General features: G+C 45.1%; 55 protein-coding genes (2 of these 55 cut by a window edge). 52 read left to right on the forward strand and 3 right to left on the reverse strand.

The window, feature by feature from the left end; genetic code table 11:
* From RDN79_RS00455 to RDN79_RS00575, 25 genes are all read left to right on the forward strand, one after another.
* Positions 1-53, forward strand: the 3' end of a protein-coding gene (locus RDN79_RS00455; RefSeq protein WP_298554602.1) for an acyltransferase family protein. 1063 nt of this gene lie to the left of the window's left edge; the window shows 53 of its 1116 coding nt (coding positions 1064-1116); its start codon lies off the left edge, out of view; its stop codon occupies positions 51-53.
* 15 nt (positions 54-68) lie between these two features.
* Positions 69-1199 carry an acyltransferase family protein gene (locus tag RDN79_RS00460; RefSeq protein WP_298554599.1) on the forward strand — a complete coding sequence of 377 codons (1131 nt, stop codon included), beginning with the start codon at positions 69-71 and terminating at the stop codon, positions 1197-1199.
* Between the two features lie 4 nt (positions 1200-1203).
* Positions 1204-2409: an L-serine ammonia-lyase gene (locus tag RDN79_RS00465; RefSeq protein ID WP_298554596.1), complete on the forward strand. Its 1206-nt coding sequence runs from the start codon at positions 1204-1206 to the stop codon at positions 2407-2409.
* A 28-nt stretch (positions 2410-2437) separates the two neighbouring features.
* Positions 2438-3436 carry a glycoside hydrolase family 43 protein gene (locus tag RDN79_RS00470; protein WP_298554593.1) on the forward strand — a complete coding sequence of 333 codons (999 nt, stop codon included), beginning with the start codon at positions 2438-2440 and terminating at the stop codon, positions 3434-3436.
* Between the two features lie 123 nt (positions 3437-3559).
* Complete coding sequence (locus tag RDN79_RS00475) at positions 3560-4204, forward strand: TetR/AcrR family transcriptional regulator (protein WP_298554590.1); 645 nt, start codon at positions 3560-3562, stop codon at positions 4202-4204.
* 13 nt (positions 4205-4217) lie between these two features.
* Entirely contained in the window at positions 4218-5537 is a 1320-nt protein-coding gene (locus RDN79_RS00480) for a TolC family protein (RefSeq protein WP_374044454.1), read from the forward strand.
* An 18-nt stretch (positions 5538-5555) separates the two neighbouring features.
* A complete protein-coding gene (locus RDN79_RS00485) occupies positions 5556-6446 on the forward strand; it encodes an HlyD family secretion protein (protein ID WP_298554587.1) in 891 nt (296 codons plus the stop codon).
* Positions 6447-6460: 14 nt separating this feature from the next.
* Positions 6461-7381 carry an ABC transporter ATP-binding protein gene (locus tag RDN79_RS00490; RefSeq protein ID WP_298554584.1) on the forward strand — a complete coding sequence of 307 codons (921 nt, stop codon included), beginning with the start codon at positions 6461-6463 and terminating at the stop codon, positions 7379-7381.
* Between the two features lie 54 nt (positions 7382-7435).
* Positions 7436-8173: an ABC transporter ATP-binding protein gene (locus tag RDN79_RS00495; protein WP_298554581.1), complete on the forward strand. Its 738-nt coding sequence runs from the start codon at positions 7436-7438 to the stop codon at positions 8171-8173.
* 16 nt (positions 8174-8189) lie between these two features.
* Positions 8190-9299, forward strand: coding sequence for an ABC transporter permease (locus RDN79_RS00500; RefSeq protein ID WP_298554577.1), 1110 nt, complete (start codon positions 8190-8192; stop codon positions 9297-9299).
* 5 nt (positions 9300-9304) lie between these two features.
* Complete coding sequence (locus RDN79_RS00505; protein WP_298554633.1) at positions 9305-10399, forward strand: ABC transporter permease; 1095 nt, start codon at positions 9305-9307, stop codon at positions 10397-10399.
* A gap of 115 nt (positions 10400-10514) precedes the next feature.
* Positions 10515-11324, forward strand: coding sequence for an IclR family transcriptional regulator (locus RDN79_RS00510; RefSeq protein ID WP_298554574.1), 810 nt, complete (start codon positions 10515-10517; stop codon positions 11322-11324).
* Positions 11325-11330: 6 nt separating this feature from the next.
* Complete coding sequence (locus tag RDN79_RS00515) at positions 11331-13106, forward strand: YVTN family beta-propeller repeat-containing protein (protein ID WP_298554571.1); 1776 nt, start codon at positions 11331-11333, stop codon at positions 13104-13106.
* Positions 13103-14197 carry an endoribonuclease L-PSP gene (locus RDN79_RS00520; protein WP_298554568.1) on the forward strand — a complete coding sequence of 365 codons (1095 nt, stop codon included), beginning with the start codon at positions 13103-13105 and terminating at the stop codon, positions 14195-14197. The genes RDN79_RS00515 and RDN79_RS00520 overlap by 4 nt, the downstream gene beginning before the upstream one ends.
* Positions 14198-14326: 129 nt before the next feature.
* A complete protein-coding gene (locus RDN79_RS00525; protein ID WP_298554565.1) occupies positions 14327-15088 on the forward strand; it encodes a hypothetical protein in 762 nt (253 codons plus the stop codon).
* A gap of 27 nt (positions 15089-15115) precedes the next feature.
* Entirely contained in the window at positions 15116-19111 is a 3996-nt protein-coding gene (locus tag RDN79_RS00530; RefSeq protein WP_298554562.1) for an SUMF1/EgtB/PvdO family nonheme iron enzyme, read from the forward strand.
* A 125-nt stretch (positions 19112-19236) separates the two neighbouring features.
* Positions 19237-21672: a cytochrome c biogenesis protein CcsA gene (ccsA, locus tag RDN79_RS00535; RefSeq protein ID WP_298554559.1), complete on the forward strand. Its 2436-nt coding sequence runs from the start codon at positions 19237-19239 to the stop codon at positions 21670-21672.
* A 74-nt stretch (positions 21673-21746) separates the two neighbouring features.
* A complete protein-coding gene (locus RDN79_RS00540) occupies positions 21747-22061 on the forward strand; it encodes a hypothetical protein (protein WP_008148365.1) in 315 nt (104 codons plus the stop codon).
* Between the two features lie 35 nt (positions 22062-22096).
* Positions 22097-23113 (forward strand): dihydroxyacetone kinase subunit DhaK, encoded by a 1017-nt coding sequence (locus tag RDN79_RS00545; protein WP_298554631.1) that lies wholly within the window; start codon positions 22097-22099, stop codon positions 23111-23113.
* 7 nt (positions 23114-23120) lie between these two features.
* Positions 23121-23735, forward strand: a complete 615-nt coding sequence (locus RDN79_RS00550; RefSeq protein WP_298554553.1) for a DAK2 domain-containing protein — start codon at positions 23121-23123, stop codon at positions 23733-23735.
* A gap of 58 nt (positions 23736-23793) precedes the next feature.
* The gene (gene lsrF / locus RDN79_RS00555; protein ID WP_298554551.1) at positions 23794-24666 is read left to right on the forward strand and encodes a 3-hydroxy-5-phosphonooxypentane-2,4-dione thiolase; all 873 of its coding nucleotides are present in this window, start codon (positions 23794-23796) and stop codon (positions 24664-24666) included.
* 6 nt (positions 24667-24672) lie between these two features.
* The gene (locus RDN79_RS00560) at positions 24673-25560 is read left to right on the forward strand and encodes a hypothetical protein (RefSeq protein ID WP_298554548.1); all 888 of its coding nucleotides are present in this window, start codon (positions 24673-24675) and stop codon (positions 25558-25560) included.
* Between the two features lie 750 nt (positions 25561-26310).
* Entirely contained in the window at positions 26311-28233 is a 1923-nt protein-coding gene (locus tag RDN79_RS00565; protein WP_298554545.1) for a UDP-N-acetylglucosamine 4,6-dehydratase family protein, read from the forward strand.
* Between the two features lie 30 nt (positions 28234-28263).
* Positions 28264-29067: an AAA family ATPase gene (locus tag RDN79_RS00570; RefSeq protein ID WP_298554540.1), complete on the forward strand. Its 804-nt coding sequence runs from the start codon at positions 28264-28266 to the stop codon at positions 29065-29067.
* On the forward strand, positions 29064-29996 hold the full coding sequence (locus RDN79_RS00575; protein WP_298554538.1) for a DUF4435 domain-containing protein: 933 nt from the start codon (positions 29064-29066) through the stop codon (positions 29994-29996). Before RDN79_RS00570 ends, RDN79_RS00575 begins: the two co-directional genes overlap by 4 nt.
* Before the next feature lie 108 nt (positions 29997-30104).
* On the opposite strand, the gene RDN79_RS00580 is transcribed toward RDN79_RS00575, so the two are convergent.
* From RDN79_RS00580 to RDN79_RS00590, 3 genes are all read right to left on the reverse strand, one after another.
* Positions 30105-30611, reverse strand: a complete 507-nt coding sequence (locus RDN79_RS00580; RefSeq protein WP_298554535.1) for an N-acetylmuramoyl-L-alanine amidase — start codon at positions 30609-30611, stop codon at positions 30105-30107.
* 61 nt (positions 30612-30672) lie between these two features.
* Positions 30673-31164, reverse strand: coding sequence for a DNA-binding domain-containing protein (locus tag RDN79_RS00585; protein ID WP_298554532.1), 492 nt, complete (start codon positions 31162-31164; stop codon positions 30673-30675).
* 225 nt (positions 31165-31389) lie between these two features.
* Positions 31390-31617 carry a DUF4248 domain-containing protein gene (locus RDN79_RS00590; protein WP_298554528.1) on the reverse strand — a complete coding sequence of 76 codons (228 nt, stop codon included), beginning with the start codon at positions 31615-31617 and terminating at the stop codon, positions 31390-31392.
* A gap of 156 nt (positions 31618-31773) precedes the next feature.
* On the opposite strand from RDN79_RS00590, the gene RDN79_RS00595 reads away from it, so the two are divergent.
* The 27 genes from RDN79_RS00595 to RDN79_RS00725 form a co-directional block, all read left to right on the forward strand.
* Positions 31774-32148, forward strand: coding sequence for a hypothetical protein (locus tag RDN79_RS00595; RefSeq protein WP_298554525.1), 375 nt, complete (start codon positions 31774-31776; stop codon positions 32146-32148).
* Positions 32149-32295: 147 nt separating this feature from the next.
* Entirely contained in the window at positions 32296-32649 is a 354-nt protein-coding gene (locus RDN79_RS00600) for a hypothetical protein (protein ID WP_298554523.1), read from the forward strand.
* An 87-nt stretch (positions 32650-32736) separates the two neighbouring features.
* A complete protein-coding gene (locus RDN79_RS00605) occupies positions 32737-33033 on the forward strand; it encodes a nucleotidyltransferase family protein (protein WP_298554520.1) in 297 nt (98 codons plus the stop codon).
* Positions 33026-33430 carry a DUF86 domain-containing protein gene (locus RDN79_RS00610; RefSeq protein WP_298554517.1) on the forward strand — a complete coding sequence of 135 codons (405 nt, stop codon included), beginning with the start codon at positions 33026-33028 and terminating at the stop codon, positions 33428-33430. The genes RDN79_RS00605 and RDN79_RS00610 overlap by 8 nt, the downstream gene beginning before the upstream one ends.
* Before the next feature lie 285 nt (positions 33431-33715).
* Positions 33716-34015, forward strand: coding sequence for a hypothetical protein (locus RDN79_RS00615; RefSeq protein ID WP_298554514.1), 300 nt, complete (start codon positions 33716-33718; stop codon positions 34013-34015).
* 12 nt (positions 34016-34027) lie between these two features.
* Positions 34028-35335 carry a nucleotide sugar dehydrogenase gene (locus tag RDN79_RS00620; RefSeq protein ID WP_298554511.1) on the forward strand — a complete coding sequence of 436 codons (1308 nt, stop codon included), beginning with the start codon at positions 34028-34030 and terminating at the stop codon, positions 35333-35335.
* Positions 35336-35533: 198 nt separating this feature from the next.
* Positions 35534-35860 carry a hypothetical protein gene (locus RDN79_RS00625; protein WP_298554508.1) on the forward strand — a complete coding sequence of 109 codons (327 nt, stop codon included), beginning with the start codon at positions 35534-35536 and terminating at the stop codon, positions 35858-35860.
* A gap of 72 nt (positions 35861-35932) precedes the next feature.
* Entirely contained in the window at positions 35933-37156 is a 1224-nt protein-coding gene (locus tag RDN79_RS00630) for an O-antigen ligase family protein (protein ID WP_298554505.1), read from the forward strand.
* A 1-nt stretch (position 37157) separates the two neighbouring features.
* Entirely contained in the window at positions 37158-38147 is a 990-nt protein-coding gene (locus tag RDN79_RS00635) for a hemolysin activation protein (RefSeq protein WP_298554503.1), read from the forward strand.
* Entirely contained in the window at positions 38144-39088 is a 945-nt protein-coding gene (locus tag RDN79_RS00640; RefSeq protein WP_298554501.1) for a hypothetical protein, read from the forward strand. The genes RDN79_RS00635 and RDN79_RS00640 overlap by 4 nt, the downstream gene beginning before the upstream one ends.
* Before the next feature lie 8 nt (positions 39089-39096).
* Positions 39097-40233, forward strand: a complete 1137-nt coding sequence (locus RDN79_RS00645; protein ID WP_298554498.1) for a hypothetical protein — start codon at positions 39097-39099, stop codon at positions 40231-40233.
* 103 nt (positions 40234-40336) lie between these two features.
* Positions 40337-40771, forward strand: a complete 435-nt coding sequence (locus RDN79_RS00650) for a DapH/DapD/GlmU-related protein (RefSeq protein ID WP_298554495.1) — start codon at positions 40337-40339, stop codon at positions 40769-40771.
* A 3-nt stretch (positions 40772-40774) separates the two neighbouring features.
* Positions 40775-42283 carry an oligosaccharide flippase family protein gene (locus RDN79_RS00655; protein WP_298554492.1) on the forward strand — a complete coding sequence of 503 codons (1509 nt, stop codon included), beginning with the start codon at positions 40775-40777 and terminating at the stop codon, positions 42281-42283.
* Positions 42284-42285: 2 nt separating this feature from the next.
* Positions 42286-43500, forward strand: coding sequence for a glycosyltransferase (locus RDN79_RS00660; RefSeq protein ID WP_298554489.1), 1215 nt, complete (start codon positions 42286-42288; stop codon positions 43498-43500).
* Positions 43501-43549: 49 nt separating this feature from the next.
* Positions 43550-44521 (forward strand): glycosyltransferase family 2 protein, encoded by a 972-nt coding sequence (locus RDN79_RS00665; protein WP_298554487.1) that lies wholly within the window; start codon positions 43550-43552, stop codon positions 44519-44521.
* The gene (locus RDN79_RS00670) at positions 44518-45804 is read left to right on the forward strand and encodes a hypothetical protein (RefSeq protein WP_298554484.1); all 1287 of its coding nucleotides are present in this window, start codon (positions 44518-44520) and stop codon (positions 45802-45804) included. The genes RDN79_RS00665 and RDN79_RS00670 overlap by 4 nt, the downstream gene beginning before the upstream one ends.
* A gap of 1 nt (position 45805) precedes the next feature.
* Positions 45806-46669 (forward strand): NAD-dependent epimerase/dehydratase family protein, encoded by an 864-nt coding sequence (locus tag RDN79_RS00675; RefSeq protein ID WP_122204524.1) that lies wholly within the window; start codon positions 45806-45808, stop codon positions 46667-46669.
* 6 nt (positions 46670-46675) lie between these two features.
* A complete protein-coding gene (locus RDN79_RS00680; RefSeq protein WP_298554480.1) occupies positions 46676-47836 on the forward strand; it encodes a glycosyltransferase family 4 protein in 1161 nt (386 codons plus the stop codon).
* A gap of 9 nt (positions 47837-47845) precedes the next feature.
* The gene (locus RDN79_RS00685) at positions 47846-48679 is read left to right on the forward strand and encodes an aldolase/citrate lyase family protein (protein ID WP_298554477.1); all 834 of its coding nucleotides are present in this window, start codon (positions 47846-47848) and stop codon (positions 48677-48679) included.
* A gap of 356 nt (positions 48680-49035) precedes the next feature.
* Positions 49036-49905 carry an NAD(P)-dependent oxidoreductase gene (locus RDN79_RS00690; protein WP_298554472.1) on the forward strand — a complete coding sequence of 290 codons (870 nt, stop codon included), beginning with the start codon at positions 49036-49038 and terminating at the stop codon, positions 49903-49905.
* A gap of 22 nt (positions 49906-49927) precedes the next feature.
* Positions 49928-50533, forward strand: coding sequence for a sugar transferase (locus RDN79_RS00695; protein ID WP_122204529.1), 606 nt, complete (start codon positions 49928-49930; stop codon positions 50531-50533).
* A 239-nt stretch (positions 50534-50772) separates the two neighbouring features.
* On the forward strand, positions 50773-51846 hold the full coding sequence (locus tag RDN79_RS00700) for a polysaccharide biosynthesis protein (protein WP_298554465.1): 1074 nt from the start codon (positions 50773-50775) through the stop codon (positions 51844-51846).
* A gap of 51 nt (positions 51847-51897) precedes the next feature.
* Complete coding sequence (locus tag RDN79_RS00705) at positions 51898-53046, forward strand: capsular polysaccharide biosynthesis protein CapF (protein ID WP_298554462.1); 1149 nt, start codon at positions 51898-51900, stop codon at positions 53044-53046.
* A gap of 12 nt (positions 53047-53058) precedes the next feature.
* A complete protein-coding gene (gene wecB, locus RDN79_RS00710) occupies positions 53059-54201 on the forward strand; it encodes a non-hydrolyzing UDP-N-acetylglucosamine 2-epimerase (RefSeq protein ID WP_298554459.1) in 1143 nt (380 codons plus the stop codon).
* Positions 54202-54354: 153 nt separating this feature from the next.
* Positions 54355-55899: a YjbH domain-containing protein gene (locus RDN79_RS00715; protein ID WP_298554456.1), complete on the forward strand. Its 1545-nt coding sequence runs from the start codon at positions 54355-54357 to the stop codon at positions 55897-55899.
* A 75-nt stretch (positions 55900-55974) separates the two neighbouring features.
* Positions 55975-57210, forward strand: coding sequence for a carboxypeptidase-like regulatory domain-containing protein (locus tag RDN79_RS00720; RefSeq protein WP_298554453.1), 1236 nt, complete (start codon positions 55975-55977; stop codon positions 57208-57210).
* Positions 57211-57260: 50 nt separating this feature from the next.
* A protein-coding gene (locus RDN79_RS00725) for a polysaccharide biosynthesis/export family protein (RefSeq protein ID WP_298554628.1) crosses the window boundary here: on the forward strand, positions 57261-57671 show its 5' portion. 357 nt of this gene lie beyond the right edge of the window; the window shows 411 of its 768 coding nt (coding positions 1-411); it begins with the start codon at positions 57261-57263; the stop codon falls past the right edge of the window.

Consider the following 57671-nt stretch of genomic DNA (forward strand, 5'->3'; position numbering starts at 1 on the left):
GTTGGGGATTCCTGTACTTCCTGTATCGTCAACGGATTTTCTTAAAAGTTTAACAAATCATACATTTCATGAACTCAGCTTATAAACGCCTGGAGTCGCTCGACGTGTTGCGTGGCTTCGATTTGTTTTGCCTGGTGGCGCTGGAAGGGATTCTGCATCCTCTCGGACGTGCGATAGACGCGTCGTGGTATAATGACTTTCTGTGGGGCTTCTCGCATGTGCAGTGGGAAGGTTTCTCTTCGTGGGACCTGGTGATGCCGCTCTTCATGTTCATGGCGGGCGTGTCGATGCCGTTCGCCCTTTCCCGCTATAAGGCGATGCCGGATAAATGGGCGGTGTACCGCCGTATCATCAAACGCGTCATATTGCTCTGGATTTTCGGGATGATGTGCCAGGGAAATCTGTTAGGATTGGATCCGGACCGGATTTATCTTTATTCGAACACGTTGCAGGCGATTGCGATGGGCTACCTGATCGCGGCCATGCTGTTCCTGCATGTGCGGCTCTCCGTTCAGATCGGGACGGCAGTCGCTCTCTTGCTGGCCTATTGGGGCGCGATGCAGTTCATTACGGTCGACGGTTATGGAGGTGGCAACTACACGCCCGACGGAAACCTGGCCGAATGGGTGGACCGTACCGTGTTGGGACGGTTCCGGGATGCTGCCGTGGTCGAGAACGGGCAGGTCGTGTTTGCCAAATCATACCGTTATACCTGGATATTAAGCAGCCTGAACTTCGGGGTGACGGTGCTGACCGGACTCTTTGCCGGACAGATCCTGAAAAGTGCGATGGACCGGAAGCGCAAATGGCAATGGCTGCTGGGGATCGGCGTGGCAATGGTTGCCCTGGGCTGGCTGTGGGGATTGCAGCTTCCGGTGATCAAGAAGATATGGACGAGTTCGATGGTGCTGGTCAGCAGCGGTTACTGTTTTCTGCTGATGGGCGTGTTCTATTATTGGATCGATTATAAGGGACATCGGAAGAACCTGACTTGGCTGAAAGTCTACGGCATGAATTCGATAGTGGCTTACATGTTGGCTAACGTGATTAGTTTCAGATGTATAGGGATATCTCTTTTTCATGGTCTCGAACAATATACGGGAAATTATTATCCGGTCTTGATTGCAGCGTCGAATGCATTGATAATTTATGTAATTTTGTGGCTGCTTTATAAGCGGAATATATTTTTAAAAGTATAAGTAAATGGAATCAATCAAGCAAATATACCGGATCGGTCACGGGCCGTCCAGTAGCCACACGATGGGGCCGATGCGTGCCGCCCGGATGTTTCTGGAACGCAATCAGGGGGCTGTGCGGTTTAATGTAACCCTCTATGGTAGCCTGGCGGCTACAGGCAAAGGCCACATGACGGATGCGGCAATTCTCGAAGTGTTGAACCCGGTGGCCAAGACCAACATCATCTGGGAACCGAAAGTGTTCCTGCCTTTCCACCCGAACGGCATCCTGTTCCAGTCGTTTGACGAAAGCGGAGAGGAACTGGATAACTGGACGATTTACAGTATTGGGGGCGGAACGCTGGCAAACGAATCTTACAACGAGCTGACGCAGGGCCAGGTCTACGAAATGAATACCATCAAGGGCATACAGGCCTGGTGCGAAAAGACCGGCCATTCCTATTGGGAATATGTCGAACAGTGTGAAGGCCCGCAGATATGGGACTATCTGGCCGAAGTATGGGAAGTGATGCAACAGGCGGTCCGCAACGGGCTCGAAGCCGAAGGCATTCTGCCCGGAGGCCTAGGGATCCGGCGTAAGGCATCCGACTATATGATCCGTGCCAAAGGCTACGGCAGCAGCATCAAAAGCCGCGGGATGGTCTATGCGTATGCTTTGGCCGTTTCCGAGGAGAACGCCTGCGGAGGCAAGATCGTGACGGCCCCGACCTGCGGTTCGTGCGGTGTCATGCCGGCTGTGCTCTATCACCTGAAAGAATCCCGCGATTTCCGTGACTCCCGCATCTTGCGTGCGTTGGCGACTGCCGGGTTGTTCGGCAATGTGGTGCGTACGAATGCTTCCGTTTCCGGAGCCGAGGTTGGATGTCAGGGAGAGGTCGGCGTGGCTTGTGCGATGGCGGCAGCGGCGGCCAGCCAGTTGTTCGGGGGGACGCCCGCCCAGATCGAGTATGCGGCCGAGATGGGGCTGGAACATCACCTGGGACTGACTTGCGACCCGGTTTGCGGTCTGGTCCAGATTCCCTGTATCGAACGTAATGCCTTTGCGGCAGCCCGTGCGCTGGATGCGAACACCTTCTCCAATTTCTCCGATGGCAAGCACCGGGTAAGTTTCGACCAGGTAGTCGAAGTGATGCGCCAGACCGGAAACGACCTGCCGAGCCTCTATAAGGAAACATCCGAAGGGGGGTTGGCTAAGAATATGGAACAAAAGTAAAAAGATCATAAAGGTAAAAAATCGTACAATGAAAAAATGTTTATACATGCTGTTATGTGCCGCTGCTTTAGCGGCTTGCGGACAGCCGAAGCAACAAAAGGCGGCTACTGATGAAGTGGCGGCCGGCGGCAACCCCGTGCTCGAAGGATGGTACGCCGATCCGGAAGGGATCATTTACGGCGATACTTATTGGATATTCCCGACTTGGAGCGACGCGTATGAGAGGCAGACCTATTTCGATTGTTTTTCGTCCAAGGACCTGGTGAACTGGACGAAGCATTCGTCCGTCCTCGATACCTCCGCCGTGAAATGGGCGAAGAAAGCCATGTGGGCGCCGTCTATCATCCATAAGGACGGCAAATATTATTTCTTTTTCGGAGCCAACGATGTGCATGAAGGTGAAGTAGGAGGCATCGGGGTTGCCGTCAGCGACCGTCCGCAAGGTCCTTATAAGGATCTGTTAGGCAAACCGCTTATCAACGAGATCGTGAACGGGGCGCAGCCGATCGACCAGTTCGTATTCCGTGACGACGACGGCCGCTACTATATGTATTACGGAGGATGGGGACATTGCAATGTCGTTCGCCTGAACGACGACTTTACCGGGTTGGTTCCCTTTGAAGACGGGACGGTCTACAAGGAGGTGACACCGGATAAATATGTGGAAGGCCCGTTCATGTTCAAGAAGAACGGAAAGTACTATTTCATGTGGAGTGAAGGAGGTTGGACCGGTCCCGATTATTGCGTTGCCTACGCGATTGCCGATTCGCCCTTCGGACCGTTTGACCGTGTCGCCACCATTCTCCAGCAGGATTCGACGATAGCGCGGGGAGCCGGACATCATTCCGTATTGCACGTGCCGAACTCGGAAGACTACTACATCGTCTACCATCGACGTCCGCTGAACGACAATACCCGCGACCACCGGGTGACTTGTATCGACCGGATGACTTTCGATGAGAACGGATTCATAAATCCTGTTAAAATGACTTTCGAGGGGGTTCCGGCCCGTACAATAGATAAGTAAGAAGCGATTAATCGCTAAAAGATATTAAAAACAGGAGTGTAGCTATTGCGCTCCTGTTTTTTTATACTACTTTTGACATGTGTGTCAGACATGTAAGATGAAATATTTAATAACATTACAACGATGAATACAGAAGAACTTCAAGACATGGAAAGCCGGATTATCGAAGCGGCTAAACGGGTGTTTGTCAGGAAAGGGTATGAGGCGACCAAGATGGGCGATATCGCTACCGAGGTCGGGATCAGCCGTACGGCCATGCACTATTATTTCCGTACGAAGGAGATGCTTTTCGATGCTATCTTCGGACAGTTGATAGGGGCATTGCTGCCCAATATCGAAATGATCGTGAATGAGCCGGCTGCTTGTTTGGATAAGATTCCGAGGATTGTGGACCAGTATATGGCCATGATCCGGGCGAATCCTTTGTTCCCGATATTTGTGGTGAATGAATTCAATCGGGACCCGGAACATCTCTATCGTGCGATTCTGCGTGATCCCATACGCCTCGAACCGCTTTTGCGTTTGCAGAAACAGATGCAGGAAGAAATGGACAAAGGGTTGCTAAAGAAACTCCCCTTTGTCTATGTGGCTTCCACGTTGTTGAGCTTGGTCGTTTTCCCGGTATTGGTGAGGAATCCGCTCACGAGTGTCTTCTTCGAAGGCGATCCCCGGAAGTTCGAGGACTTTCTATTGGAGCGAAAGGCCTTTATCACGGATGTCATGCTCCGGTTGCTGACGCCGGACGAGCTGCAAACTGTAAAAGAATGAAAGGAGGGTCTATATGAAACAGACATTTCTGTATAGCTGGAAACAGATCGCCCTGTTGCTCGTCTTTCCCCTTATGGCGGAAGGAACGGAAGCGCAGGAGCGTGTTACGCTGGACGAGTGCTACGAATGGGCGCATGCCAACTATCCGCAGATACGCCAGTACGGGTTGATCGGACAGACCGAACAGTATAACCTCTCCAATGCCGCCAAAGGCTGGATGCCGCAGCTCTCGGTCAACGCAAAGGCAACGTACCAGAGCGATGTGACGAAGTTGCCGTTCGACGCCGACAAGCTGTCGGCAACCATTCCCGGAATCGAGATCCCGACACTCAGCAAGGATCAGTACCAGGTGGTGGCTGAAGTGAACCAGACGATCTGGGACGGTGGTGCGATCCGTTCCACCCGCCGGTTGACGAAGGCGCAGGCGACGGCCGACCGGGAACAGTTGAACAGCGACCTTTATACCTTGAACGACCGGGTGAACCAGCTTTATTTCGGTTGTCTTCTGCAGGAGGAGCTGATCCGCCAGAATGGTTTGCTCCAGAAAGAGTTGCAACTCAATATCGACCGTATCTCGGCCATGATGGAGAACGGCGTTGCCAACCAGTCCGACCGTGAAAGCATGGAAGTCGAATTGTTGAACGCCCGCCAGAAGGAGATCGAGTTGAAGGCCGCCCGTTCGGCTTACGGCAAGATGTTGGCAGCCTTGATCGGCCGTCCGGATGCCGGGACGTTCGTGCTGGAAGTTCCTTCGTTGCCGGGGACACCTTCGTTGTCGCCTGTGATCGACCGGCCGGAGCTTCGTGCGTTGGATGCCAAAAGCGAGTTGCTCGAACTGCAGAACAGGCAGTTGACTGCCGGCCTGATGCCTCATGTCGGCGCTTTCTTCCAGGGCGGTTACGGTCGGCCGGGGTTGAATATGTTGGAAGACAGTTTCAATCCGTTCTATGTCGCCGGTGTCCGCCTGAGCTGGAACATGGGTAAACTATATACCTTGAAGAACGATCGCCGGAAGATTGCCACGAACCGCCAGGCAGTAGAGGTGCAGCGGGAGACATTCCTCTTCAACACGCGTCTCCAACTGACACAGCAGAACACGGAGATCCGAAAGATGACCGATCTGATGAAAGCCGACGACGAGATCATCCGCCTCCGCACCAGCATCAAGAAGGCAGCCGAAGTCAAGCTGGCGAACGGCGTGATCTCCGTCACCGACCTTATCCGCGAAATCAACTCCGAAGACCAGGCCCGCCAAGCGGCAGCCGCACACCGGATACAACAGTTGCAATCGATCTATAATTATATGTACACGACAAACGATGTAAACAAATGAAGATTAAATACGATCAATATGAAACAGATTCTTTTATTCAGTTTTGTTCTGGCTTTGTCTGCTTGCAGCAGCAATAACAACGACTTCGATGCCACCGGAGCATTCGAATCCACCGAAATAATCGTTTCTTCGGAGGCGAACGGGAAGATTATGGAATTGAACCTGCAGGAAGGTGACCGCCTCGAAGCTGGAGCCGTGTTGGGCTATGTGGACAGTACGCAGCTTTATCTCCGGAAAAAGCAGCTCGAAGCGGGCCTCCGTAGCGTGGACATCCGCAAACCGGATATCCGTAAACAGATCGCTTCCCTCGAACAGCAGATTGCCGTCGCCCGGAGCGAACAGCAGCGTATGGAGAACCTGGTGAAGGCAAAAGCCGGCAACCAGAAACAGATCGATGATATCGTCAACAACATTAAGGTGTTGCAAAAACAACTGGATGCCCAATATTCGACCTTGCATAAAACGACAGGTGGGGCGGATGCCGAAGCGGAAAGTATCGTCTACCAGATCATGCAGCTGGACGACCAGTTGCAGAAGAGCCGCATCGTCAACCCGCAGTCCGGCACTGTCCTCGTGAAATATGCCGAACCGGGTGAAGTCACGACTGCCGGCAAGCCGCTTTACAAGATAGCCGACACCGATCTGTTGTATCTCCGCGCTTATCCTACCGCCGAACAACTGACGCAGTTGAAACTCGGACAGCAGGTTCGTGTCTTTGCAGATTTCGGAGAAAAGGAACAAAGGGAATATCCCGGTACGGTCACCTGGATTTCCGAAAAGTCGGAGTTTACCCCGAAAGGAATCCAGACCAAAGACGAACGCGCCAACTTGGTCTATGCCGTCAAGATCGCCGTCAAGAACGACGGTTACTTGAAGATCGGACAATATGGGGAAGTGATATTTAATTGACAATTGACAATTATATGAGAGAGATAGATATTCGACACATAAATAAGGCATACGGGGAGGTTCAGGCTTTGCAGGATATCTCGTTGCATATCGGCGAAGGGGAACTTTTCGGGCTGATCGGGCCGGACGGGGCGGGTAAGACGTCGCTGTTTAGGATACTGACTACCTTGCTGTTGGCGGATAGCGGTACGGCATCGGTTTGCGGGCTGGATGTCGTACGCGATTATAAGGAAATCCGGTGGCGTGTCGGGTATATGCCGGGACGCTTCTCTCTTTATCAGGACCTGACAGTGGAAGAGAACCTGAATTTCTTTGCTACCGTGTTCAATACGACTGTCCGTGAAAACTATGACCTGATCCGGGATATATATGTCCAGATAGAGCCTTTCAAGACACGTAAAGCCGGGAAACTCTCCGGCGGGATGAAGCAGAAGTTAGCGTTGAGCTGTGCGCTGATCCATCGGCCCGATGTCCTTTTCCTGGACGAGCCGACGACGGGGGTCGATCCGGTTTCGCGTGTGGAGTTTTGGGATATGCTGGACCGGCTGAAGAGGCAAGGGATTACGATCCTGGTTTCGACGCCTTATATGGACGAGGCTTCCCGTTGCGACCGTGTCGCGCTGATGCGTGGCGGGCGTTGCCTGTCGGTCGATACGCCGGAAGGCATCCGCCTTACGTTCGATAAGCATTTGTATGCCATCCGGTCGGCTTCGATGTATAAGCTGTTGCTCGATCTCAGGACATATCCGGATGCGGACTCCTGCTTCTCTTTCGGGGACGCGCATCATTTCTCCATTCGGAAGGATGTGGTGGAGAAAGAGGGGGAAGCTGCCTTTCGCAGGGATTTGCAGGCTTTCCTGACGGCAAAAGGACATGCGGATATCGGAATCGAACCGATAGAACCCGGTATCGAGGACTGTTTTATGGCTTTGTAGGTATGAAAAGGACCGTCCCGAGTTGGGACGGCTATTTTTAAAACAGAAAGAATTATGAACGTAATAGAAACAGATAAACTGACGAAACGCTTCGGGACCTTTACCGCCGTCGACCATATCAGCTTCACGGTAGGCGAGGGGGAGATTTTCGGCTTCCTGGGGGCGAACGGGGCAGGCAAGACGACGGCCATGCGCATGTTGTGCGGCCTTTCGTCGCCGACTTCCGGGACGGGAATGGTTGCCGGTTTCGATATCTATAAGGAAACGGAACGGATCAAACGGCATATCGGTTACATGAGCCAGAAGTTCTCCCTCTACGGCGACCTGAAGGTCTGGGAGAATATCCGGTTGTACGGCGGCATATACGGCCTTTCCGAAAAGCAGCTGAAAGCGAAGACGGACGAGTTGCTCCGGGTGCTTGACCTGGAGAACGAACGGAACACCTTGGTTGACGCCTTGCCGTTGGGCTGGAAGCAAAAGTTGGCTTTCTCCGTCGCCATTATCCACGAGCCCCGGATTGTTTTCCTGGACGAACCGACCGGAGGGGTCGATCCCGTCACCCGCCGCCAGTTCTGGGAACTGATCTACCAGGCTGCCGAACGGGGCATTACGGTCTTTGTCACCACCCACTATATGGACGAGGCGGAGTATTGCAACCGTGTCTCCATCATGGTAGATGGAAAGATCGAAGCCCTCGACAGCCCTTCCGCCCTCAAATCGTCTTTCGGGGCCGGTAATATGAACGAAGTCTTCCATGCGTTGGCACGGAGAGCGAAGAGAATTGAGAATTGAAAATTAAGAAATAAGCATGAAAAGTTCTTTTACTGCTTTTGTTAAGAAAGAATTTATCCACATCTTCCGCGATAAGCGGACGATGATGATCCTGCTCTTGATGCCTGTGATCCTGATCATCCTCTTCGGCTATGCGATCACGACGGAGATCAAACGTGCGCCTGTCGCGATCTTGGACCAGAGCCGGGACGAGGTGACGCAGAAGATGATTTCGCACTTTGCCGCCAGCGAGTATTTCAGCATCTACAAAATGATCGATAGCGAAGAAGAAGGCCGGTCCCTTTTCCGCCAGGGAAAAGTCCGGATGGTGATCGTCATCCCTGCCGGAATAGCCGTTGAAAGTGGAAAGATGAAAGGTGAAAGTGGCATTCAGCTATTGGTTGACGCTACCGATCCGAACGAAGCCACCCAGCTATCCGCGTATGCCACGCAGATAATAGTGGAAAGCGGAAATAGCAACGCGAAGCCACTTTCAACCGGCAACTCGATTACGCCGGTAATCAGGTTGCTCTACAATCCTCAAATGAAGGGCGCCTATAACTTCGTGCCCGGTGTCATGGGGCTGATCCTGATTCTGATCTGCGCCATGATGACCTCCGTCGGGATCGTGAAGGAGAAAGAGATCGGGACGATGGAAGTGCTTCTCGTCTCTCCGATGAAACCGGTCTATATCATTCTGGCAAAAGCGACTCCCTATCTGTTGCTGAGCCTGGTGAATATAGCCACTATCCTGGCTTTGTCGTACTTCCTGCTGGATGTGCCGATCAATGGCAGCCTGTCGCTGTTAGTGGGCGTTTCCGTCCTCTACGCATTGGTGGCGTTGTGCCTGGGATTGCTGATCTCGACGATCGCCGACACCCAGCAGGCCGCCATGCTGATCAGCGCCGTTGTCCTGATGCTGCCTGTCATGTTGCTTAGCGGGATGGTGTTCCCGATCGAGAATATGCCGGAGATCCTGCAAGTCATTTCCAATATCGTGCCGGCCAAATGGTATATCATCGCCGTGAAAGATATCATGATAAAAGGCTTGGGCTTCGGTTCCGTCCTGCAGGAAATAGGCGTGTTGGCATTGATGGCAGTCGTGCTGATAGGGTTGAGTGTGAAACGTTTTAAAATACGATTATGATGAGGATGCTGAAATATTTATTGGAGAAGGAGTTCAAACAGATCAGGCGGGACCGGTTCCTGCCCCGTATCATCTTCCTGTTGCCGGTCATACAACTGGTGGTCCTCCCTTTTGCCGCCAATTTCGAGATGCGGAATATCAACCTGAGTATCGTGGATAACGACCATTCCGTCCTTTCCCGCCAATTGACAGACAAGGTCCTTTCCTCCGGCTATTTCCGTCTGGCGGATGTTTCGCCCCGCTACGACGAGGCTTTGGTTTCCATCGAAAGCAATGCCGCCGATATCATTCTCGAGATCCCGTCCCGTTTCGAAGAACGGCTGGGACGGGAGGGAACGGCCGAGCTCCTGATCGCCGCCGATGCCGTGAACGGGACGAAGGGAGGAATCGGCAGCTCATACCTCGCGTCCATCATCCGGGATTTCAATCAGGAAGAGAATGTCCTCTCGTCCGTATCGGCCGCAGGGGGCGGAATCCGTGCCACGAACCTGTTCAATCCGCATCTGAATTATAAGAACTATATGGTTCCCGGCATCATGGCTTTCCTGCTGACGCTCATCGGCGGTTTCCTATCCGCCCTGAACATCGTGAGCGAAAAGGAGAAAGGGACGATCGAACAGATCAACGTGACGCCTGTCCCGAAAGCCCTGTTCCTGCTCTCCAAGCTGATACCGTTCTGGATTATCGGTCTTTTCCTGCTCACGATAGGCGCCTGTATCGCCTGGTTGGTCTACGGGCTGCTGCCGGTAGGCAATATGGGGATCATCTATCTGTTTGCGGCAGTCTACCTGATGGCGTTTACCGGCTTCGGTCTGGCGATCTCGTCCGTCTCGTCCACCCAGCAGCAGGCGATGTTCACGGCTTTCTTTTTTATGATTATTTTTGTCCTCCTGAGCGGTATGTTCACACCGATCAGCAGTATGCCGGTCTGGGCGCAGGAACTGACGCGTGTCAATCCGCTCCGCTATTTGGTCGAAGTGATGCGGATGGTTTATTTGAAAAGCAGCACTTTGGCTGACCTCACCGGGCACTTCATGGCGGTTTGTCTGTTCGCCGTGTTCTTTAACCTACTGGCCGTAATCAGCTACAGGAAAAATTGACGATTGTCCATTGTTTTGTGTTATACGACATACTTAACTAATTTTTACAAACATCCTGCTTGCATTTCTGCGCTCTCCTTTATATTTGATTCAAATCTGAAACAATATTTCAAATATGGAAAGCGTTATTTCAAATATGGAAAAAGCAGAAGAGAACTACAAGGTGCCGAATCTCGAAAAAGGGATCGCTGTACTTGAGTACTTGTCGCTTCACACCCAAGGTGAGACGCTTCAGGATATCAAGTCAACCCTTGATATTTCGCAGACTACGGCCTACCGTATTTTAAATACGTTGGTCCGTCTGGATTATTTGATCTATAATGAAGACACAAAGCGGTACAAGTTATCCCGTAAATTGCTAACTTTGGGATTCAGATCACTGAACGAACACAATTTGCTGGAAACGGTTTTGCCTCGTTTGCGTGATTTGCGCGATCAGGTGAAAGAGACGGCATGCTTCGGCGTGCTGGGGGACCGGAAAGGAATCTTTATCGAGCAGGCACAGGGGCATCATACGTTCCGTTTTATCCTCTCGCCGGGGAAACCTTTCGATTTGCATTGCTCGGCTCCGGGAAAGGCGATCATGGCTTATCTGCCGAATACGGTCCGGGACCGGTATTTGTCTTATATGGAATTTACACGCTACAACGCCCGGACTATTACCACGCGTGACGCTTATCTGGAGGAACTTGAGAAGGTCCGGAAATTGGGCTATGCCATGGATAATGAGGAAGAGTTGAACGGTGTGATTTGCATCGGGGCGCCTATCTTCAATTATACGGGTTATCCTTGCGGGGCAATCTGGATCTCAGGCCCGAAGGACCGGCTGTCGAAAGAGGTCGTACGGGTTTCGGCTGACTGTATAAGGAAAGTGGCCCAGGCGATTTCGCTTGAGTTGGGATATAGTAAAGCAAAAAAAATATAATATACCATGAACACACGAAAATACATGTTTAAAAACTCACTGGTGGCTTGTTTTGCCTGCTGTTGCATCTCTTTTGCTTCAGCAGGCAACCCACCGTTCTTCCCGACAGATGTCGTGACGAATGCCAAAGGTGAGTTGTTGATGACGGATAAAGGGGTAAAGCGGGTGGATGTTTTTTCGCCTGATGGCAAGACATTGCTGCGCTCTTTCCCGATGGACGAAGCGCCGACGGGTATTCTCGTAGAGGGCGACAAGGCGTATGTGACGACATTCGGAACGACAGGCCATTTACAGATCCTGTCGCTCGAATCGGGCAGGGTGGAGGCTTCCATTCCGACCGGTTCGGGAGCATGCCATCCGATGTTCGGTCCGGACAAGAAGCATATATATGTATGTAACCAGTTCCAGACCACGATCTCCGAAATCGATCCGGCGGCCCGTAAGGTGATGCGTACGGTGAAAGTATTGCGCGAACCGAAGTCCGCCGTGTTCAGCAAGGACGGCAAATATATGTTCGTCACGAACTTCCTCCCTTCACAGCGGGCTGATCTCGATTACGTGGCCGCCTGTGTCTCCGTCATCGAAATGGATGGCTTTACGAAGGTGAAGGACATCCAACTGGCGAACGGAAGCAACGCCCTCCGGGGAATCTGTATCACTCCCGACGGCAAGTATATATATGTATCGCACAACTTAGGGCGTTTCACCGTTCCGACTTCCCAGTTGCAGCAGGGATGGATGAACACGAGTGCTTTCAGCGTGATCGATGTCGACAAGCAGGAGTTCTTAGGAGCCATTGTCGTGGACGAGCCCGAGCGGGGTGCGGCCGGTATCTGGAGCATTGCCTGCAACGACGAGTCTGTCTTCATCTCCCATTCGGGAACGCACGAGGTCAGCGTGATCGACCATAAGGCGATGTTGGAGAAATTCCTGAACTATCCCAATAAGGAGGTGCTGGACTATGATCTGACTTTCTTGTACGGCCTTCGCGAACGTATCCCGCTGGAGGGGAACGGTCCTCGCAATATGATCCTGAACGGCGACAAGCTGATTATCCCGACTTACTTTGCCGATGTCTTGAACATAATGGATATCAATACGAACGAAGTCACGGCGGTCGAGCTGAATCCCGGACGCGAGGAAACGGCTGAAAACAAGGGCGAACGCTATTTCAACGATGCTTCGCACTGCTTCCAGAACTGGCAGAGTTGTAACGGTTGCCATCCGGGAGACGGTCGTACGGACGGCATGAATTGGGATTTGATGAACGACGGCGTCGGCAACTCCAAGAACTGCAAGAGCATGCTCTTTAGCCATGTGACTCCTCCCAACATGATTTCCGGTATCCGTGAACATGCGGAACGGGCTGTGCGGGCCGGCTTTAACTTCATCCAGTTTTATGATGTTTCCGAAGAAGACGCCGTGTGTGTGGATGCCTACATGAAATCGCTTCGTCCCGTGCCCAGCCCTTATCTGGTGAACGGCGAGCTGTCCGATTTGGCCAAGGAAGGGCAGAAGGTGTTCGAAAAGCTGAAGTGCGGCGAATGCCATAGCGGTGTCTACTATACGGATATGAAATACCACCGTATCGGTGAAGATATAGAGTTCGAAAAAGGTTGGGATACTCCGACTTTGCGTGAGGTGTGGCGTACGGCTCCTTATTTGTTCGACGGGCGTGCCGCTACCATGAAAGAGGTGTTCAGTGTCCATAAGCACGGCATCGAGAAAAAAGTCTCAGAGAAAGATATCGAAGCATTAACCGAATATGTGAACTCTTTATGAATTATAGCGATAAAATACATTACAATATCTATACGACCGGGCTGGCTGCCTTTGGCGAGATGGTAGACGCCCTGCTGGCACAGTTGCCCCAGGACGAACAGATTCTCCGCCTGGCATTCTTCGGTATGCCGAACGACAACGGGCAATACGTCTCCCGCCGCATCATGTTGCGCGAGAAGATCCGTAAGTTCTACGGCAATCATGAGCCGGTACTGAGCTACGTTTCCCAGCCTCCTCTGAATGCAGGGTTGATCCTGGAGGTCCATAGCTACAAAGCGGATGAAGACGATCATGTCACCTTCCGCCATTACGCAGGTTTCCCGTATGTCGTACTGGAAAATGCCGACGGCCGTTTCCTCTTTGCCGGAGGTTTCCACGGAGATGTGATCAACTTCGGTATCCAGCAACAGTCCGCCGAAGTATTCCACATGATGGGAGAGGTGATGCGCCGCGAAGGGTTCCCCGTAAACAGCATCATCCGCCAGTGGAACTACATCGAGCAGATCACCCGCTTCGACGGGCCGGACCAGCATTACCAGATGTTCAACAACGCCCGTGCCGATTTCTACGGAAAGACGGACTGGAACAACGGCTATCCGGCTGCTACCGGTATCGGGGCCAACCTGGGAGGCATACTGGTCGACTTGGATGCGGCCGTATTTGCCCGTCCCGAGTGCTACGCCACCCCGATCGACAATAAGTTGCAGATTGCCGCCCATGCCTATTCGGACCAGGTCCTCGAAGCTGCCCAACAGAAGAAAGCGACACCTAAGTTCGAACGGGCCAAGAGCATGACTTTCGATGACCGGCGGATCGTTTACATTTCCGGTACGGCTGCTATCCGCGGGGAAGAAAGCCTGGTAGGAGTCGGTCTCGGACGCCAGCTCCATATCACGATGGAAAACATCGATCAGCTGATCGGTAAGGCGAAACTGAAAATGCTGCGTGTCTACCTGAAAGAGAAATCCTTCTATGAAGAGGCTTGCCGGCTGTTGGAAGGATATAACTTGAATATTCCCATATCTTATATGTGGGCGGACGTTTGCCGGGATGAGTTATTGATCGAAATAGAAGGGATTGCCATCGAATAAACGTTTCATGGGCATGAAACAATCGTTTCTTCGTATGGAAACAGAAGTTTCTCCCTATGGAAACGCAAGTTTCTTCGGCAGGGAATAGATAAGGAACAACTATTACTAACTAAATAAACAAGAGAAAAAATGAAAAAGAATCTTATGAAATCGGCCGCTATGGGAGCTCTTCTGCTTTCTATGGCAGCATGTACCGGCAAAACATCTACTGGCGAAGCAACCTGTTGCGCAGCGGCAGGCGAAGGACAATGCACCGAACAGTGCGGAAGCGACTGCAAGAATGAATGTAACAACAATGCTAACTGTAAAAATAATAAAGAAATGAAGTATTCAAAGAAGTACACAAATGCCGACTTCTACAAAGACGGCAAGTTCCAACAGGATGTTGCTATGGAAGCAATGAAAGACATGTTCGCTTTCTACGGTGTTCCTTTCACCGAACTGATGGCTAAGGACATGTGGGTGACTGATTTCGGTCTGGGCGATTTTGAAAACGTAGGTATGGGCGGTATTTTCTGGATCAACGATCCTGAATACGGCTACTTCGCTCACGCGATCTACCTGCTTCCGGGACAGATGATCCCCGAACATGCACATGTAAAGACCAAATTCCCGGCCAAACATGAGTCTTGGATGGTTGAAAAGGGATGGGTTTACAACTTCTCTGAAGTAGGTGACGAAACTCCGAATGCTCCTGCTATTCCTGCTACTCACGGTGCGATCAAGAGCAAAAACTTCGTTGTACAGAATGTAGGTGACGTTCTTCGCCTGAAAAAACTGGAAACATTCCACTTTATGATGGCTGGTCCTGAAGGCGCTATTGTTGATGAATGGGCATGCTACCACGATAATGACGGCTTGCGCTTCACCAACACGAAAGCTGCGTTATAATAAGTATAATACCTTATAATTTATTACATGAACAAATACTATTTATTAGTATCACTCCTTCTGTCTTCTTCTGTCATGGTGTCTGCCGGGCCCAAGCAGAAGAAGGTGGAAACGTGGATTGATGCTTCTGTTAAGGCAAAGACGGAGGTGCTGGCGAAGCTGAAGAAAGCCGGGATGCCGATCACCTCGACTTGGATGAAGCATAAAGCGAAGGCGGAATCTTTTGTCGTTGACTTGAAAGGCGTGGATAAGCTGGTTCTGATCACTTCCGGTGGTACGGACGGTACGGACTATGACCAGGCTGTTTGGGCGAACGCCCGCTTGATCAAAGCGGATGGTACGGCCGTATGGCTGGACGAAGTCCCCTATGAATATGGCGTGGCCGGTTGGGCAAAACCCAAGATGAACACGAATGCATACGACCATGAGATCGTGATCAACGGAAAGGAATATAAGCACGGCGTGTTCTGCCATGCGAACGGAACGCTTGTCTATCCGATCGACAACAAGTATGTCCGTTTTGAAGCAGAGGTCGGAATCGACGACTCGTCGAGCGGGGGTAGTGTTTATTTCGAGGCGGTGAATGTCTTGCCGAGCAAGATTGCGGAAGAACTGAATGCCGGATTCCCGAACGAGATCGGCCTGATGGATCCTGTCTTAGGCGGTTTTGACACTTGGTTGGTCACACCGGACGCTTCAGTGGAAAAACAGGCGTTGGATAAGGCGATCGCTTCTTTGAAAGACGGTTCTTATTATTCCAAGCTGGCAGGAGAGATTGCCGGTGAAAAGAATTTCGAAATACAGGTGCGTAAGTATCTTGAGCTGATCAAGGAAATCCAAGATCTGGCTTCTCTTCAGAGGGAACTGGACTGGCTGAATGTCGAGGCTGTCAAACTCGCTTTTGCCGATATGAAGAAGCAGAAGGGGTATGATGCCGCCAAATACGAACCGATGCTGAACGAACTGATCCGTTTGGAAAAGAAAGGCTTCAACGGTATCTATTCCAAGGACGCACAGGCGATGGCAGATGCTAAAAAGGCATTGGAATACAAACGCGCCATCTTGCTGGCAAACCCGTTGCTGGATGCCGACAAGATCGTGGCGGCTCGTTTCAAGGTCGGTTCGGATGCCCACTTCATCATGTCTCCTTCCTTGGGTACGCAGGCCAATAACTGGAGTAACCAGGAGTCTGCCGGCCGTTCCGGTTTCGATGCCGAGATCGTCGAACTCTCCAACCTGCGTGGCGATGTGCAGATGCGCCGGGTCTACAAACCGGCAAACGGTTCTTCCATCGCCGACCTGAAGCTGCACTGGAACGGGGACCGCGTGATGTTCACACAGACACAGGACGACAAGCGTTGGAACATCTATGAAGTGAACTTGGATGGAACAGGTTTCAAGCCGCTTGTGGAAAACGACGAGCCGGATCTGGAGTTCTACGATGGTACTTACCTGCCCGACGGACGCGTGATCGCTATCTCCAACATCGGCTACCAGGGAGTTCCTTGTGTGAACGGTAGCGATGCGGTAGGTAACATGGTGCTGTACAATCCGAAAGACAAGAGCATGCGCCGCCTGACATTCGACCAGGATGCCAACTGGAACCCGGTCATCATGAATAACGGTCGCGTGATGTACACCCGTTGGGAGTACACCGACCTGACCCACTACTATTCCCGTATCGTGATGCACATGAACCCGGACGGAACGGAAAACAAAGCCCTCTACGGTAGCGGCGCGATGTTCCCGAACAGTACGTTCGACGTGCAGCCGTTGCCCGGCCACGGTTCGGCGTTCGTCGGTATCATCTCCGGTCACCACGGTGTGGCGCGTTCCGGCCGTATGATTATCTTCGACCCGACCAAGGGGCGTAAGAGCACGGCCGGTATGGTACAGGAAATCCCTCACCGCAACCGTCCGGTCAAGGAAGAAATCAAAGACCAGCTGGTAAACGGCGTTTGGCCGCAGTTCATCAAACCGACTCCGCTGAACGACAAATACTTCCTGGTGGCAGCCAAGTTGGACCCGCAAGCTTTGTGGGGACTTTATCTGGTGGATGTTTACGACAACGTGACCTGCCTGATGCAGGCAGAGGGTGAAGGTTATATCAGCCCGATCCTGGTGCGCAAGACGAAGACGCCTCCGTCCATTCCCGACCGTGTGAAACTGAATGAAAAGGAAGCGACCTTCTTTATCCAGGACATCTACGAAGGAGAGGGCCTGAGGGGGATTCCTCGCGGTACGGTCAAGTCTCTGCGCCTGCATGCTTACGAATATGCGTATGTAAAGACTCGTTCCGATCATAACTGGCACGGAATCCAGTCCGGTTGGGATATCAAACGTATGTTGGGTACGGTTCCGGTCGAAGAAGACGGTTCCGTGATCTTCAAGGCGCCTGCCAATACGCCGATCTCTATCCAGCCGTTGGATAAGGATGGTGTCGCCATCCAGTGGATGCGAAGCTGGGTGACCGGTCAGCCGGGCGAAGTGGTTTCTTGTATCGGTTGCCACGAAGACCAGAACCAGATTGCGATTCCGAAACGTGTGATCGCTTCGCAGAAAGCTCCGTCAGTCTTGACTTTGCCGGAAGGCGGCACGCGTTCTTTCACGTTCGACCTGGAAGTGCAGCCGATCCTGGATCGCGCATGTATCGCCTGTCATAACGGTGAAGGAAAGGCTTTCGATTTGCGTGGCGGAACGAAAGACAACTTGGGCTACGGCACGTCCTATCTGAACCTGCATCCGTATGTGCATCGTCAGGGCGGCGAAGGCGATATGGTCGTTTTGCAACCGTACGAATATCATCCCAACACGAGTGAATTGGTTCGCTTGCTGAAGAAAGGTCATCACAACGTGAAACTGACCGATAAGGAATGGAAGACGCTTTACAATTGGATCGACTATAACGCTCCCGACAAAGGGTATTTCAATGCGAACGTATTGACTGAACTTCCTTATAAAGGATTCGACCAGATCAAGCGTCGTAAGGAATTGACCGATAAATATGCAAACGGAGCCGGTGTCGACTGGAAGAAGGAGATCGCCGACTATGCCGACTACCTGAAGAAGCAAGGCCCGATCACCCCGGTAATGCCTGAAAGGGCGGCTGCCGTGAAAGAAAAGAACGTGAAGGTGAAAGGTTGGCCGTTCGGTTCCGACCGGATCAAGGAAATGCTGGCCAAGGAGAAGGAAACCCGTAAGGTGGTCGAGATCGCTCCGGGTGTGAAAGTCAACTTCGTCCGTATTCCGGCCGGTGAATTCGTGATGGGTAGCTACCGTGGCGAACCGGATGCTTATCCTACTGCCAAGGTGAAGATCGACAAAGCCTTCTGGATGGCCGAGTTGGAAACGACGAACGAACAGTTCAACGTCGTCTTCCCGGATCATGACAGCCGTTTCGTCGACCAGCAGTGGAAAGACCACGTGAACCAGGGGTATCCGGCCAATAAACCGGAACAGCCTGTCATCCGTGTCAGCTACAACGATGCGATGGAATTCTGCCGGAAAATAAGTGAAAAGACCGGTCTCAAGATCACGCTTCCGACCGAAGCTCAGTGGGAATGGGCTTGCCGTGCCGGTAGCGACCAGGATTTCTGGTATGGCGACATGCACACGGACTTCGGCAAGAAGGACAACCTGGCAGACAAGACAACCTTGCTGCTTGCCGTTTACGGTGTCGACCCGCAGCCGATGGCGAAGACCAACCCGTGGTACAAATACTATACTTTCCTTCCGAAAGAAGAGAGCGTGGACGACGGTAACCTGGTTCAGGTCGGCGGCAAGGCATACGAAGCCAATCCGTTCGGTCTGTACAGCATGCACGGAAACGTAGCCGAATGGACCCGTTCCGACTATGTATCGTACCCGTATAATGAAAAGACGAAAGAGACATCCGAATACAAGGTGGCCCGCGGCGGTTCTTATATCGACCGTCCGAAGTATGCGGCTTCCCATACGCGTAAGGCTTACTATCCGTACCAGCGTGTGTTCAATGTCGGCTTCCGTATGATCATTGAAGATTGATAAGCAAATAGATTATATCTATGAACCTATAGAGAGCACGGATGTGGCAGATTGCCGCCGGTTATTTCATCAAACGATTAATCTGCGTACATTTGCCGCATCTGTGAACTCTAATAAAAAAGTAAATGAAAACAAATCTCGAAAGATTTTTCTCCTCCTTTGTAACGACGATCGTCTTGTTACTGATTTATGCCTTTGGCCTGGCCGTTGCCACTTTCATCGAAAAGTATCACGGTACAGCAGCAGCCAAAGCAATGGTTTATTATTCCCCCTTGTTTTTCCTGCTCCAATTCCTTTTAGTCGTCAATTTTATCGCGGCTACGATCAAACACCAATACCTGAAACGCGGCAAGTGGGGATTGATCCTGACGCATTTCGCCTTTATCGTCATCCTTCTCGGCGCCCTGACCTCTTTTCTTTTCGGCGAAGAAGGAATCCTGCATCTGCGTGAAGGGGAGACAAGCAACCAGATTGCTGTCCGCACTTCCGATAACACGACTTTTCATACCCTGCCTTTTTCCGTTGAACTGAAGAAATTCACCTTGACCCGCTATCCCGGTTCCGCCAGCCCTTCTTCCTACGAGAGCGAAGTGATCGTCCATGTGGACGGGAAGGATCGCGAAGAGCGAATCTTTATGAATAACGTATTGGATGTAAAAGGCTACCGTTTCTTCCAGGCTTCATACGACCAGGACGAACACGGAACCATCCTTTCCGTCAATCGCGATGTGGCGGGACGGAACATCACCTATACCGGATATCTGTTGCTGGTCATCGGCCTGATCCTTTGTCTGGTCGGTAAGGACTCCCGCTTCATGCGCCAGAGCCGCCGCCTGAAAGAGCTGCGTAAGGCGGCCCATGTAACGGTCATGTTGCTTGTGCTCCTTGCTGTTTCCCTGTCCGTACATGCCGGCGGGAAGACTTCCCCGATGCTCGATGCCGTGCAGAAATATGCGGTGAGCCCGGAACATGCCGCTCGCTTCGGCGCCCTCCCGCTCCAATCCGGTAGCGGCCGTATGATGCCGGTCAACACTTTCTCTTCGGAGATTCTCCGTAAGCTCCATAAGTCGGACAAGATCGGTCAGTTGAACTCCGACCAGTTCCTGTTGAGCCTTTTAGCTATGCCGGATATGTGGATGCGCGTACCTTTCATCGCCCTGTCCAATCCCGAACTGGCCGCCTACTATGACCTGACTGACGGCGGATGTGCCTATATTCAGGTATTCGACAGCAACGGCAATTATAAATTGCAGGAAAAGCTGGAAGAAGCCTATAACAAGATGCCTGCCCGGCGGACCCGCTTCGACAAGGACTTGATGAAACTGGACGAGCAGTTGAACATCTTCCACCAGCTGGTCAACCACCAAATGCTGAACCTCTTCCCGAAAGAAGATGATCCGAATCATAAGTGGTATGCCCCCGGTGACGATCTTTCTGCCTTTAGCGGTAAAGACTCCATGTTCGTCTCCCGCATTCTCGACTGGTATTTAGGCGAAGTGCAGGAAGGATTGAAGAGCGGCGATTGGGCGAAAGCCGATGAAGTGGTCGGCATGATCGACACCTACCAGCAAGCCAAGAACAAGACGCTCGATATCAGCCCGAAGCGTATGCAGGCCGAACTGAAATATAACAAGATGGATGTCTTCCGCTATTGCAAGATCGGGTATCTGGTCTTGGGCGGGCTGTTGTTGGTCCTTTCTTTCGCGATGCTGTTCCGCCGGAGCCGTTGGATGAAGGTTGCCGTATGGCTGTTAGGAGCCGGCGTACTGGTCGTTTTCCATTATCATATGTTCGGTATGGGGATGCGCTGGTATATCGGCGGCTATGCTCCCTGGAGCAACTCCTACGAGACGATGGTCTACGTGGGATGGGCGACTGTCCTTGGCGGGTTGTTGTTCGCACGTCGCAGTACGATCACCTTTGCGCTGGCTACCCTGTTCGGCGGTATCATCCTCTTCGTGTCCGGTCTGAACTGGATGGATCCGGAGATCAATCCGCTCGTACCGGTCCTGAAATCGCCGTGGCTGATGTTCCATGTGGCGGTCATTGTCGCCGCTTACGGCTTTTTCGGTATCAGTTGCCTGATCGGGTTGACCGATATGGTGATGATGTCCGTCGCCGGAAAGAAGAACAAAGAGATATTGAAAGCCCGCATCACCGAATTGAGCATTGTGGGTGAGATGGCGCTGTGGGTGGGGCTTGCCCTGATGACCGTCGGCACTTTCCTCGGTGCTGTCTGGGCGAATGAGTCCTGGGGCCGTTATTGGGGCTGGGACCCGAAGGAGACTTGGGCGCTGATCACGATGGTTGTCTATGCCGTAGTGACTCATCTCCATTTAGTGAAACGTTGGAATAACCTCTGGCTGTTCAACCTGGCATCCGTGATCGCGTTCGCCTCCGTGCTGATGACGTTCTTCGGCGTCAATTATTTCCTGAGCGGAATGCATTCATACGGTCAAAATGATAATGTGCATGGAATATTCACCTATCTTTATATCGCCTTAGGGGGAGTCGTTGTCCTGGCTGTCCTTTCGTACAGGAGATGGAAGACGGAGGTGTAAAACATATATGTTTTGAATTGGAGAGAACTGATAACGAATAAAAATAGTACGAACACTTAAAAATTTAATTAGTCATGAGAACATTTAATCACGTCGGTATCGTAACGACAGAACAAGTAGAAGGGGCTATGTTTAATGAAGGCCTGAGTGTATGGTTGACAGACTATAGCAAAAGCCCGAACCGCATCGAATTCCTGAAATTCGAAGAAGGCAGTTGTCTGCCCGAACTGGTACAGAAACAGGGACACATCGCTTACACTGTTCCTTCTTTGGAAGAAGAACTGAAAGGCAAGAAAGTAATCTTCGGCCCGGCCGTATGCGACGAACACCTGACGATCGCTTTTATCGAAGAAGAAGGTATCGCCATCGAAATCATGGAAATCAAATAACAACATTAATAACTCAAATGAAGGAGGAAAATACCATGTCAGACATCAAGACAAAATTTATAAATGATCCTGAACAGATAACACCCGAATTGTTGGAAGGTTATGTATTGGCATACCCGGACCAGGTGAAATTAGGTGGCGAAAACATCGTTGTACGTGCTAATCCGAAGAGTGAAGACAAAGTCGCTATCGTCACATTGGGCGGTTCCGGCCATGAACCTGCATTAAGCGGATTCGTAGGTGAAGGTATGCTCGACTGTTCTGTTGTGGGCGACATCTTTGCCGCTCCTGGTGCACAGCGCCTGTTCCAGGCTTTGCAGTTGATGAAACGTGAAGCCGGTATCCTGTTAGTTGTCCTGAACCACTCCGGCGACGTGATGAGTGCGAACATGGCTTGCCAGTTGGCAGAACGCGTAGGCATCAAGGTAAAACAAGTACTGACTCACGATGATATCAGTGCCGGTATCGGCGCTAATACCGAAGATCGCCGCGGTCTGGCCGGTTGCGTGCCTTTGTATAAGATTTTGGGTGCCGCAGCTGAAGAAGGCAAGACACTGGATGAACTGGTTGAGATCGCCGAACGCTATAACCGGAACGTCGCTACCTTGGCCGTTGCCATGCGTTCTTGTACGCATCCGCAGAACGGCGGTACGATCACCGACCTGCCCCAAGGCATCATGGAGATCGGTATGGGCCAGCATGGTGAAGGCGGTGGCGGACAGAAACCGCTTGTATCTGCCGACGATACCGCTGCCGAGATGGTAGACCTGCTTTGCCAGCAGCTCAAACCGAAAGCAGGCGACAAGATGATGCTTATCATCAACGGCGTAGGAGCGACTACCCACATGGAGCTGAATATCATCTTCCGTAAAGCCTACAAAGAGCTGGAAGCCCGTGGCCTCCAGGTTGTCGTAAGCCGTATCCAGGAAATCCTGACCGTACAGGAACAGGCCGGTTTCCAGATGATCATGGCTATCCTCGACGAAGATCACATCGACTATCTGAAGAACAAACGTGCGGATGCACCTTACTGGACAACAATCGGTAAATAAACGGGATATGAAACAACTGACGATCGAGAACTTCAAGGCGATGCTCGACAACGCTTTGAAGAATATCAAAGAACGCGAAGACGAATTTTCTAAGCTGGATGCGGTTATCGGTGACGGCGATCACGGTCAGGCAATCGTGACAGCCATGTCCGCCATCGTCACTACGGCTCAGAAAGGAACGGAGTTCAAAGCCATGCTGAACGATATGGGCTTTGACGTCATGTTGCAGGTAAGCGGTTCCACCAGTACGCTGTTGGGTGCTTTCTTCTTAGGAATGAGCGACCATGCTTCCGGAACGGAACTGGATGCGGCCGGAGTGAAAGCCATGTTTGCCGGCGGTCTTGCCAATGTGCAGAAACAGACGAAGGCCCAGAAAGGCGACAAGACCATGATGGACGCCCTGATCCCGGCCGTAGAGGCCATCCAGGCATGTCCTTCGGACGACATCAAGGAAATCCTTGAAGCCGGAGCAAAAGCCGCACTTGCCGGTGCCGCTTCGACCGTGGAAATGAAAGCCAATTTCGGCCGTGCCCGTAACTATGGCGAACGCTCCATCGGTTATGCCGATAGCGGAGCCACCTCCTGGAGCTGCATGTTCGAATCGTTTGCACAAGCGCTTTGAGAAATTAAAAATTAAAAATTAAGAATTAAAAATTAAGCATCAAGAAAGGAAAAAAGCTATGGCTGATATGGATGGGTTCAGAGAAGCGAACAATTTCGGTTTCGGACAGACTTCTCAATTTGACAATTTTCATGTAAAAGGTGCGTCTAACTACCCCTGGGGTATGAAAGACCGTCTTTCCCGTATCTTCAACCCGAAAACAGGCCGTGCCGTCATGTTGGCATTCGACCACGGGTTCATCATGGGGCCGACTTCAGGTTTGGAACGTATCGACCTGAACATCGTTCCTCTCGTGCAGTATGCCGACTGTATCATGTGTACGCGCGGTATCTTGCAGACTTCCATTCCTGGCAACATCAACAAACCCGTCTGCCTCCGTTCGGATGCCGGTTCTACGATCCTGACGGAGCTGAACCGTAACGTCCTGATCGATGTGGAAGATGCGATCCGTTGCAATGCTTCTGCTATGGCAGTCATGTTTTCGGCCGGCGATGGCGAACAGGAAGCCATCACGGCTGCTAACCTGGTGGAAGCTGTCGACATGGGTAACCGCTACGGCATCCCCGTCATGGGTGTGACGGCTGTCGGCAAACAGATGGCACGCGACTCCCGCTATTTCGCATTGGCTTCACGCGTATGCGCCGAAAACGGTGCTTCTATCGTGAAGACTTACTACTGCGACGGTTTTGAAAAGGTTGCTGCCGCTTGTCCGGTTCCCGTAGTGATCGCCGGAGGTAAGAAACTGCCTGAGAAGGAAGCGCTCGAACTCTGCTACAACGCCGTTAACGATGGAGCTGCCGGTGTCGATATGGGACGTAACGTGTTCCAGAGCGAAAATCCGGCTGCTATGATCCAGGCTGTACACGCTGTCGTACACGAAGGTCTGACACCGGAACAAGGCTTTGAAATGTTCAAGGATTTGTCAAAATAAGAAGTCATGCGCAAATTATTTACCTATCTCTGTTCCGCATTGCTGTTAGTGACCGCTACTTCCTGCGAGAAGAAAACAGAAAAATTGCTGTTGGGCGGTTCCGGTTGGAACAAGATCGTGATCATCGATAAGAACACCAAACAGGTAGAGTGGGAGCATCCCCTCGAAAAGGGTTGGGAATGCAACTCTGCCGTTGCCACTCCCGACGGGAACATCCTCTTTGCCTATGCCAGAGGTGCGAAGTTGATCGATCGCAACCATCAGGAGATTTGGAATATTGCCGCTCCCGATACTTGTGAGATGCAGACAGCCCGCGTATTGCCCGACGGTAACTATCTGTTAGGCTGGGTGGGTCATCCGGCTGTCATCATGGAAGTGAGCCCGAAGGGAGATATCCTGTCGCGTACCGAATATGAGACAGGCATCGAACATCCGCACGCTCAGTTCCGCCAGTTGAACAAGAACGGACGCGGTAACTACCTGATGCCCCTTTTTGCCACTTCCGACGTACGCGAGATCTCTCCGGCGGGCGAAGTTGTGAAGATCACCCGTCTCGAAGGAACGCCCTTCACTACATTGGCGTTGGCTAACGGGAACCACTGGGTAGCCTGTGGCGACGGCCACTCCCTGATGGAAGTGAACCTCGACAATGGCGAAGTAGCCCGCCGTTACGGTGAGAATGATATCAAAGGTGCCCGGCTGTTCTTCGTCGCCGGCCTACTTCCTGCAAAGGATGGCGGCCTGTACGTCTGCAACTGGCAGGGACATGACAAGAATGCCGTAGAGGCCAATAGTCCTCAGGTATTCGAAATCAACGATAAAGGCGAAGTTATCTGGAGCCTGAACGACAACGAAAAGTTTGGTATGATTTCTACGATTAGCACAATAGAATAGACCGTCTTTGTTTTGAATCTGAAGAAGGGTATGTCATTAATTTGATATGCCCTTTTTTTATTTAGCTCTTCCTTCCTCCATTTTTCTGAAAAAGAGATTAAAACTATCAATCTCTACTAAGCTCCGTAAATATAAAATGACTAAAAAAAACGTACGTTTTTTTTAGTCATTTTGAGGGAGCAAATATACTTAAAATCTTTGAATTTCAAATATTCTTATTTGTTTTTTATTTTCCTGTCAATCAGATGTATCAATGAATAGATCTGATACTCCCTGATAATCAAGTATTAACAATATTTCATAAATAAAATGACTAAAAAAAACGTACGTTTTTTTAGTCATTTTGATGATGCTTAATATTCATATAATCAGATTGTTACGTTTTTCCTACTTCTGGGACTGACGAGTTTTCGTATGGAATAGGTTATATGATAAATATCTGTAAATCAATGCTTTGTAATTAGTCGTTAACAAAGGAAAAATCAAGATCGAGTATCTTTCATTGTTATACGGCTAAAAAAAGTAAGCAGTGTTTGCATTATTTAGAAATAGTATAGTTAAGGACAAGATGATAGTAAAATATTATTCATAGCAAAAAGGTATTAATACCTTTTATCATATGCTTCAAGCATATGATATCACCGATTACTGTGATATTTTATTTTGAGATTTTGTAACCAAGATTATTCGATGTACGTTGCCCATTGGGACTGACGAACTTTTGTATGGGGTAATTAATTTTTTAATCATATGAAAATCAGTTGTTTAGTATTAAGTCTGACGCGAGGAAAATATATCAATCGTTGGGTTATTCTCTTGATTGATCTGTTTCTTTCCGTGTTTTCGACCATCACTTCTCTGGCTTTAATCAGTTACATTTTAGATCATGATTATTCCAACTTGGTTATATTCCAAGTTTTTTTAGTCTCGTCGTTTTGTAGCATTATCAGCTTCTTTATTTGTCAGACCTATAAAGGAATCATCCGTCACTCCGCTTTCACCGAGACAGGACGTATTGCTATGGCCTCTTCCCTGAAAGTAACGATCATTCTGCCTGTCCTTTTCCTGGTGACCGATGCCTTTTCCTTCCGTAGTTTCCTGTTGGGGAGTGTGATCGATTTCTTTCTCACCTTCTTTATCCTGACAATTTTCCGTGTCTTCTTGATCACAACCTATACTTTTATGGTGAGCAGCATGACTTCCCACAGCAAGGATAAACTTTTGATTTTCGGGCATGAAAAATCTTCTCCGGCATTCTTGAACGATTCGTTTTTATGTGAAAACTCATCCTATCAAGTTGAAGGTTTTCTCTGTTTCGGGCCGAAAATCTCCATGCGCATAGGAATCTATAAAGTCTATTTTGTATCTGACCAGGCAGAATTCAACCGTTTGGTGAACCGCTATAACATCAAGGCCATTCTTTTTACCGATTATAAGGCTGTAAAAGAGGAAAGCGAGCACCTTGTCCGTTTCTGCGAGAAAAAGAAGGTCCGCATGTTGCTGTTACCCTCCATAGATGAACTTCGTGGAGGTAAAATACAGTTGCGCACCCTTCCTGAAGTTCGCATCGAAGACTTGTTGGGACGTGAAGAAATCCGTATTAACATGACGGAGATCGCCAATTCCCTGAAAGGCAAAACCGTTTTGGTCACCGGTGCCGCCGGTTCCATCGGCAGCGAACTCTGTCGCCAGCTCTGCCATTTCGACCTGAAGCAATTGATCTTGTTCGATAGTGCCGAAACCCCGATGCACAACATCCGGTTGGAACTGGAAGAAAAATTCCCCGATGTCGAATTTACTCCTGTCATGGGAGACATCCGTATGATCCACCGCGTCGAAAGCATCTACCGGCGTTTTTGCCCTCATATCGTGTTCCATGCAGCCGCTTATAAACATGTGCCCTTGATGGAAGAGAACCCGTGCGAAGCTGTCCATACGAATGTTTACGGTACGCGTAACATGGCCGATATGGCAGTTAAATATGCAGTAGAAAAATTCATCATGGTCTCGACCGATAAAGCCGTCAATCCGACCAATGTCATGGGAGCCTCCAAGCGTTTGGCTGAAATGTATGTACAAAGCCTGAGCATCGCCATCAGCAAAAGCAAGCATCCCGGCAAGACACGCTTTATCACCACCCGGTTCGGCAATGTGTTAGGAAGCAACGGCTCCGTCATACCCCGTTTCCGCGAGCAGTTGTCTAAGGGTGGCCCTCTGACTGTCACTCATCCCGACATCATCCGCTACTTCATGACGATCCCCGAAGCTTGCCGCTTGGTTTTAGAAGCCGCCTTTATGGGGAAAGGTAATGAAATCTTCGTGTTCGATATGGGGACCCCTGTGAAGATTACCGATCTGGCACGGCGCATGATTGAACTGGCAGGTTTTATCCCCGACGAGGATATCGAGATCAAATATACCGGCCTTCGTCCGGGCGAAAAACTGTACGAAGAACTTTTGGCAACGAAAGAAAATACATTACCTACGGAAAACGAAAAGATCTACCGCGCCCAAGTCCGGGAATACGATTACGAAGACATCTGTACGGTCATGAACCCCTTGATCGACCTCGCAGTCAGAGTAGACAAAATGGGTACCGTCCGGATGATGAAAAGAATCGTACCAGAGTTCAAGAGCAAGAATTCGATATATGAAGCGCTTGATAAAGAATAAAATCCCTATCTTTGTAAGAAAATAACTTAGATGGTAATACAGCAAATCGACATAAAGGGACTTTGGAATGGAGTTGCGGATATCTGTTGGAAATCAGTTGATCCTAAGGTGAATATTTTGGTCGGTAATAACGGATCAGGTAAAAGTACGCTGTTAAAAATACTCCAACTCCTATTGTCCGGTGATGCGAAAGCGATTAAAGGAATAGAAAAAGTAACTTTACAAACTACCTCTGGCAATGTGGTCTTTGAAGAAAAAGCCAAACCTCAGATTATAGGTACATCATTCGAGGTACATTATGTGAATACGTTCGATATACCATCATCAAAGAAAAGTGCGCAATCCCAGTTGACACAACAGTTGGATACATTATTATATCAAAGACAGAAAGGAGTTTACTCTTTTACGGATTATCGCTTGTCGATGACAAATCCGGATTTGGATAATGTCAGCCAATCCCGTATAGACGATTTATTTAGTATAGTCAATGAATTGTTTTCAACGACAGGGAAAACAATTCGGATCAATGAGCGGAATGAAATAGTCTTTGACAAAAAGACAACGGTATTGACCCTCGAACAACTCTCCTCCGGAGAAAAGCAGATGTTGATCCTTCTGTTTACTGTTTTTCTGATGAAGCAAAGATCTTCTGTTCTGTTATTGGATGAGCCGGAGATATCTTTGCACATGGCATGGCAGGATAAACTGATTGAAAATTTGCTTGCTATTAATCCTAATTGCCAAATTTTCCTGACAACACATTCTCCAAATATCTTTGCAGATGGCTGGGGAGATAAGTTAGTATTTATGGGGAATATAATGCAAGAAAAATGAGTCAGGAAGAATCAGAGTTTTATAAGTTAGAAGCGAAACGCTATAAGGCATCGTTATCGGTAAATGGACATTTGGCGGTCGTTTATTTGGAAGATAAAGATGATGAATGTTTTTGGACTGCTGTTTTAAAACATTATAAAGCTGATAGTTCATTCTATTTCAGGTTTGGTTCACGGGAAACAGGAAGCGGATGCCAACAATGTTTGAAATACAAAAAACATTTGGATAAACAATTTCTGATTGCAATAGACAGTGATTATCGGTATTTGCTGAAGGAAGCCGATATGGATGTTGCTCATTTTGTATTGCAGACTTATACCTACTCGTTTGAAAATCATTACTGTTACGCGAAGAATCTTCAAAAGGCTTTACGTTTGGCTTGTAACGATGATAAGGTGGATGATTTATTCTCTGTTTCGGAATTTCTAAGGCAATATGGCGAAATCGTTTATCCTTTATTCCTTTATCTTTTGTACGATATGCGTACGAAAAAGCATGTTTTTCTCAAAGATGAATTTCATCAACTATTAGGAACTCAGACGAAAGTGAAACAAAGCGTGGAAGACAATGGTAAAACTTTATTGGATAGCCTTCATCAGACATTAAATAAGAAGTTGTCTGAATTGAAAGCCTTATTTCCCGATTTTACCCAGGAGGCAGAAGCCTCTTTGTATAAAGAAGCAGGATTACATAAAGACACAGCTTATCTTTATGCACGCGGACATAATTTATATAATATAATTGTCTCGTTGGGGAAAGAAATTGTGAATTATCACATACGTGAAGAAAAGAAGAAATGCGAAAAGAAACATCATAAAGCAATTTATGAGAGGCATTCGGATTTTGAACCAATTCTTCGATCTCAACTGCTTTATAATTATCCTGAAATGGAAAAAATAGGGAAAGATATAAAGAAAATTTGGCAGTAAAATCGGTAAGCATTTAAATTAGGGCTTTCTCATAAAATCCCGAAGAACCTGCCGGATAGGATGCAAGGCATCCTGGCGGCAGGCACATTTTCCGGAATCATTTTTAGTTTAATGGAACAAGTTGCGATATTCATCACACGGGAAGCAAGGACACGCGTTCCCAAGGCCGGGCAGTTCGCTATGGCCTGTGATCAGCGCTTTGGGAAAAACTTTGTGGAGTTTCCACAAGAGTTCTTCCAGCCGGGCTTTCTGCTCCGGAGTACGGGTGTCGGCAGGAATGCCGTTCTCATCCAGTCCTCCTTCGTAACAGATGCCGATACTGCAACGGTTCAGTCCACGTATATGGGCACCCACCTCCAGCAACTTCCGGTGTCGGGTCAGGTTACCGCTCCGGCGGATGTAGAAGTGGTAACCGATGGTACGGAATCCGCGCGCCTTATGGTCGCGCAGCATTTGTTCCACCGGATAGTCACGGTCACAACGGGTGGCGGAGCAGTGGATGACGATGAAGCGGACCGCGTCTGCCCCGCTCATCATCAATCCGCTTTCCACTTTGGTCAGCAAGGTACGTTCGTCACATACCTCTTCACCGCCGACCAGGATAGGAAAAGTCATTTTTTTTGAAGGATTCATTTTAGTTCGGATTTTGAAATTAGTCATTAAAAATAAAGTCTCATCAGAGTTCGCCGGGTCTTTCTTCCTCCCCGCCATCCGGTGTGGTCAAGTCTACCGAAGCATCACCGGACTTGATTGCTTTCAATACCAGGCGGGCGACCTTGCGCGATGGAACCGCATTGAACGTAGCGTCGGCCAACAAGTTACTGAAGCGTTCGCCGGGAGTCCAATTCACCGTTACAGCCACGATGTGCGTGTCCGTCTTGAACTCAGCCGCACTCTCAGCGCCGGTACTTCGGATAGCAGCCGAAAAATCTCCGAGGTCTCCCAGTTTGATGAGTACCCCGTTCAAGAGATTCTCCCGCATGCAGTCTACCGCCATAGTCAGGATCGCCGCAATATCCGCACGGCTGTAGACACATCCGTGAGTGGCGATATGTTCTGCGAACTGGTTGATGTTCATTGTCCTGCTGCTTTGCGCGCAGGCATACGCCTTTTTAGGGTCATCTTTTTTTTGAGGATTCATCCTCATTACAATACTGTAGTTAATCATACGCTTAAAAAATAAGTTGTTAATAAAATGTTACCTCTGCGATCGAGTCAAATGAAGATGTATGATCTTTACGCGGAAGATGTGTCATCTTATCCATGCAAGATGTATCATCCTATTGCCATAAGATGCTACATCTTACAAAAGCATCTGACTTACGGAAGCGAAGGTAGACCGTCGGGAGGCAGCCGGAAGTCGGGTTATTCGCTTCTGTTGCGTCTTTTTCGTTTACGGTTCGCCAAAAATCTCCACCAATATGCGTACCTGTCGTGGCGTGAATATTTTACTATGCGTGCGGTAGCCCGTCTCGCGAAGTCTCTCCAACACTTCTCCGTTTCGCTTCATCCACAAGCGGAGGTTAGAGACGGCAGAATCGACGGTTGGCGTTTCAGGGAAATAGAGACTTGCCAACTCGCGTTTGGAGTAAGGGCGGATTCGGAATGTTGTTTCGTACATGGCTTGAAAATTTTTAAGTGTGAATAATCAGGTTTGGGATACAAGTATCCGTTATAAAACCTTATGCAGGCAAAAGTATTGCCGTCCCGTTAAGTGGGCAACAGTGATAAACCGGTGATGAATCAGTGGTAAACATCCGATAAAAAACAAAAGAATATGGAACATTCAGATTGTACTTTTAATATAAGCGGTGGAAACGTGCAAGTGTTGCCTAATGCAACCACGGCCATACAAAACATCTATGAGCAGGCCGATTGTGAAGAAGACAAGGTCCTCGCTCCATATATCCACGATAAGATTGAAAGGCGTAATTATGTGCTGCGGATCAAATCGTGCAGTGATTCCGTCACGTTGTGCAAAACAGTACTTGCCGATCTGTATAACGATGTGTTGGGCGACTGCATCAAAAGCCGGGATCTGGTCAAAGGCAAGGAGTTCATCACGGCTATCAAACCTCTGTTGGCATTCGAATGTGGAGTGGAGAATCTCCGCATTGCCATTCGTAAATATGTATTAGGTGAAATAAAATAATAGATAGTAATCATGTTCCCTTTTTTGTTTGCAGAACCGCTAATAGCCACTACTATTGCAGCATTTTTGCTTTCTCGCAAAAATAATGAAATTGAAGAAGAAAAGGATTGTGTTGAGTCGTCAGCGTCTCGTTTGGACTTGCAATCCATGCAAAAGAAAAAATTAAGCGAGTTGCTGAATGAGATGACCCTGGAAGATCTTCTGGCGGTCATCAAAGAGCAGACGGAGTCCAATGCGCAAAACATCGTCGAACAAGTCTCGGAGAATCTGGATGCCATATACACAGACCAGATTGCTAAAGCGCAGGATTTTGTCAACGGAAGTGCGAATCTGAACATCCATGCCATACGTGAATTGCTTCGCGACCTGTTGCCGGAACGTTACCATCCTGCCATAAAAAAGATCAAGCCGGGACAAAGTGTCAAGACCATCATCAATATAGCCGGAGGAAACAACCAAGTATTACCCAATGCAGAGAGTGGCATATTCAACCGAGATTGAATTTGTATGGCTATGAATCATGATTTCGGTATATGAAGTATTGGACAAAGAATAAAATTTCTATCTTTGTGGAAAACAATAGGGAATATGAGAACTACGGAGGAATATTTAAGTATACTGAGAGACAAAAAAGAATATTTGTTTCGTGAATATCAGATTAGCAATCTGGGTTTGTTCGGATCTGTAGCGCGTCATGAACAAAAGGCAGATAGCGATATTGATATTTATTATGAGAGTTCTAATATGAGCTTGTTTACATTATGTCGTTTAAAGTCTGAGCTTGAAAAACTCTTAGGCTGTTCTGTAGATTTGTTTCGTAAACGCGAATCCATTGCAGGAACCCGTATGGAAAAGTCTATAAAAAAGGATTTGATTTATGTATAACGGAAAGAACTCTGAACGGATTTTAGAGTTGATAGATATGATGATCGATTCAATCCATGTTATACAGGTTCATACTCTTCATATAAAGAATGGCAATGATTTTTTATTGAATCCGGATGATATGTTTGTCTTGGATGGGGTTTGTATGAAATTGATTTTTATCGGTGAAAGTGTAAAAATGATAGATAAACTTTCCGAAGGGAAATTATTTCCTTTATATCCTTCTATTCCCTGGAGAGAGATTATGAAATTGAGGGATGTGATAGCACATCATTACTTTAAAATTGATGTCGATATTGTTTTTTCAACAATGAAAGGAGATTTACCTCTTTTGTTAGAAACGCTATCCTTAATGAAGGAAAATATTTTGAATATACGATTTGGTAACGTTGAATAATACCCTGCTTATATTTTTTGCAGTATTGTCTATCATCTGTTTGGCCGGAGGCTATTACGCCGATGGAATCTGTATTGACATAAGCCGGCTGTAACTGAGCAAGGAGGAACTTCTCTGACCGTAGTCACCTACAACGCCAGCCATTTCTATTGGAACAGAAAGTACACAATGAACGAAGCCGCCGCTTATATCAAGCAGCTACAACCCGATATCATTTGCTTCTAAGAAGCTCCCGGCGACGGGTATTACCATCGGGACAGTATCTGGCAAGCATTCGATTATGTCTTGTATAAATATATCATCCGGCGTACGGACCATTTACCGACTACGATCTACAGCCGCTATCCGATCCATTCGGTAAAAGCTCTGTATTATAAGAATTCCAGTCATCGGTTACGGAAAGGCCTGACAGATGGTTTCCGTGATTGTGGAAGTGGCTACCAATATACCTTCCGTCAGTTATACAAACTCTGGCGGATTGATTACGTTTTCTATTCGAAATCGTTAAAAGGTTATGAATGCTATTCTCCTGAAACATCTTATAGCGACCATAATATGGTGGTTTGGAAAGGAATAATAAATTAAATCTATTTTATAATGAAAATTGCAGTAGCAGGAACTGGTTATGTCGGTCTTAGTATAGCGACTCTTTTGGCACAACATCATCAAGTGACAGCAGTTGATGTTATTCCTGAGAAAGTGGATATGCTGAATCGTAAACAGTCACCTATCCAAGATGAATATATCGAGAAATATTTGGCAGAAAAGCCGTTGAATTTAACTGCTACACTTGATGGTGCAAAAGCCTATCAAGATGCCGAATTCGTGGTGATAGCTGCCCCTACCAATTACGATCCGGTCAAGAACTATTTCGATACACATCATATCGAAGATGTGATCGACCTAGTGTTAAGCGTCAATCCCAATGCGGTCATGGTGATTAAATCTACCATTCCGGTAGGTTATTGCCGTAGCCTGTATGTCAAGTATGCACGTAAGGGCATAAAGAAGTTCAACCTGCTGTTTTCACCGGAATTTCTTCGTGAAAGCAAGGCACTCTATGACAATCTTTATCCAAGCCGTATAATTGTAGGCTATCCAAAAATAATTAGCAACGATCAATTTGGAGAAGAAAACGAAGCGATCAAAGCTATTGCCGATATCCCTGCACTGGAAAAGGCCGCCCATACATTCGCCTCTCTTTTAGAAGAAGGAGCTATCAAAGAAGATATCCCCATACTTTTTATGGGAATGAAAGAGGCAGAAGCGGTAAAGCTTTTTGCCAATACTTACCTCGCCCTGCGCGTTAGCTATTTCAATGAATTGGATACATACGCAGAGGTGAAAGGCTTGGACTCACAAGCCATCATTCAGGGTGTAGGCTTAGATCCCCGTATCGGTACGCATTACAACAATCCGAGTTTTGGATATGGTGGCTATTGTCTGCCGAAAGATACGAAGCAGTTGTTAGCCAACTACCAAGATATTCCTCAGAATATGATGTCGGCCATTGTCGAGAGTAATCGGACACGTAAGGACTTTATTGCAGATCAAGTGTTGCGTAAAGCAGGCTATTATAATTATAGTTCAGTAAATGGTTACCATCAAGAGTTTGAAAAAGAAGTGGTAATAGGAGTTTATCGGTTGACGATGAAATCAAATAGTGATAATTTTCGTCAGTCTTCTATTCAAGGGGTAATGAAACGAATTAAGGCTAAAGGAGCCAAAGTGATTATATATGAACCGGCCCTTGATAATTATACTACTTTTTTTGGCAGTAAAGTTGTTAATGATTTGGATAAATTTAAATTGTTATGTACGGCTATCATTGCTAACCGTTATGATAATTGTTTGGACGATGTAAAAGAAAAAGTATATACAAGAGACATTTTTCAGAGAGATTAATACTTTGTAAGTAATCAAATTATTGGTATGAATAGAATTATAAAAGTTATTACTACTCGTGTAAAACGTTTATATTATAAAATAAGTGTGGTGATAATAATATTAAGAGAATCAATTTTTTATATAGGCTTTTTTAATTATGATATTGTACAGATAATCTAATTGTCAAGAAGAAAGAGGTCAAAAGAAGTCTATGTTATGATTCAAGGTAATAATCATCGACTGATTATTGATAAGGGTGTTGTATTTAACAAAGGACAAATATGGTTTGAAGATCATGATTGCGGAATTTATATTGGTGTGGGATCTACTATTGGGGAAGCATTCCTTGCCGTTGCAAAAAGTGGTAGTAAAATTTTTATTGGAGAGGATTGTATGTTCTCGCAAGGTATCCATGTTGTGATTACAGACTCTTATTCCATTATTAAGCTGGATTCAAGCGAACGCATAAATCCAACAAAGAAAGTGTTGATAGGTGATCATGCTTGGATAATTGTATTGCAGCAGAGGAGTCTACGAATATAGTAAAAAATAACATCAATTGGTTAAGAAAACGGATTTAACCTATCGTAAAGCCTAATAAATTATCATATAAACATGCAACAATCAAGCTTAAATTCATTTTTTTATATATTTTCTGTTTCTGTTTTGTCGGCCATTTATATATTACCTGCTGTTAGAATAGGTTTCGACTATACAACGTTGGCTGTCATATTACTTATATTCTATACAGTCTTTATATTTAAGTTGGAAAGTTTCATTCCAATTAAGACGATAGTATTAAATTTATTACCTTATATGTTGATTTCTTTTTTTGTTGCTAAATCGGGAAACTTTAAGTTGGGCTTTTTACATCCATTATTAATAACATGGTGTATGTTGTTTCCTGGAATTTTATGTAAGGATATAATTAGTCGAGGTAATAAAAAAGAAATAGCTGTTATTGCTATTATTACTATGTCAATGCTGTTATATATCATGTATAACACAATAGGTGCTTTTGCATATTCATCGAATATTATGCGTAGCTTGACTGCTGTTAGTATAATGGACGATGAACTTAGGATTAGTTATGCTCTTGCAAATATTGGAGGTTTTGGTATTGCTTATGGATCTGGAGCCGTTGTTGTGTTATTGATCACACTTATTGTTAATAAACTTCAAAAAAAGAGCCTGAGGCTAATAACCTATCTATTACTTGGATTCTTCTTATATTTTGTCTTAAATGCTCAGTTTACTACATTGTTGTTGTTAACTGCGTTTTGTTCGATTCTTTCTTTATATTATTCTGAGTATGGACAACAAAATAAACAGCAGTTGATAATTTTAGGTATTGTTCTGTTGTTTTTGACTCCCATGTTACTTCAATTTGTAGCAGATCTATATGAGGGGACAACTATAGGCGACAAACTAATACGCTTTAATAAATCTATGTTTGGTGGTGGAGATGTAACTGAAGCTTCAGGTCAGCGCAGTAAATTTCAAATAGACGCTTTTAAATTATTTTTAAGAAGTCCAATTTGGGGATCTAATGTTACTGAAAATGTTACCAATGCAACAATATACGGAGCTTCTCATTCCACAATGTTAGGTGTTGCGTGTGCTACAGGTCTTATTGGACTTATTTCATATTATAGAACATATTGGGCAATTTTGAAACCCATATTTAAGGACTACGCAAGTAATGGAAAACAGTATGTAGCTCTTGTATTATATTTTTTTAGTTTTTCTTTTTTCAATCCATCTGAGACATCTGAAGCTTGTTGGATAATATTTTTGATAGTACCACTGTTATTTAATCTAATTAAAAGTTATAAGTAGTATGAATGGTGAGATTAAACCGTGGAAATATGATGTAAATGTTTTAATCATATTTTTTGTTAGGGACGATGTTTTAGAAAAAACTTTTGAATCTGTTCGTTTGGCTCGACCTCGACGACTCCTATTATGGCAAGATGGTGCGCGTGAAGGTCGTCTTGACGATATAGAATGTATAGAGCGTTGCCGTAAGATTGTAGAGAATATCGATTGGGATTGTGAAGTTTATAAGAATTACCAAACACAAAACTGGGGATGTGATCCTTCTACATTTTATAGTCATAAATGGGCATTTTCTATTGTAGATAAGTGTATTGTTCTTGAAGACGATTGTTTCCCTTTACAGAGCTTCTTTCCTTATTGTAAAGAATTGCTTGATAAATATGAAAATGATCTAAGAATAAATCGTATTTGTGGCATGAATAATCTTGGTCGTTACGAAGATTGTCCTTATGATTATTTTTTTACGCAATGTGGTTCTGTATGGGGCTGGGCTACATGGAGACGTGTTGCTGATTCATGGGAGGAAGATTATACATTCTTAAATAAAACATATGAATTAAAACAACTATCGAGGGATGCTAATAACAGAGGATTTGGTAAATACCTTGATGGAGTTAAGAAACATGCTAAAACACGTAAACCTTATTGGGAATCTATACAGTCTTTAAGAAAACTTATGACATCATCTTTTGATATAGTACCTAAATGTAACATGATACAAAGTTTAGGTATTTCGAAAGAATCAACTCATTCTGTCTCTAACATAAAATTAGTGCCGAAAAAACGTAGAGCAGTTTTTTATGAATTGCCAGTAGAGGAGATGAGATTCCCAATGAGACATCCCGATTATGTTGTAGAAGATTTTATTTATTCAAAGATTTTGATTAGTCGTAACAAAGTGACTTTTTTTACAAAAATAGAGTCAATTTTGCGTAGGTTATTCTATGGGGAGTATAAAAGTTTGATTAAAGGTCTTAAAAAGAGATTATGAACTTATATAGAACTGTTTTACGTTGTTTAGAAAATTTCAAACATAGAAGACGTAGTCAATATAAACTGATCAGGTTTCTAAATTATTTCAAGTATATTATTATTTGTAAATTAGAGAATTTGTTAATTAAATACGTTGATGTTCCTAAATATAGATTGAAGGTGTGTGAGGACATTAATATGGTTTGTTCACTTACTTCTTATCCTGGAAGAATAAATGAATGTTTTTATGCGATAAAATCTATCTTACTTCAATCTGTAACTCCTAATAGAGTTGTACTGTGGTTAGCATCTTCTCAGTTTCCTGATAAAAAACTTCCAGATGCATATCAACAGTTAGTAAAAATTGGTTTAGAAATACGTTTTTGTGATGACTTGCGATCTCATAAAAAATATTTCAGCATGCTTCAAGAACAAAAACAGAATGAAGTTGTAATCACATTTGATGATGACATAATCTATCATCCTGATACGATTAAGCGTGCATTGGAAACACACAATTTATATCCAAACTGTATAGTCTGCAACGAAGTAAAGATACTTAAATTAAGTAAAAGTGGTGATTCTTTAGCTTCGTATAATGTATGGCGAAAAGCGTTAAACGGACATAAAATACCAGATATTTTTAGATATTCGATAATGACAGGAAGTGGTTGCTTGTATCCTTATGGAATAATGCCGATACAGACATTTGATGAAGAAAAAATCAAAAAGTTTGCATTTACAGCAGATGATTTGTGGATAACTTTTACAGCTAAAGCTTTCGGAATTCGTGTCGCACCGACAGATATTATGGCAAAAACATATACTACAGTAAGTAATTCTCAAATGACTCATTTAGCGCAGATAAATTGTCTTAAAACTGGAAATGATGATACTGTTAATCAGATGTTTGAACTGTATCCACAAATGAAAGAAAATCTTCTTAAGGCTTTAATATGATACATTATATGTCAATATGGGGTGAGAATAAGCTCGGCAGAAAGTTGGCCTATTCTCCTGCTGGCCTAAAAAAAGCGAAGTATATTGTAGATGTACTTTCACGTATAGATAATACGAAAATTGTATCATTTGCAAGTGGAGGTCGGGAATGGAACGGTTTCTATTATAGGTGCATTCAAAAAATGAATGATAATATAGATATCGAGTACTGTTTTACATTTGGCTCATCAAGTAAATATCTGCGAATGATAGAGCGTTGGTTTAATATTCTGCAAATGGCTCTTTATCTAATTAAAGTTCCCAAGAATGACATCGTAGTCTTTTATCATGAGAGATATTTTCGTCATGCCATTCGATTTTTGAGATTATTTCGGTCAACACCGAAGATAATATTGCAAGTAGAGGAACTGTACACATTAGCAGGAAATCATCCTCAAAGCATGATTGACACAGAGATAAAGTCAATCAAACGGGCAGACGCTTATATTCTTGTAAATGATGTAATCTCTTCCGTACTTCATCTGAACTCAGATAAGCCCTCATGTGTGTCATATGGTTCCTATTTGGTCAATGATTATGTTAGCCGAAAATACTTTGATAATAAGGTACATGTGGTATATGCCGGAATCTTTGATCGTATAAAACGGGGTGCAGAGATGGCCGTTAACTCTTGCCAGTATCTTCCCGAAAATTATTGTGTGCATATTGCAGGTTTTGGTAAACCAGAAGATATCAATTACATAACTTATTTAATAGAGAAGATAAAGACTATCAGTAAATGTGAGATTATCTATGAAGGGTGCTTGAGTGGAATTGACTATGATGATCTTCTTGCTAATTGTTCTATTGGTCTTTCTACACAGGTTTCAGGAGAGCTTAAATACTCAGATACGAGTTTTCCTTCTAAAGTAATAAATTATCTTTCATATGGACTTACTGTGGTATCCACAAAGATTATAGTATTAGAAGTTTCTAAGGTTTCTGATCTTTTATCTTTTTATTCGGATGATACACCACGAGCTATTGCTGATGCAATACTTAATTGTCCAATATTAGATAGAAAGCTAGCTATTCGGAGAATTGTTGAACTTGATAGTTCATTTGAGAAACAATTAAAAGAAATAATTTTATGCTTAAGAAAATAATCCAAAAATTTATAGCAAAGTTATATCACTATGCATTAGCCATTGATAGAAGAATGTATAGGTTTTATATTGCTGATAAACAGGTATTTAGTAATATGGGGGGGTGAATTTACGTGGTAAGATACATTTATATAGTAAAAATATATCTGTTGGAGAAAGTGTATCCCTTTGGCCTGATGTATATTTCTCGGGAGAAAATATTGTAATTGGAAATAATGTACAGATTGGATATGGTACAATAATACATTCTTCAAAAGGTGTTATTATTGGTTCCAATACGCAGATTGCAGCTCAATGTTATATCATTGACACTAATCATGGAACTGCTTATGGCGAGTTGATGCAGAAGCAGCCTTTACAGTCTGAATCTATAGAAATAGGGGAAGATGTATGGATTGGAGCTCAATGTACTGTTCTGAAGGGAGTAAAAATAGGTTCACATGCTGTAATAGCTGCAAATTCTGTAGTTAATAAGGAAGTCCCTCCTTATGCTATAGTTGCAGGAACTCCAGCAAAAATTTTAAGATTTCGAAATTAGATAATGTCTAGTTCAAAACAACTTAAATGGGGTATATTGATATCCTATGTAGCTATAGGTATTAATATATTAACGGGATTGTTATATACTCCATGGATGATTCATTCAATCGGTAGAGAAAATTTCGGTTTGTATACTTTATCTCTGTCTGTTATATCACTTTTCGTTTTCGACTTCGGTCTCAGTGCGGCTGTAACTAGATTTATTGCAAAGTATGTAGCAGAGGGGCGATTGGAGAAAGCAAATCAATGTTATGGTTTGGTATATCGTTTATATATTGTTTTGGATATCCTTTTACTGGCTATCCTTTTGGCTATATTTTTCTTTATACCTCAAATTTACCAAGAACTAACACCTGACGAAATTGAGAAGTTTAAGGTTGTATATTGTATAACGTCGTTATATAGTATATTTTCTTTTCCATTTATTCCTCTCAATGGTATATTGATGGCGTATGAAAAAGTTATTCAATTGAAGCTATGTGATGTGTTTCACAAGTTAATTATTGTGGGAGCGATGTCTGTATGTCTTATTATCGGATTAGGACTTTATGCCTTGGTTGCAGTAAATGCTGTTTCTGGTATCGTAACTATAGTCTTAAAGCTTTTTTGTGTCAAAAAATATACTAATCAGAGCGTAGATTGGAAGTATTTCAATCAAGTAGAGTTTAAAGAAATAGTTGGTTATTCAGGGTGGGTGACGATTATCTCATTAGCGCAAAGATGTGTATTTAGTATTGCTCCCTCTATATTGGGTGCGTTATCTGGATCTACTTCGATTGCAATTCTTGGAATTGCAATTACATTAGAAGGTTATACTTACACAGTTGCTAATGCAATGAATGGTGTTTTTCTTCCTAAAATATCTAAAATTATGTATCAAGGAGACGGTGATGTGTTGCCTTTGATGGTACGAGTTGCTCGTCTTCAGATATATGTTATAGGTTTGGTTGTTTTAGGAGTTGTTTGTTTTGGACGTAGTTTTATAGATTTGTGGGTTGGGGATAGTTTTACAGGGAGTTATATATGTGCTATATTAATTATTGTACCTTCATTATTTCAATTGCCACAAGAAATAGGACTTCAAGCTATTCATGTAAAGAACAAAGTAAAACCTCTTGCAAGGGTGTTTGTCTGTATGGCAATCATCTCTTTAGTGTTTAGCTTGATGTTGGCAAAACCATTTGGTGCAATAGGTATTGGGATTTCTGTGTTTTTGGCGTATATTTTACGTACAATAGGAATGGATGTAATACTGTATCGATATTTAAATATTAATGTTTTCGTATTTTTTAAGGAATCTTTTGTAAAACAAGCAATTCCTTTATTTATCTGTCTTATTGTAGGTTTGGCTATTGAAAATTTTTTATCGGTTGCAGGATGGATAGGATTTATTATTAAGGGGGGAATGTTTTGCGTGTGTTATGGACTTATTAACTATACTTTGGCAATGACTGACTCTGAGAAACAATTAATCCTCGTTTTTATAAGTAAAGTATTCAAACTTATATAGATATGAAAGTCGTTCAAATAAATGCAGTATATGAGTATAGCAGTACAGGGCGTACGACCATGGAGATGCATGAGTATTTATGTTCCCAGGGTATAGAATCTCATGTATTTTGTACAAACAAGAGTATACCAGAGAATAATGTCAATAAGATAGGAAATAATAGAGACTATAAGATACATTCACTTCTATCTCATTTTACAGACGGTCAAGGATTATATTCCAAGAAATCTACGAAGAAACTCCTAATCAGATTGGATGAAATCAAGCCAGACATAATTATCTTGCGTAATCTTCATGCTAATTATCTCCACTATCCTTCTCTTTTGAAATATATTGCAGATAAGGATATTGCTACTATCGTCGTACTTCATGACGTATGGACTTTCACGGGACATTGTTGTTATTATACTGCAGACAATTGTGATAAATGGAAGACTTTCTGTCATCATTGTCCAGCTCTTAACAGCTATAATAAGAGTTGGTTTTGGGATAATTCATCATCTAATTTTAAGAAGAAGATGGAACTGTTTCGAGCTATTCCACGTTTGTCGGTAATCGGTGTGTCAAAATGGGTCGCAGATGAAGCAAGGCAGAGTCCTATGTTTGTCAATGCGAAGTATATTGATTATATATATAATTGGATAGATTTGAAGAGTTTTTTTCCACACGATGCTTCTGCTATTCGCAAAAAATTTAATTTGAAAGATCACTTTATTGTAGTAAGTGTAGCTCAAGGGTGGTGCAAAGGAAAAGGACTATTTAAAATTTTTGAGGTAGCCAAACGTCTCCCTGATGTATTCTTTGTTTTAGTAGGATCTATGGCTTATACGGGGAGCGTACCTGATAATGTGATTTCCGTGGGTGTAACTTCAAATGTAACAGAGTTGGCTCAGTATTACTCTATGGCAGATGTATTGCTAGTATGTTCTGTTCAGGAAACCTTCGGTAAGGTGTCGGCAGAAGCTCTCTCCTGTGGTATTCCAATATTAGCAAATAATGCGACAGCCAATCCTGAGATCGCAGGTAAAGAGTGTGGAATGTCATTTGAAAACAATGATGTAAATCAGATTGTTGCTGCTATCGAAAAGATACAGGCCGTGGGAAAGCAAGCATATTTTCAAAAATGCGTTAATCGTGCTACCACTGAGTTTAATTTTGATATTCAGATTCAGAAATATATGAAATTGTTTAAGAATATGACTTTCTGGAAACAATAATTGATTTATTGAAAGGTCTATCATTTTTTATACTTTACGAAACTTACAGATGAAATTTAGTATCATTATCCCAATTTATAAAGTTGAGTTATACCTTCGACAATGTATTAATAGTGTCTTGAATCAGTCCTATAAAGATTTTGAATTAATTCTTGTTGATGATGGTAGTCCAGATAACTGTCCTGTTATTTGTGATGAATATGCGAGCAGGGATATAAGGGTGAAGGTAATCCATAAATTGAATGGAGGTCTTAGTGATGCCCGTAATGCGGGATTGGATATAGCTCAAGGAGAATATGTTTTGTTTTTGGATTCTGATGATTGGTGGGATGATGTATTGGCTCTTGAGAAAATTAATTTGAAAATCAAGGATACTGATGCTGATTTGATTATTATAGGCATGAAAAAGTTTTTTATGCAAAAAAAATGTTTTAGTGATGAGCGCATTCCTAAAAAATGTGATAAAATACAATTAACATTATCACATGTACAAGTTTTACAGGAATATATGCAAAGTAATATTTTTGTAGCTTGTGCATGCGATAAGGTACTCCGTAGAACTATTATTGAGCAAGATCATCAACGTTTTGTAAAGGGGCAATATAGTGAAGATATTGAATGGTGCTGTAAATTGCTAAAGAAAAAGTTATGTATAGAAGTTTTGGAAGAAGCGTTCTATGTGTATCGCCAGCAGGTTCCAACATCCATAACAGCAAATGTAGGAATAAATAATATACAAAGTATCGTTGAGATCATTGGTCGATATGCTATTCAGCGTTCTTCGGTTCCTTTGTTTCATTTTTTGGCTAACCAGTATGTGTTATTAATGGCAAATTATATGCGCTTACCTAAAAAAGAGCAACAAATGATGGCGCATAAGGTCAAGTCTTTTTGGTGGCTGTTAGTCTATAATTGGTATCCGTATGTAAAACTTGTTTCACGGATTAAGTTTTTAGGATTTGCGCTGACTACGAAAGTATTGAGGTTATATTATCTGTATCAATATAATTGGAAAAAATGAAAATACTTATTATTTCAAAAGAAGCTTGGCGAGACGAGCAAAATGGAGGTAATGTTCTTACTAATATGTTTTCTCATTTTTCTGGTTCAGAGTTTGCTCAGATATATTGCAATGAACAGGAACCCAACAATGCTATTTGCAGAAATTATTATCAGATGAGTGATAGGATGATGGTAAACAATATTCTGCATCGTACGAAAGTGGGACGAAAGGTAATTTATAATCATGTTCCAATTGCTACGGTGGCTATAAATGAGAGTTATCGTAAAATGGCTAGTTGGATAGGAGGTGATTTGAAACGGATAGTTCGTGAACTTGTTTGGCAATTAGGTAAGTGGGATGAAAGTGAGATAATATTTTATGCAAAGGAGTTTAATCCGGATGTTATTTTTGCTCCTTGTTATGGAAATCATTACATGCAGAAATTAACAATACTGGTTCATGAAAAGTTGAAGGCTCCTGTTATATCCTATATTTCCGATGATTTTTATACGAATAAACAGTTTAAATTTTCACCTGTTTTTTGGATGAATCATTTTTTCTTGAGAAGAAGAACTCGCACTACTTTTAAGCATTATTCGCTTGTTTATACAATGACCAATGAGCAGAAAGAGCAATGTGAGAGAGATTTTGGGGCTAATATGAAGATACTTAGAAAAAATGGACAGTTTGAGTCTCAATATTTAAAAAAAACGGTGAATTCTCCCATTCGTTTGGTGTATGCTGGTGGTATTTACTTGGATCGTTGGAAAACATTAAAAGTATTGGCCGATGCAATACGTGCTATTAACGTCGATGGAGTTAAGATGGTATTAGATATCTATACGAATAACCTATTAAATGATAAGATGCAACAAGCCATTAATGATGGTGTCAGCTCCAGGGTTCATAAGGCTGTTTCAATGGTTGAATTGATGGAAATCTATCATCATAGTGATGTTGCATTGCATGTAGAAGCTTTTGATGTTACTAATCGTCATATCGTTCGAATGTCTTTCTCAACAAAGATTATTGACTGTATGGACAGTGGCTGTGCAGTCATGGCTATCTGTGATGAGAAACAGGCTGGAGGTGCTTATCTTCGGAGAAATGGGTGTGCTATATGCATAAATGATTTATCAGAAGTTGCTCATGTATTAAGAAATATATTAGATAATCCACTGTTATTGATTGATTATCAACATAAAGCTTTCGAAGTGGGACGTAAATATCACCTTCAGAAAAATATTACAAGGGATTTGATTCAAGATTTTGAGAGTATAGAGAAGATTAAAAAATTGTGATATGAATATATGTATCATAGGTAAAAACAGCTATATCGGAAATCATATAGATAAATGGTTAAGTGCAAGAGGACATGAGGTCTTTCAATTAGATGTCTTAACAGAAGATTGGTACTCTTTTGACTATTCTGAATATGATGTTGTTATACAGGTTGCTGGTATTGTACATCGTCCAGATTGTAATGATGTGGCATTGTATAAACGGGTGAATACAGATATGCCTATAGAGATAGCAAAACTATTTAAAAGAAGTCATTCTAAACGTAAGACATTCGTTTTTCTCAGTACGATGGCTGTATTTGGTATCTCTAAGCGTTTGTCTAAAAATGTGATTACAGCAGATACACTTGTAGATCCAATAGGGCTTTATGGAAAAAGTAAACAGGCGGCTGAAGTCGGTTTGTTGAAATTACAAGATGACTATTTTGATGTGATTGTTGTTCGTCCTCCCAATGTATATGGTAAAGGTTGTAAGGGAGGGTACATTTTTGGTTTTGTAAAAGTGGTAAAAAAATTACCAGTAATTCCTGCTGCTTATACACAGGTGAAACAGAGTATGTTGTATATTGATAATTTGTGTGAGTTTATTCGATTAGCTATTGAGCAAAAATGTCATGGCATATTTATGCCACAGGATGAGAAAGCTGTTTCTGCATTAGATATTATGAATGCAATAGCTAAAGGACTTGGAAAGAAACTGAGGATAAGTCGATTGTTAGCTTTTGTTGTTTATTTAGGTCGTTTCTTCCCTCTTATACAGAAAGCGTATGGAGGAGTAGAGTATGATACAAGGCTTTCTAATATAGAGGAAATGAATTATGTGGTGGTCCCTTTTGAAGAAGCTATGAAAAGAACCATTAATTAAAAATTTATGGATAAAAAAGTATGTATTTGTACTACATTGTGGTCCTCTATTAATAATTGGATCCTTCCTTTTTTGAACGAGTATAATAAACGAGGAATAGATGTAACCATTGTCTGTAATATGGATAATGAATTTGAACAAGGATTAAAAGAGCATTTTCCTTTTGTACGCACCTATTGTATTGGTTTTCCTCGTGGCATTAATGCCATAGGTTCATTAAAGAGTATTTGGACTTTATACAAGTTTTTCAAAAAAGAGAAGTTTGATCTTGTTCAATATTCTACTCCTAATGCCAGTATGTATGGAGCTGTGGCTTCTTGGATGGCAAGAGTTTCTGTACGTTTATATTGCCAGTGGGGGATGGTTTATGTCACCATGGATGGAATAAAACGTTTGGTGTTTGAAAATATTGAGCGTATGGTATGTCGATTATCTACTCATGTGCAACCGGACAGTAAAGGAAATTTGAATTTTTGCCGTGATAATGGGCTGTATGATAAGGATAAGAGCTGTGTTATATGGAATGGAAGTGCTAAGGGACTTAATTTGGAGGCATATGATATTTCGAAGAAAGATGTTTATGCACGTGAAATCAAACAGCAGTATGGCATACCTGAAGGGGTCCCTGTGGTGGGGTTTGTTGGACGTTTAGGTAGAGAAAAAGGTTGCCATGAGTTGTTCAAGGCTTTTCAGAATGTAAAGAAGGAATTCCCCAAAGCTAAACTTTTATTTGTTGGTCCTATAGAGAAGAAAGAAACAATGGATGCTGAGATGCTGGAGTATTTTGAATCTTGTGATGATATCATTAAGACGGACAGAGTGAGTCATGTAGAGAAATATGCTTCTGCAATGGATGTTTATGTACTTCCAAGCTATCGGGAAGGTTTTGGAATGGGAGTTGTAGAAGCTTCTGCGATGGGGGTACCTGTAATTGTAACTAGGTATCCGGGGCCTTCAAGTGCAATGGAAGAGGGTGTTAGTGGTTATTCGGTTCCTGTTAAAGATGTTGATTTGTTGACAGAATATATCTTGAAACTTTTGAGCAATCCAATGGAAGCAAAAAAAATAGGACTGCAGGGACGGCAGTGGGTAGAAAAACGTTTTGATCAGAAAATATTCATTCAGAAATATATGGAAAATCGTGTGGATCTATTGAATTTGAAATAGTTGTTTATTATGCTGAAATTGATGTACATTACGAAATACCCAGAGATTGCACAGATTGCAGAAGAGGCGGGTGTAGATTGGATATTTGTGGATATGGAATTTATAGGAAAAGACTGTCGGCAAGGAGGTTTGGATACTGTACAGAACCACCATACCGTAGAAGATGTGGCAATTGTTAAAGCAGCAGTTCGTAATGCAAAGGTTCTTGTACGTGTAAATCCTATTCATGAAGTTTATTCTAATTATCTTTCAAGTAAAGAGGAAATAGATGCGGTAATAAAAGTAGGCGCTGATATTATTATGTTGCCCTATTTTAAGACAATAGAAGAAGTTGAAGTTTTTATTAAATATGTGGATAATAGGGCTAAAACTTGTTTATTAGTTGAAACACCTGAGGCTGCCTATTTATTGGAAAAGATTGTCGAGATATCAGGAATTGATATGATTCATATAGGACTCAATGATATGCATTTGGCTATGAGGATGAAGTTTATGTTTCAGTTGTTGTACGATGGCTCTGTAGACAAATGGGCAAGAGTGATTAAGTCAAAAGGGATTATGTTTGGTTTCGGGGGAGTAGCATCATTGGATGGGGGAGTAATTCCTGGACGAATGATATTAAAGGAACATTATCGATTAGGTAGCCAGATGGTAATCGTAAGCAGGAGTTTCTGTAATGTTGATAAGATTGGTGATTTAGGTGAAATTCGTACTATTTTCAGAAAGGGTATCCAAGATATTAGAATGTTGGAAATAGAATGCCAGCATCAATCTGATGACTATTTTGACAATAATCGTATTGTAACGAATAAAATTATAGAAGAATTTGTTAAAGTAATATAATATTTAGATGGAGTGGTGTTGAAAGAGAACTTGGATAGTTGTAAAGACTTGCAAACTATGCATTTTAGAGGGGCTTGGTTGGTAAGCAAAGATTATTTACCTGCTGATTTACTCTGTAATAGGTGGGGCGTGGAGATGTTGGGGGAGGCTGAATATTAGTGATGAACATCATTTGGATATGAAGAAGTATTTGAATAAGGAACTTTGTGATATGAGTATACGTGTGGTAAATATGAAGGAGACGGTAACAAGGGCGCGACTTTTGAATATCATCTTCACTCTGAATATGAAACTTCCTTTCTAACATTATTATGAACTTATTGCTTACAGGATGTTTTAAATACACTAAGGATCAGATGGAAACATTACGATCCTTAGGATTCTCTATTTATTTCATGCAGCAGGAAAAAGAAAAATTGCTTTTACCTGCATCTGAAATTGATGCTATAGTTTGTAATGGACTCTTTTTGAGTCATGATATAGACTTGTTTACTCGGGTGAAGTTTATTCAGCTGACAAGTGCAGGTTTTGATCGCGTTCCTCTAGATAAAATAAAGAATCGCAGTATTGAACTTTATAATGCTCGAGGGGTGTATAGCACGCCTATGGCGGAATGGGCATTGTTTAGAGTTTTAGAACAATATAAGCAGGGGTGGTTTTTTAAACAAGAACAGGCTGCACATAGGTGGACTAAACATAGGGGATTGCGTGAAATTTCAGGAATTAGAGTGGCAGTTATTGGTGCTGGTAATGTGGGGCAAGAAGTAGCTAAACGTTTCAGTGCGATGGACGCTTATACAGTAGGATTTGATATTCATACGAATGCTACTCCTTATTTTAATCAAATGAAATTGCTCAGTACATTTGTACAGCATGTGAATAGTTTTGATGTTATTGTTGTCACGGCTCCATTACTACCTTCTACGAAAGGGTTGATTTCTCGAGATGTTTTGATATCGATGAAAGAGGGGGCAATTTTGATTAACATTGCTCGTGGTGGATTAATTGATGAGCAGGCAATGTGTGATGTATTAGCTCAGCGAAAAGATTTGTTTGTTGCTTTGGATGTATTTGAAGAAGAACCTTTGTCTGAAAAATCTTCATTGTGGGAGTTTGATAATGTGGCTATTTCTCCTCATAATTCTTTTGTAAGTAATAAAAATAATATTCGTATGTTTCAAGTGATGTATGATCATTTAAAAGAATTTATGTTAAAGCAAAAGTAGAAAATTACAAAACTGAAAAATAATGTACAAGTATTTTAAGAGATTCTTTGATTTTATGATTGCATTGGTAGCATTGATTATTTTATTCATACCACTGATTATTGTTGCTATCATTATTAAGTTAGACTCTAAAGGACCAGTAATTTTCAAGCAGGAACGTTTGGGTAAAGATGGTATCCCGTTTAAAATTTGGAAATTCCGTTCGATGTGTGTTGGGGCAGAAAAGCGAGGAACAGGAGTTTATTCTTATAAAGGAGATAATCGTGTAACCCGTGTGGGGAAAATTATTCGTGCTACTTCGATTGATGAGCTTCCTCAATTAATTAATATTCTTAGGGGGGATATGGCATTGATAGGGCCTCGTCCTGCATTAACTTATCATCCTTGGTCATATGATCAGTATGATGAACATCAAAAGCATATGTTTGATGTGCTTCCAGGTGTGACCGGATGGGCACAAGTGAATGGACGAAAGGAGGTACCTTGGCCAGAGCGCATCGAATTAAATGTGTGGTATGCTCAGCATATGAATTTTAGTCTTGATCTTAAGATATTCTTCATGACTATTTTTAAGGTGGTGACCAATGCTAATAACGAGAATGTGAGCGAGACTAGTGTCAAGAAGTGATAACTTAATAGATTCTTTGACAGGTTGCCGAATTCGTGTTGAGGAATCATTTCATTGTAGACGTGTAAGTCAACTTGGATATTCACTGATAAAGTCGATTATTCTCGAAATAATATTTTTCTTAGATATTCTTCAAGATGAGATAAATTCATCTGTTAAAAACTTTAAGTAATAAATGGGACTACCTGTCTGAAACATATTTTCGGTAGATTATTAACTATATATAATACATATACATTATGTCAGTATTCAAAGACAAAACCCTCCTGATCACCGGAGGCACCGGTTCTTTCGGTAACGCTGTGCTTCGGCGTTTTTTGGATTCCGATATTAAGGAGATCCGTATCTTTAGCCGTGATGAGAAAAAACAGGATGATATGCGTCATCAGTTGCAAAATCCCAAAGTGAAGTTCTATATAGGGAATGTGCGTAATAAGACATCTGTGGATGTGGCGATGCGGGGTGTGGACTATGTTTTTAGTGCAGCAGCCTTGAAACAGGTTCCCAGTTGCGAGTTCTTTCCGATGGAAGCGACCCGTACGAATGTGGAAGGGACGGAGAATGTGCTGCTTTCCGCGATCGAGCATGGCGTGAAGAATGTGGTGGTCCTTTCTACGGATAAAGCTGCTTATCCGATCAATGCGATGGGGATCTCCAAGGCGTTGATGGAAAAGGTGGCGATCGCCAAAGGACGTGAGCTGGGCGAAGGGGCGCAGACGATGATCTGCTGCACGCGCTACGGCAATGTGATGGCGAGCCGGGGTTCTGTGATCCCTCTCTGGGTGGAACAGATGGAACAGGGTAAACCGATCACGATTACCGACCCGGAGATGACGCGTTTCATGATGACGCTGGATGATGCGGTCGACCTGGTGGTCTATGCGTTTACGCATGGGCATAACGGTGACCTGTTCGTGCAGAAAGCACCGGCAGCCACTCTGTCTGTCTTGGCACAGGCGTTGAAAGAGACATACGCGCAGATCGATCCGAAGTATCTGGATACGGAGGTGAAGGTGATCGGCACGCGTCATGGAGAGAAATTGTTTGAAACCCTTGTGACACGTGAGGAGATGGCGAAAGCGATCGATATGGGCGACTATTACCGCATCCCTTGCGATACGCGCGACCTGAACTACGACAAGTACTTTACCGAAGGAAGCGAATGCCTGTCCAAGATCGAGGACTATCATAGCCATAACACGACTCGTCTGGATGTCGAAGGAATGAAAAAACTATTACTCCGCCTACGTTTTATTCAGGAAGATCTCGGATTGATCGAACGGGCAAAACCGAGAGAAATCAGAAGCGAATAAAAATCGACTTCGTACCAAACCTCAAAACTTCAAATTTCAAATTTAAAAGAAATGAACATATTAGTAACCGGTGCAAAAGGCTTCATCGGTCGAAATCTTGTATCCCAACTTCATAATATCCAGTCGGGAAAGGCACGCAATTATCCTGTTTCTGGGACTGGATTGAAGGTCTTCGAATATGATGTGGACAGTGACCCGGCGGAATTGGATGTCTATTGTAAGGATGCCGATTTTGTCTTTAACCTGGCCGGGGTGAACCGCCCGAAAGACCAGTCGGAGTTCATGAAGGGGAATTTCGGTTTCGCTTCCCTTTTGTTGGATACGTTGAAGAAACACGGCAATACCTGTCCGGTGATGATCTCGTCGTCTACGCAGGCGGCGCTGGATAATCCGTATGGCGAGTCGAAGCGGGCGGGAGAGAACCTTCTGTTCGAGTATGCCGAAGAGACGGGGGCGAAAGTCCTGGTCTATCGTTTTCCGAATGTGTTCGGGAAATGGTGTCGCCCGAACTATAACAGTGCGGTGGCGACATTCTGCAACAATATCGCGAACGGTCTGCCTATCCAAGTGAATGATCCTAAGGTGGTGATGAACCTGGTCTATGTGGACGATGTGGTGGATGAGTTGATCGCCGCCTTGTCGGGTGAAGAACACCGCGAGGGGAACCATTGTGCCGTTCCTGTGGTCCATACGATAACGCTGGGCGGGATTGTCGATCTGCTTTATTCTTTCAAGGAGATGCCGGGTAACCTGACGGTTCCCGATTTGGGCGATCCTTTCACGAAGAAGCTCTATTCGACCTATCTGTCTTATCTTCCGAAAGAGAAGTTCTGCTATCCGGTACAGATGAAGACGGACGACCGGGGGAGCTTTACGGAGATCATCCGCACGCCGGACAGGGGCCAGTTCTCGGTGAACATCTCCAAGCCGGGCGTCACCAAGGGGCAGCATTGGCATCACACCAAGAATGAGAAGTTTGTGGTGGTGAGCGGTCATGGTCTAATCCGGCTGCGTAAGATCGGGACGGACGAGGTGGTCGACTTCGAGGTCAGCGGCGAGAAGATCGAAGTGGTGGAGATGATCCCCGGATACACCCACAACATCATCAATCTTTCGGATACGGAAGAACTGGTGACCTTCATGTGGGCCAACGAACCGTTCGATCCGAACCGTCCGGATACTTATTTTGAAGAAGTGTAAAAACAGGAAATCATGAGCAAATTAAAATTAATGACCATTATCGGTACGCGTCCGGAAATCATCCGGTTGGCTGCCGTGATAAAGCGTTGCGATCGATATTTCGATCAGATCCTGGTGCATACCGGGCAGAACTACGATTATACATTGAACCAGGTGTTTTTTGACGATCTGGGGCTTCGTGCTCCGAACTATTATCTGGATGCGGTAGGCAAGGACCTGGGAGAAACGATCGGCAATATCATAACCAAGTCGTACCAGTTGATGGTCGAGGTGAAGCCTGATGCGGTCCTGGTGCTGGGTGATACGAACTCCTGCCTTTCGGTGATCGGGGCGAAGCGCTTGCATATCCCGATCTTCCACATGGAAGCCGGTAACCGCTGTTTCGACGAATGTCTTCCGGAGGAGACAAACCGCCGTATCGTGGATGTGACGGCCGATGTCAACATGTGTTATTCCGAACATGCACGCCGGTACCTGAATGCCGCCGGTACGCCGAAAGAGCGTACCTATGTCGTCGGCTCGCCGATGGCGGAGGTGTTGCACGAAAACCTGGAACAGATCAAGGCAAGCGACGTCCTGGAGCGTTTGGGGTTGGAGAAAGGCAAGTATATTCTGCTTTCCGCCCATCGTGAAGAGAATATCGATACGGAAGCTAACTTCTTCAACCTGATGAATGCGGTAAATGCTATGGCAGAGAAGTACGACATGCCGATTCTTTATTCTTGTCATCCCCGTTCTAAGAAGTTCATCGAACAGCGCGGTTTCCGGTTCGATCCTCGTGTGATCCAGCATCAGCCTTTAGGTTTCCACGATTACAACCATCTTCAGATGAATGCTTTTGCCGTCGTATCCGATTCGGGCACGCTTCCGGAGGAAAGCAGTTTCTTCCTTTCCGTCGGCAATCCTATTCCTGCCGTATGTATCCGCACCAGTACGGAACGTCCGGAGGCATTGGACAAAGGCAACTTCATCCTGGCTGGTATCACGACCGAACAGGTGTTGCAGGCGGTGGATGTAGCGGTCGAGATGAATCGGGACGGCGCTTTGGGAATCCCCGTACCCAACTACGTGGACGAGAATGTCTCCGTGAAGGTTGTCAAGTTGATCCAGAGCTATACGGGAGTTGTGAACAAGATGGTTTGGAGAAAATATTAATATTAAGGACAAGATGCAACGAATCGACACGAATCTATTGAACGAAGTCACAGTACAAGCGATCCTTTCTACCGGCATCAGGCTGTAGCCTGGACGGTTCAGCCTTGACCTTTCGGTTACTTTTGGATCAAGCCAAAAGTAGTAAAACAGAATATGAAAAACAAAAAAATAAAGAAAACCTTATTGACAATCAGCATCTCATTGTCGATTATCAATTCTCAATTGTCAATTGCCCAACGCTCGTTGGGCGTAACCGGTCTGCTGAACATCCCTTCGGCCGATATGCAGGAGGACGGTACGTTCATGGCGGGAGGCAACTACCTGCCTGAGGAGATGCTGCCCCGGGAGTGGGGATATAATTCGGGGAACTATTTCGTGAACCTGACGTTCCTGCCTTTTATGGAGGTGGCATACCGGTGCACGTTGCTGAAGGTCGAAAGTACCGGCAAATGGAATCAGGACCGTTCGGTCTCCCTGCGCCTGCGTCCGTTGAAGGAGGGAAAATGGTGGCCGTCGGTCGTGGTCGGTTCGAATGACTTGCTGACGACCGGAGAATTGAATCCATTTCACGAATCGGGCGGGAACCGTTATTTCTCTTCCGTCTATGCGGTCGGGACGAAGCATTTCGGTTTCTACGGCCATGATATCGGTGTGACGGCAGGAGGGCATGTCCCGTTCCGCAGCAGAAGCGAAAACAAGGGGGTATTCGGCGGGGTGAGCTACCGTCCGGCGTTCCTGAAGCCGCTTGAGGTGATGGCGGAATATGACTCGAAGGTGGTGAACGTGGGGCTGTCGGCCCGGCTGTTCGACCATTTTTCCTTGTATGCCTATTGCTACGATTTCAAGACGGTGGCGGGCGGGATCCGGTATGAGCTGACGCCCCGGCTTCGCGCGTTCCGGTCCGATGAGGTCCGTATACCTTGGGACGGACGGGTGGAGCTGGTGCTTTATCCGCAGATCACGTTGAACAATTCGTGGCTGGACAAGATATACGGAGCGGTGATCAACATCGCTCCGGCGTTGGAGGCGCGGCTCTGGAAAGGGGCGGCTTTCACGGGGCAGGTGATCCTGCCGGTCTGGAACAATATGGTCGGGCAGATGGACTATATCCGGGCGGGGGTGCTTGCCCTGAGCCAGGAGTTCGGATTGCCGGGAGGGGCTTTCGGACGGGTGTCGGTCGGCAACTTCACGAACAACCGGATGGGGGCGGACCTGAAGCTGCGCTATGTCACGCCGGACGATCGTTGGATGTTCGGCCTGGAAGGCGGTGTGACCGGATCGTCCACCTTTTACGAGGGCAAATGGCAGGTGTCGAATTGGAAGCGGGTAAGCGGGGCGGCGGAGGTCCGTTTCCGCGAAAGGCGTTTTAATCTGGATTTCAATTTGGGCGTGCACCGCTATATCTATGGCGACTACGGGGTGCGGGTGGACTGCATCCGCCATTTCGGACGGACAACAGCCGGCCTGTACGCCATGTACACGGGAGGTGAGGCGAACGGCGGTTTTCATTTTGCTGTCCCGTTGCCGCAGTGGGGAAAGTCACGCAAGGTACGGGTGCGTCTGCCGGAATATTACCAGATGGAATATTCGGGACAGAGCGGCCTCGAATACTTCCGCCGGAAACTCGGACAAGACTACGAGACCTGTCCGGATGAAAGCAATGTCCTTCCTTATGACAGAAGAAATTATGATCTATGATCTGTTGCTGTCGGCTGAAGTCGACGGACATGGGAAATATCTTTTAATAACATAATAATTTTATTTTAAATGAGTATGAAAAAGAAAAATTTGTGGAGCGCAGTGCTGGCCATGAGCTTGGCTGTGACATTGAGTGTGGGGTCGGCAGGATGTAGTAAGGATAACGAACCGACTCCTGAAATCGTAGAGAATCCGTTGGATAAGGAGGTCTACTATATTGTAGGTAAGGTGACGGAAGACAACAAGGCGCTGGAAGGTGTCGAAGTCGGTGTTTCCGGAAAATCGGCCAAGACTGCTGCCGACGGAACATACCAGTTGGCGGTAGATAAGGTTGGGACTTATGTCGTGGCATTTGCTAAAGACGGATATGTCGGTGTTTCGGCGGATGCGGTGGTTCCTTCGGGCACACCGAAACAGGGGAGTATCTCTTTGTCCCAGGCAATGACCTCTTTGGCTACTCCGGTGACCGTATCGGCCGACCAGGACACGGTTGTGTACGACGGACGTACGCATGTGGCCGAACTGGCTGTTCCGGCAGGAGCCGTGAAGGAAGATACCGAGATTACGATGACCGAATATCTGAAAGGGGCGAAAGCCGAAGCGGATCATGCCAGTCTTTCGACAATCAACTGTACGCCTGACGGACTGAAATTTGAAAAGAGCGTGGAAGTGGCGGTGAAGAACGCGACCAGCAACGCGATCAGCTTTGCCGATGTAAAACATTTTGTGGAAGATGGCAATGCTTGGAAAGAAATGGGCACGGCCGATTTCGATGCGGACCGCAATGTTTATGCCTGTTCTTTGGATGGTTTCTCGAACCACTCTTTCGGTCCGGTTTATTCGGTATCCGATGCCGGTAGCTCGACAGAAAACCTGTCTACCGTCACAATCGACAACTTAGGCAAGATGGATGCCGCCGAACAGGAAGTTGCAGGTAAGCAGAAAATCGGCTGGGAAATCCGGGGCGACCTGAAACAGTTGTTGAGCGGCACGTTCTCCGCTTTGAGCGCCTCCGATCTCGAAAGCCTGGCAAGACAGCTGAACGCGGCCATCACGTCTACCAAAGGTTCGGCTGCCGGTGTGGAAGAGATTCCTTTCTCACTCGGTACGGCCAAAGTGGACGGAGACCAGAAGGTGACGATCGACATGAAGGCTAAGAAAAACCTTTCTTCCTTTTCTGTCAATTTCAATTACCAGGGTCGTGTCGTTCCGTTCAGCGTGGAAATCGCAACATACGCAGGTGTAAGCACGACGATCACTAAAGAAGGCGGTGCAAGCCATCCTGCACACGGTGGCGGCGTTGTCCAATAAGTCGCATTTGTTTATTTAATAAATAAAGAAGAGTGAAAATTTGGAATTATATGTTGATGTGCGTGGTGGTACTTTGTACCTCCTGCGCATCTTCCAAGAAAGTGGTTTACCTCCAGGATGTCGTCCCGCTGAAGCAGCAGGTGATCGAACAGAAATATGAAGTGTATATCCATAACGACGATCTGCTGGCGATTATGGTAAACAGCAAGAACCCGGAACTGGCATTGCCGTTCAATATGCCGTTGGTGACTTACCAGTTGGGAAGTGAAAGCAGCGGACAGCAGCGTGTGCTGGGCTATCTGGTGGATACCAACGGAGACATCGATTTTCCGATCCTCGGCAAGTTGCATGTGGCGGGACTGACCCGTTTGCAGCTGACGGACCTGATCAAGCAACGCCTGATAGAGGAAGACCTGATCAAGGATCCGATCGTGACGGTTCAATTCCTGAACTATAAGGTG

Source organism: uncultured Parabacteroides sp. (assembly GCF_902493135.1).
Lineage (GTDB): Bacteria > Bacteroidota > Bacteroidia > Bacteroidales > Tannerellaceae > Parabacteroides.

Excerpts from the sequence above, each read along its gene's own strand:
- RDN79_RS00680 (WP_298554480.1), top strand. The coding sequence starts at position 46,676 with ATGGATAAAAAAGTATGTATTTGTACTACATTGTGGTCCTCTATTAAT.
- RDN79_RS00505 (WP_298554633.1), top strand. The coding sequence starts at position 9,305 with ATGCTGAAATATTTATTGGAGAAGGAGTTCAAACAGATCAGGCGGGAC.
- RDN79_RS00485 (WP_298554587.1), top strand. The coding sequence starts at position 5,556 with ATGAAACAGATTCTTTTATTCAGTTTTGTTCTGGCTTTGTCTGCTTGC.
- RDN79_RS00655 (WP_298554492.1), top strand. The coding sequence starts at position 40,775 with ATGTCTAGTTCAAAACAACTTAAATGGGGTATATTGATATCCTATGTA.
- RDN79_RS00600 (WP_298554523.1), top strand. The coding sequence starts at position 32,296 with ATGCAAAAGAAAAAATTAAGCGAGTTGCTGAATGAGATGACCCTGGAA.
- RDN79_RS00670 (WP_298554484.1), top strand. The coding sequence starts at position 44,518 with ATGAAAATACTTATTATTTCAAAAGAAGCTTGGCGAGACGAGCAAAAT.
- RDN79_RS00515 (WP_298554571.1), top strand. The coding sequence starts at position 11,331 with ATGAACACACGAAAATACATGTTTAAAAACTCACTGGTGGCTTGTTTT.
- RDN79_RS00495 (WP_298554581.1), top strand. The coding sequence starts at position 7,436 with ATGAACGTAATAGAAACAGATAAACTGACGAAACGCTTCGGGACCTTT.
- RDN79_RS00585 (WP_298554532.1), bottom strand. The coding sequence starts at position 31,164 with ATGATTAACTACAGTATTGTAATGAGGATGAATCCTCAAAAAAAAGAT.
- RDN79_RS00645 (WP_298554498.1), top strand. The coding sequence starts at position 39,097 with ATGTCAATATGGGGTGAGAATAAGCTCGGCAGAAAGTTGGCCTATTCT.
- RDN79_RS00635 (WP_298554503.1), top strand. The coding sequence starts at position 37,158 with ATGAATGGTGAGATTAAACCGTGGAAATATGATGTAAATGTTTTAATC.
- ccsA (WP_298554559.1), top strand. The coding sequence starts at position 19,237 with ATGAAAACAAATCTCGAAAGATTTTTCTCCTCCTTTGTAACGACGATC.
- RDN79_RS00480 (WP_374044454.1), top strand. The coding sequence starts at position 4,218 with ATGAAACAGACATTTCTGTATAGCTGGAAACAGATCGCCCTGTTGCTC.
- RDN79_RS00580 (WP_298554535.1), bottom strand. The coding sequence starts at position 30,611 with ATGACTTTTCCTATCCTGGTCGGCGGTGAAGAGGTATGTGACGAACGT.
- wecB (WP_298554459.1), top strand. The coding sequence starts at position 53,059 with ATGAGCAAATTAAAATTAATGACCATTATCGGTACGCGTCCGGAAATC.
- lsrF (WP_298554551.1), top strand. The coding sequence starts at position 23,794 with ATGGCTGATATGGATGGGTTCAGAGAAGCGAACAATTTCGGTTTCGGA.
- RDN79_RS00675 (WP_122204524.1), top strand. The coding sequence starts at position 45,806 with ATGAATATATGTATCATAGGTAAAAACAGCTATATCGGAAATCATATA.
- RDN79_RS00705 (WP_298554462.1), top strand. The coding sequence starts at position 51,898 with ATGAACATATTAGTAACCGGTGCAAAAGGCTTCATCGGTCGAAATCTT.
- RDN79_RS00610 (WP_298554517.1), top strand. The coding sequence starts at position 33,026 with ATGTATAACGGAAAGAACTCTGAACGGATTTTAGAGTTGATAGATATG.
- RDN79_RS00690 (WP_298554472.1), top strand. The coding sequence starts at position 49,036 with ATGGAAACATTACGATCCTTAGGATTCTCTATTTATTTCATGCAGCAG.
- RDN79_RS00570 (WP_298554540.1), top strand. The coding sequence starts at position 28,264 with ATGGTAATACAGCAAATCGACATAAAGGGACTTTGGAATGGAGTTGCG.
- RDN79_RS00660 (WP_298554489.1), top strand. The coding sequence starts at position 42,286 with ATGAAAGTCGTTCAAATAAATGCAGTATATGAGTATAGCAGTACAGGG.
- RDN79_RS00475 (WP_298554590.1), top strand. The coding sequence starts at position 3,560 with ATGAATACAGAAGAACTTCAAGACATGGAAAGCCGGATTATCGAAGCG.
- RDN79_RS00640 (WP_298554501.1), top strand. The coding sequence starts at position 38,144 with ATGAACTTATATAGAACTGTTTTACGTTGTTTAGAAAATTTCAAACAT.
- RDN79_RS00715 (WP_298554456.1), top strand. The coding sequence starts at position 54,355 with ATGAAAAACAAAAAAATAAAGAAAACCTTATTGACAATCAGCATCTCA.
- RDN79_RS00460 (WP_298554599.1), top strand. The coding sequence starts at position 69 with ATGAACTCAGCTTATAAACGCCTGGAGTCGCTCGACGTGTTGCGTGGC.
- RDN79_RS00590 (WP_298554528.1), bottom strand. The coding sequence starts at position 31,617 with ATGTACGAAACAACATTCCGAATCCGCCCTTACTCCAAACGCGAGTTG.
- RDN79_RS00595 (WP_298554525.1), top strand. The coding sequence starts at position 31,774 with ATGGAACATTCAGATTGTACTTTTAATATAAGCGGTGGAAACGTGCAA.
- RDN79_RS00470 (WP_298554593.1), top strand. The coding sequence starts at position 2,438 with ATGAAAAAATGTTTATACATGCTGTTATGTGCCGCTGCTTTAGCGGCT.
- RDN79_RS00620 (WP_298554511.1), top strand. The coding sequence starts at position 34,028 with ATGAAAATTGCAGTAGCAGGAACTGGTTATGTCGGTCTTAGTATAGCG.
- RDN79_RS00500 (WP_298554577.1), top strand. The coding sequence starts at position 8,190 with ATGAAAAGTTCTTTTACTGCTTTTGTTAAGAAAGAATTTATCCACATC.
- RDN79_RS00545 (WP_298554631.1), top strand. The coding sequence starts at position 22,097 with ATGTCAGACATCAAGACAAAATTTATAAATGATCCTGAACAGATAACA.
- RDN79_RS00530 (WP_298554562.1), top strand. The coding sequence starts at position 15,116 with ATGAACAAATACTATTTATTAGTATCACTCCTTCTGTCTTCTTCTGTC.
- RDN79_RS00625 (WP_298554508.1), top strand. The coding sequence starts at position 35,534 with ATGATTCAAGGTAATAATCATCGACTGATTATTGATAAGGGTGTTGTA.
- RDN79_RS00465 (WP_298554596.1), top strand. The coding sequence starts at position 1,204 with ATGGAATCAATCAAGCAAATATACCGGATCGGTCACGGGCCGTCCAGT.
- RDN79_RS00605 (WP_298554520.1), top strand. The coding sequence starts at position 32,737 with ATGAGAACTACGGAGGAATATTTAAGTATACTGAGAGACAAAAAAGAA.
- RDN79_RS00665 (WP_298554487.1), top strand. The coding sequence starts at position 43,550 with ATGAAATTTAGTATCATTATCCCAATTTATAAAGTTGAGTTATACCTT.
- RDN79_RS00510 (WP_298554574.1), top strand. The coding sequence starts at position 10,515 with ATGGAAAGCGTTATTTCAAATATGGAAAAAGCAGAAGAGAACTACAAG.
- RDN79_RS00685 (WP_298554477.1), top strand. The coding sequence starts at position 47,846 with ATGCTGAAATTGATGTACATTACGAAATACCCAGAGATTGCACAGATT.
- RDN79_RS00630 (WP_298554505.1), top strand. The coding sequence starts at position 35,933 with ATGCAACAATCAAGCTTAAATTCATTTTTTTATATATTTTCTGTTTCT.
- RDN79_RS00565 (WP_298554545.1), top strand. The coding sequence starts at position 26,311 with ATGAAAATCAGTTGTTTAGTATTAAGTCTGACGCGAGGAAAATATATC.
- RDN79_RS00550 (WP_298554553.1), top strand. The coding sequence starts at position 23,121 with ATGAAACAACTGACGATCGAGAACTTCAAGGCGATGCTCGACAACGCT.
- RDN79_RS00490 (WP_298554584.1), top strand. The coding sequence starts at position 6,461 with ATGAGAGAGATAGATATTCGACACATAAATAAGGCATACGGGGAGGTT.
- RDN79_RS00540 (WP_008148365.1), top strand. The coding sequence starts at position 21,747 with ATGAGAACATTTAATCACGTCGGTATCGTAACGACAGAACAAGTAGAA.
- RDN79_RS00560 (WP_298554548.1), top strand. The coding sequence starts at position 24,673 with ATGCGCAAATTATTTACCTATCTCTGTTCCGCATTGCTGTTAGTGACC.
- RDN79_RS00695 (WP_122204529.1), top strand. The coding sequence starts at position 49,928 with ATGTACAAGTATTTTAAGAGATTCTTTGATTTTATGATTGCATTGGTA.
- RDN79_RS00700 (WP_298554465.1), top strand. The coding sequence starts at position 50,773 with ATGTCAGTATTCAAAGACAAAACCCTCCTGATCACCGGAGGCACCGGT.
- RDN79_RS00525 (WP_298554565.1), top strand. The coding sequence starts at position 14,327 with ATGAAAAAGAATCTTATGAAATCGGCCGCTATGGGAGCTCTTCTGCTT.
- RDN79_RS00520 (WP_298554568.1), top strand. The coding sequence starts at position 13,103 with ATGAATTATAGCGATAAAATACATTACAATATCTATACGACCGGGCTG.
- RDN79_RS00575 (WP_298554538.1), top strand. The coding sequence starts at position 29,064 with ATGAGTCAGGAAGAATCAGAGTTTTATAAGTTAGAAGCGAAACGCTAT.
- RDN79_RS00720 (WP_298554453.1), top strand. The coding sequence starts at position 55,975 with ATGAAAAAGAAAAATTTGTGGAGCGCAGTGCTGGCCATGAGCTTGGCT.